Source organism: Psychrobacter sp. NG25 (assembly GCF_015234355.1).
Lineage (GTDB): Bacteria > Pseudomonadota > Gammaproteobacteria > Pseudomonadales > Moraxellaceae > Psychrobacter.
Genome location: NZ_JADGMV010000005.1, coordinates 230,686 through 288,356, shown reverse-complemented (window position 1 = coordinate 288,356; position 57,671 = coordinate 230,686). Strand labels below are relative to the sequence as shown.

The 57,671-nt window shown below is 41.4% G+C and carries 50 protein-coding genes (2 of these 50 only partly in view); 19 read left to right on the top strand and 31 right to left on the bottom strand.

The features are described 5' to 3' along the window. The 12 genes from IPZ60_RS09680 to pheA form a co-directional block, all read right to left on the bottom strand. Positions 1 to 231, bottom strand: the 5' portion of a protein-coding gene (locus IPZ60_RS09680) for a hypothetical protein (RefSeq protein WP_194197581.1). Its footprint begins 294 nt before the window's first position; only the first 231 of its 525 coding nucleotides appear in the window; the start codon lies at positions 229 to 231; its stop codon lies off the left edge, out of view. Continuing rightward, positions 231 to 725, bottom strand: coding sequence for a hypothetical protein (locus IPZ60_RS09675; protein ID WP_194197580.1), 495 nt, complete (start codon positions 723 to 725; stop codon positions 231 to 233). The genes IPZ60_RS09680 and IPZ60_RS09675 overlap by 1 nt, the downstream gene beginning before the upstream one ends. Before the next feature lie 39 nt (positions 726 to 764). Continuing rightward, on the bottom strand, positions 765 to 1,232 hold the full coding sequence (locus IPZ60_RS09670; RefSeq protein ID WP_194197579.1) for a hypothetical protein: 468 nt from the start codon (positions 1,230 to 1,232) through the stop codon (positions 765 to 767). Positions 1,233 to 1,736: 504 nt separating this feature from the next. Then, positions 1,737 to 1,895: a hypothetical protein gene (locus IPZ60_RS09665; protein ID WP_194197578.1), complete on the bottom strand. Its 159-nt coding sequence runs from the start codon at positions 1,893 to 1,895 to the stop codon at positions 1,737 to 1,739. Between the two features lie 2 nt (positions 1,896 to 1,897). Beyond that, the gene (locus IPZ60_RS09660; protein WP_194197577.1) at positions 1,898 to 2,542 is read right to left on the bottom strand and encodes a hypothetical protein; all 645 of its coding nucleotides are present in this window, start codon (positions 2,540 to 2,542) and stop codon (positions 1,898 to 1,900) included. Positions 2,543 to 2,586: 44 nt separating this feature from the next. Continuing rightward, entirely contained in the window at positions 2,587 to 3,867 is a 1,281-nt protein-coding gene (locus tag IPZ60_RS09655; protein ID WP_194197576.1) for a hypothetical protein, read from the bottom strand. A gap of 174 nt (positions 3,868 to 4,041) precedes the next feature. Then, entirely contained in the window at positions 4,042 to 4,578 is a 537-nt protein-coding gene (locus tag IPZ60_RS09650; protein ID WP_194197575.1) for a 2-amino-4-hydroxy-6-hydroxymethyldihydropteridine diphosphokinase, read from the bottom strand. Then, a complete protein-coding gene (folB, locus tag IPZ60_RS09645; RefSeq protein WP_194197574.1) occupies positions 4,568 to 5,005 on the bottom strand; it encodes a dihydroneopterin aldolase in 438 nt (145 codons plus the stop codon). The genes IPZ60_RS09650 and folB overlap by 11 nt, the downstream gene beginning before the upstream one ends. Before the next feature lie 51 nt (positions 5,006 to 5,056). Beyond that, on the bottom strand, positions 5,057 to 6,019 hold the full coding sequence (rarD, locus tag IPZ60_RS09640) for an EamA family transporter RarD (protein ID WP_194197573.1): 963 nt from the start codon (positions 6,017 to 6,019) through the stop codon (positions 5,057 to 5,059). A gap of 205 nt (positions 6,020 to 6,224) precedes the next feature. Further along, positions 6,225 to 8,510, bottom strand: coding sequence for a bifunctional prephenate dehydrogenase/3-phosphoshikimate 1-carboxyvinyltransferase (locus IPZ60_RS09635; protein WP_194197623.1), 2,286 nt, complete (start codon positions 8,508 to 8,510; stop codon positions 6,225 to 6,227). Positions 8,511 to 8,687: 177 nt separating this feature from the next. Next, positions 8,688 to 9,830 (bottom strand): histidinol-phosphate transaminase, encoded by a 1,143-nt coding sequence (hisC, locus tag IPZ60_RS09630; RefSeq protein ID WP_194197572.1) that lies wholly within the window; start codon positions 9,828 to 9,830, stop codon positions 8,688 to 8,690. A gap of 166 nt (positions 9,831 to 9,996) precedes the next feature. After that, positions 9,997 to 11,178 (bottom strand): prephenate dehydratase, encoded by a 1,182-nt coding sequence (gene pheA, locus IPZ60_RS09625; protein WP_194197571.1) that lies wholly within the window; start codon positions 11,176 to 11,178, stop codon positions 9,997 to 9,999. A gap of 551 nt (positions 11,179 to 11,729) precedes the next feature. Between pheA and IPZ60_RS09620 the strand changes: the two genes are divergently transcribed. After that, a complete protein-coding gene (locus IPZ60_RS09620) occupies positions 11,730 to 12,671 on the top strand; it encodes a transaldolase (protein WP_194197570.1) in 942 nt (313 codons plus the stop codon). A gap of 145 nt (positions 12,672 to 12,816) precedes the next feature. Then, the gene (locus IPZ60_RS09615; protein WP_194197569.1) at positions 12,817 to 13,314 is read left to right on the top strand and encodes a hypothetical protein; all 498 of its coding nucleotides are present in this window, start codon (positions 12,817 to 12,819) and stop codon (positions 13,312 to 13,314) included. A gap of 79 nt (positions 13,315 to 13,393) precedes the next feature. On the opposite strand, the gene IPZ60_RS09610 is transcribed toward IPZ60_RS09615, so the two are convergent. After that, positions 13,394 to 13,963: an adenine phosphoribosyltransferase gene (locus IPZ60_RS09610; RefSeq protein ID WP_194197568.1), complete on the bottom strand. Its 570-nt coding sequence runs from the start codon at positions 13,961 to 13,963 to the stop codon at positions 13,394 to 13,396. Positions 13,964 to 14,314: 351 nt separating this feature from the next. Between IPZ60_RS09610 and IPZ60_RS09605 the strand changes: the two genes are divergently transcribed. Together IPZ60_RS09605 and IPZ60_RS09600 are read left to right on the top strand one after the other, a co-directional pair. Further along, positions 14,315 to 14,479, top strand: a complete 165-nt coding sequence (locus IPZ60_RS09605; RefSeq protein ID WP_110922890.1) for a rubredoxin — start codon at positions 14,315 to 14,317, stop codon at positions 14,477 to 14,479. A gap of 27 nt (positions 14,480 to 14,506) precedes the next feature. After that, complete coding sequence (locus IPZ60_RS09600) at positions 14,507 to 15,556, top strand: alpha/beta fold hydrolase (RefSeq protein WP_194197567.1); 1,050 nt, start codon at positions 14,507 to 14,509, stop codon at positions 15,554 to 15,556. 142 nt (positions 15,557 to 15,698) lie between these two features. Here IPZ60_RS09600 and IPZ60_RS09595 read toward each other — a convergent pair whose 3' ends face one another. Then, on the bottom strand, positions 15,699 to 16,730 hold the full coding sequence (locus IPZ60_RS09595; protein WP_194197566.1) for a WG repeat-containing protein: 1,032 nt from the start codon (positions 16,728 to 16,730) through the stop codon (positions 15,699 to 15,701). 618 nt (positions 16,731 to 17,348) lie between these two features. Here IPZ60_RS09595 and IPZ60_RS09590 point away from each other — a divergent pair. Then, entirely contained in the window at positions 17,349 to 18,281 is a 933-nt protein-coding gene (locus IPZ60_RS09590; RefSeq protein WP_194197565.1) for a DMT family transporter, read from the top strand. 111 nt (positions 18,282 to 18,392) lie between these two features. Here IPZ60_RS09590 and IPZ60_RS09585 read toward each other — a convergent pair whose 3' ends face one another. After that, positions 18,393 to 19,742, bottom strand: a complete 1,350-nt coding sequence (locus IPZ60_RS09585; protein WP_227669325.1) for a solute carrier family 23 protein — start codon at positions 19,740 to 19,742, stop codon at positions 18,393 to 18,395. 738 nt (positions 19,743 to 20,480) lie between these two features. On the opposite strand from IPZ60_RS09585, the gene IPZ60_RS09580 reads away from it, so the two are divergent. After that, positions 20,481 to 21,914: an L-serine ammonia-lyase gene (locus tag IPZ60_RS09580; protein ID WP_194197563.1), complete on the top strand. Its 1,434-nt coding sequence runs from the start codon at positions 20,481 to 20,483 to the stop codon at positions 21,912 to 21,914. Positions 21,915 to 22,041: 127 nt separating this feature from the next. Here IPZ60_RS09580 and IPZ60_RS09575 read toward each other — a convergent pair whose 3' ends face one another. The 3 genes from IPZ60_RS09575 to xthA all read right to left on the bottom strand — a co-directional run bounded on the left by IPZ60_RS09575 (position 22,042) and on the right by xthA (position 25,142). Continuing rightward, positions 22,042 to 22,434 (bottom strand): DUF4377 domain-containing protein, encoded by a 393-nt coding sequence (locus IPZ60_RS09575; RefSeq protein WP_194197562.1) that lies wholly within the window; start codon positions 22,432 to 22,434, stop codon positions 22,042 to 22,044. 379 nt (positions 22,435 to 22,813) lie between these two features. Continuing rightward, on the bottom strand, positions 22,814 to 24,037 hold the full coding sequence (gene argJ, locus IPZ60_RS09570; RefSeq protein WP_194197561.1) for a bifunctional glutamate N-acetyltransferase/amino-acid acetyltransferase ArgJ: 1,224 nt from the start codon (positions 24,035 to 24,037) through the stop codon (positions 22,814 to 22,816). A 283-nt stretch (positions 24,038 to 24,320) separates the two neighbouring features. Further along, the gene (gene xthA, locus IPZ60_RS09565; protein WP_194197560.1) at positions 24,321 to 25,142 is read right to left on the bottom strand and encodes an exodeoxyribonuclease III; all 822 of its coding nucleotides are present in this window, start codon (positions 25,140 to 25,142) and stop codon (positions 24,321 to 24,323) included. Between the two features lie 560 nt (positions 25,143 to 25,702). On the opposite strand from xthA, the gene IPZ60_RS09560 reads away from it, so the two are divergent. From IPZ60_RS09560 to IPZ60_RS09540, 5 genes are all read left to right on the top strand, one after another. Then, the gene (locus IPZ60_RS09560) at positions 25,703 to 26,260 is read left to right on the top strand and encodes a thioesterase family protein (protein WP_194197559.1); all 558 of its coding nucleotides are present in this window, start codon (positions 25,703 to 25,705) and stop codon (positions 26,258 to 26,260) included. A gap of 60 nt (positions 26,261 to 26,320) precedes the next feature. Further along, positions 26,321 to 27,163 (top strand): ATP-binding cassette domain-containing protein, encoded by an 843-nt coding sequence (locus tag IPZ60_RS09555; protein WP_194197558.1) that lies wholly within the window; start codon positions 26,321 to 26,323, stop codon positions 27,161 to 27,163. 187 nt (positions 27,164 to 27,350) lie between these two features. Continuing rightward, entirely contained in the window at positions 27,351 to 28,142 is a 792-nt protein-coding gene (gene fetB, locus IPZ60_RS09550) for an iron export ABC transporter permease subunit FetB (protein WP_194197557.1), read from the top strand. Positions 28,143 to 28,586: 444 nt separating this feature from the next. Then, the gene (locus IPZ60_RS09545) at positions 28,587 to 30,284 is read left to right on the top strand and encodes an AMP-binding protein (RefSeq protein ID WP_194197556.1); all 1,698 of its coding nucleotides are present in this window, start codon (positions 28,587 to 28,589) and stop codon (positions 30,282 to 30,284) included. A 580-nt stretch (positions 30,285 to 30,864) separates the two neighbouring features. Further along, positions 30,865 to 32,565, top strand: coding sequence for an AMP-binding protein (locus IPZ60_RS09540; protein ID WP_194197555.1), 1,701 nt, complete (start codon positions 30,865 to 30,867; stop codon positions 32,563 to 32,565). 271 nt (positions 32,566 to 32,836) lie between these two features. Here IPZ60_RS09540 and IPZ60_RS09535 read toward each other — a convergent pair whose 3' ends face one another. The 5 genes from IPZ60_RS09535 to sohB all read right to left on the bottom strand — a co-directional run bounded on the left by IPZ60_RS09535 (position 32,837) and on the right by sohB (position 38,943). Further along, positions 32,837 to 33,709, bottom strand: a complete 873-nt coding sequence (locus IPZ60_RS09535; RefSeq protein ID WP_194197554.1) for an SDR family oxidoreductase — start codon at positions 33,707 to 33,709, stop codon at positions 32,837 to 32,839. Between the two features lie 353 nt (positions 33,710 to 34,062). Beyond that, positions 34,063 to 34,827 carry a histidine phosphatase family protein gene (locus IPZ60_RS09530; RefSeq protein ID WP_194197553.1) on the bottom strand — a complete coding sequence of 255 codons (765 nt, stop codon included), beginning with the start codon at positions 34,825 to 34,827 and terminating at the stop codon, positions 34,063 to 34,065. Positions 34,828 to 34,875: 48 nt separating this feature from the next. Further along, positions 34,876 to 36,120 (bottom strand): phosphotransferase family protein, encoded by a 1,245-nt coding sequence (locus IPZ60_RS09525; protein WP_194197552.1) that lies wholly within the window; start codon positions 36,118 to 36,120, stop codon positions 34,876 to 34,878. 229 nt (positions 36,121 to 36,349) lie between these two features. After that, the gene (locus IPZ60_RS09520) at positions 36,350 to 37,600 is read right to left on the bottom strand and encodes an acyl-CoA dehydrogenase family protein (protein WP_227669324.1); all 1,251 of its coding nucleotides are present in this window, start codon (positions 37,598 to 37,600) and stop codon (positions 36,350 to 36,352) included. 362 nt (positions 37,601 to 37,962) lie between these two features. Further along, positions 37,963 to 38,943: a protease SohB gene (gene sohB / locus IPZ60_RS09515; protein WP_194197550.1), complete on the bottom strand. Its 981-nt coding sequence runs from the start codon at positions 38,941 to 38,943 to the stop codon at positions 37,963 to 37,965. Between the two features lie 379 nt (positions 38,944 to 39,322). Here sohB and aspS point away from each other — a divergent pair, with 379 nt between their 5' ends. The 4 genes from aspS to IPZ60_RS09495 all read left to right on the top strand — a co-directional run bounded on the left by aspS (position 39,323) and on the right by IPZ60_RS09495 (position 44,060). Next, a complete protein-coding gene (gene aspS / locus IPZ60_RS09510) occupies positions 39,323 to 41,149 on the top strand; it encodes an aspartate--tRNA ligase (RefSeq protein WP_194197549.1) in 1,827 nt (608 codons plus the stop codon). Between the two features lie 68 nt (positions 41,150 to 41,217). Further along, complete coding sequence (locus IPZ60_RS09505; protein WP_194197548.1) at positions 41,218 to 42,183, top strand: lysophospholipid acyltransferase family protein; 966 nt, start codon at positions 41,218 to 41,220, stop codon at positions 42,181 to 42,183. A 213-nt stretch (positions 42,184 to 42,396) separates the two neighbouring features. Next, positions 42,397 to 43,113, top strand: a complete 717-nt coding sequence (locus IPZ60_RS09500) for a glycosyltransferase (protein ID WP_370463029.1) — start codon at positions 42,397 to 42,399, stop codon at positions 43,111 to 43,113. Between the two features lie 89 nt (positions 43,114 to 43,202). After that, positions 43,203 to 44,060 (top strand): hypothetical protein, encoded by an 858-nt coding sequence (locus IPZ60_RS09495; RefSeq protein ID WP_194197547.1) that lies wholly within the window; start codon positions 43,203 to 43,205, stop codon positions 44,058 to 44,060. Positions 44,061 to 44,114: 54 nt separating this feature from the next. On the opposite strand, the gene IPZ60_RS09490 is transcribed toward IPZ60_RS09495, so the two are convergent. Continuing rightward, positions 44,115 to 45,236, bottom strand: a complete 1,122-nt coding sequence (locus IPZ60_RS09490) for a glycosyltransferase (protein ID WP_194197546.1) — start codon at positions 45,234 to 45,236, stop codon at positions 44,115 to 44,117. Between the two features lie 309 nt (positions 45,237 to 45,545). Between IPZ60_RS09490 and IPZ60_RS09485 the strand changes: the two genes are divergently transcribed. The 4 genes from IPZ60_RS09485 to IPZ60_RS09470 all read left to right on the top strand — a co-directional run bounded on the left by IPZ60_RS09485 (position 45,546) and on the right by IPZ60_RS09470 (position 49,651). Then, a complete protein-coding gene (locus IPZ60_RS09485; protein ID WP_194197545.1) occupies positions 45,546 to 46,553 on the top strand; it encodes a Stealth CR1 domain-containing protein in 1,008 nt (335 codons plus the stop codon). Positions 46,554 to 46,640: 87 nt separating this feature from the next. After that, positions 46,641 to 47,807 carry a nucleotide sugar dehydrogenase gene (locus IPZ60_RS09480; RefSeq protein ID WP_194197544.1) on the top strand — a complete coding sequence of 389 codons (1,167 nt, stop codon included), beginning with the start codon at positions 46,641 to 46,643 and terminating at the stop codon, positions 47,805 to 47,807. Next, positions 47,807 to 48,820, top strand: coding sequence for an NAD-dependent epimerase (locus IPZ60_RS09475; RefSeq protein WP_194197543.1), 1,014 nt, complete (start codon positions 47,807 to 47,809; stop codon positions 48,818 to 48,820). The genes IPZ60_RS09480 and IPZ60_RS09475 overlap by 1 nt, the downstream gene beginning before the upstream one ends. 63 nt (positions 48,821 to 48,883) lie before the next feature. After that, positions 48,884 to 49,651 carry a hypothetical protein gene (locus IPZ60_RS09470; RefSeq protein ID WP_194197542.1) on the top strand — a complete coding sequence of 256 codons (768 nt, stop codon included), beginning with the start codon at positions 48,884 to 48,886 and terminating at the stop codon, positions 49,649 to 49,651. Here IPZ60_RS09470 and IPZ60_RS14320 read toward each other — a convergent pair. The 7 genes from IPZ60_RS14320 to glnE all read right to left on the bottom strand — a co-directional run. Then, entirely contained in the window at positions 49,648 to 50,712 is a 1,065-nt protein-coding gene (locus IPZ60_RS14320) for a glycosyltransferase (RefSeq protein WP_320108730.1), read from the bottom strand. The two genes, IPZ60_RS09470 and IPZ60_RS14320, sit on opposite strands and share 4 nt — an antisense overlap. 120 nt (positions 50,713 to 50,832) lie before the next feature. Further along, complete coding sequence (locus tag IPZ60_RS09460; protein ID WP_227669314.1) at positions 50,833 to 51,960, bottom strand: glycosyltransferase; 1,128 nt, start codon at positions 51,958 to 51,960, stop codon at positions 50,833 to 50,835. 526 nt (positions 51,961 to 52,486) lie between these two features. Continuing rightward, positions 52,487 to 53,293, bottom strand: a complete 807-nt coding sequence (locus IPZ60_RS09455; protein WP_194197541.1) for a glycosyltransferase family 25 protein — start codon at positions 53,291 to 53,293, stop codon at positions 52,487 to 52,489. Between the two features lie 32 nt (positions 53,294 to 53,325). Then, entirely contained in the window at positions 53,326 to 54,198 is an 873-nt protein-coding gene (locus IPZ60_RS09450; protein WP_194197540.1) for a glycosyltransferase, read from the bottom strand. 108 nt (positions 54,199 to 54,306) lie between these two features. After that, complete coding sequence (locus tag IPZ60_RS09445; RefSeq protein ID WP_194197539.1) at positions 54,307 to 55,143, bottom strand: glycosyl transferase; 837 nt, start codon at positions 55,141 to 55,143, stop codon at positions 54,307 to 54,309. 108 nt (positions 55,144 to 55,251) lie between these two features. After that, on the bottom strand, positions 55,252 to 56,181 hold the full coding sequence (locus IPZ60_RS09440; RefSeq protein WP_194197538.1) for a branched-chain amino acid transaminase: 930 nt from the start codon (positions 56,179 to 56,181) through the stop codon (positions 55,252 to 55,254). A 261-nt stretch (positions 56,182 to 56,442) separates the two neighbouring features. After that, on the bottom strand, positions 56,443 to 57,671 hold the 3' portion of the coding sequence (glnE, locus tag IPZ60_RS09435) for a bifunctional [glutamate--ammonia ligase]-adenylyl-L-tyrosine phosphorylase/[glutamate--ammonia-ligase] adenylyltransferase (protein ID WP_194197537.1). Its footprint extends 1,639 nt past the window's final position; the window shows 1,229 of its 2,868 coding nt (coding positions 1,640–2,868); its start codon lies beyond the right edge, outside the window; it ends in the stop codon at positions 56,443 to 56,445.

The window sequence follows — 57,671 nt, the reverse complement described above, 5'->3', positions numbered from 1 at the left end:
CCAGTCTGATATTTCGTCTCTTCTCTCATGGTCTTCTAAAAATAAAAATAATTTCCATGCTTTTGTCGCACTGGGCTCTACTAAATTCATACTCCTCACAGCATTGTTATATTTTCTTAATGCATAATGTGGTGCTAGCCACTTTTCAGCTTCTGGTGAAGCGTAGAGTTCGTCTAAATCTTGTTCTGTAATATCCCGATATATATATTGACTCATCTCGTTAATGTTCATTATAAATCTCTTCCTGTATCATTAGGCTCTGCCATTCTGTAAGTAACAATTTGATCAACCCAATAATCAGGTTCGGGTTTTCCTGTTAAGTAGACGCCCCCTTGGGTGGCAATATCAACCACCAACTCACAAATCTTTTGAATCGTATTTTCAAGCGATTTAGAATAAAAAAGAATAACGAACTCTTGCTCTCTATTGGGATACATAGGGTGTTTATCGTTTTCTAATGGCCATCTATCTTGCATAATTAATAAAGAACCATCTTTCTCTAAATACATAAACCACGCTGCTGTATCATAACGTTCGAAATTTTCTGAAAAACGAAACAACTTCCACTCTTCAGACGCTATAGGTTCTGCTACGCTTTCCTTTCCGACATCGTAGTAGGTCTTTGGACCCTGATAGTACGGAATTAGCCATTTTTCAGCATCTCTCGAAGCATACAATTGATCGATATCTTGTTTGGTGATTTCTCTATAGATATAATCACTCATCGTATTCTCTTTTAATCATTGGTTTAAAAGTGGCTAGAATTAACGAAAGTACAGCTGTTTGCTTTCAATAAATGTATAAGTTCTACTCATAGCGATACGTTTTATTTTTTCGGGCAATCCCTTAAGATTGTTTCCCGTTAGCATATCACCACCATAAATAAGCGCTTGCGTCATTACTTCTTTGATGTGAGGCAGACTTTCTCTCAGTGCAGAAGAACAATAGTATATGGACAGCTCATAACCCTCTGCTGTTTCAATGATAGTGCAGATGCGTCCCTCAAATAGATAAGCGTAACTTGGCGATTCTCCCTCTAGACCCGAAAAACCACCTAAACTAAAAATCATCTCGCCTGTTGCTTCAATGACAGCTACTCTCCAGCTAAAATCAATCATGTATCCAGCAGTTTGTCTGCCAGAAAACATGCCATATAGCGCTTCTTTAACGTCTGGTGAAGCGAAAAGTAAATCTAAGTCGTCGTCCGTAATTTCTCTAAATATAAAACTCATTCAACCTTACCCTTCTGAAAAATATAATATAGAGATGAAATATTCATAAAGAACTTAGCCCAAAACATCGATCCTACACCCTCGAAATTCAATCATTTAACTGTCAGTATTTTGACGCTATAGATTTCGATCATAATGCAGATACAATAATATCAGTCAGTGCTAACGATAGCACTTGTGAAACTGAAATCATTGAGTAGGAAGCTATTGAAAGTATATCTAAGATAAGAAAAAGAAAGGAGATAAGCTTAATAATTAATTTCGGTAAGTATTTGGAAGGATTTTTAGCTTAGGCGGGTAATATTGATGTCAGTGTTATGAATATTAAATTCTTGATACCAGAACTTTCAAGCAAGAAGAATCTGGCAGGCACAAGGCTAGTAGCACGGGTCTGAGGAAGGATTTTATGGTCATGTGATGTTTTCTCTGATAGTGAGAGTGATTTATTATTCTTGTTTACACCGCTTGCATAGAACAATCTGACGCTAATGAGTTAAATTGGCCCTATACCGTCCAACCCTCAGGAACAGGTGTCCAGTTGGAGTTGGTGAAGTCGTTAGTATCGAAATCATCTATAGTTTCAAAACTACTTCTCACATCCCAATACACGTTATCGGCTAAAAGTGCATAGGTTGCTTTTTGTTGATTAGTTAAATTGCTCATAACTATTTACCTTGTTCAGAAAAAAGCTTTAAATTAATTGTTTGGTCTTCTTTAGATTTTCCGTATTGCATGTCCAACTTTTTCTGCCATGTTATTCGTTGTTTATCTAATTTTTTAGTTTCTTCAACACTTTCTGAAAATAAAATATTTAGGTTTTTTAATTTATAAATTTCATCTTTATCAGCTCTTAAGAACTCTCCTGAAGTACTAATTTTTACTAAACAAGTACTTCCGTTAAAATATAGTGTTCCAATATCATTACAGATAAAAGACTGATTGTATGATCCTGTCGTATTTCTTTCGGTCGCTCCATAGACATACCATTCATTATTAAATTTATCTATAGTTAATATCTGCCTTTTAAAATAAACCGACTTTCGCCCCACCCCTTCAAAACCCGTATCCCAGCTAATCTCGACATCGCTTGGTAAATAATTCGAGCTTAGCGTAGCAGAGTCACCTAATGCACCACCTGTCAAAAAGTAATGCCGTGTGATATGTACCCATATCATCTCACCATCGTGAAGCTTGACCTCTTCATCGTATTCGATGGTCATCGTTTTGGGTTTAAATAATGAGCTACACGCACAGAGTGGTAGTAGTGTTAGGGCTAGTAGCAGGGGTTTGAGGAAGGATTTTATGGTCATGTGATGTTTTCTCTAATAGTGAGCCTTCTTAATTTTAAAGTTAGTTACTTGTTAGCATGGATATTGAATAGCGATCTTTCAGGAGTGAGTAGTTTTTCTTCGGTTATATACTCTTCAGTCTGAACTTTCCCAGTGCCTTTCTCTCCGTATCTATTGTTGCCCCAGAACCATGCATATCCGTTATTATCAATGAACCCATGAAAACTATTTCCTCTTACAAACTGATCAACATGAATATTATTCATTATTTCTATAGGGTTAGTATAATAATTCATCGAACTACCATTATTTGAACGAGTCGCATATGCTCCCCAAATAAATAGTTTTCCATTTACTGTATTTGCAGCACTATCACTAATAGCAACAACTTTATTCAGACCTTGTATTTTTGTTGGCACTGAAAAATCTTTACTTGTTGTACCCTGTGCAGTTTCACCGTTTACACTATTTCCCCAGCTATAAACTGAACCATTATCAAGTAATACTACTCTGCCATTACTATCTGCTAAACTCACTGCTTTACTTGGAAGTTCTACTTTATTAGGTGGGTAATATAGTTCACCTCTATCGTTCCTCTTGGGTTCAATACCTAGAATTCCCGTTTGAGTCGTTCTTAATCCAGTCGTAAATACTTCACCCTCTTCACTTAAAGCTAATATTGATCCAATAGTTAAATCAATAGATACAATACTTTGAAACCCATTAATTCTAGTCGGTTTATCTAAGTGCTTAGCAGTTCTACCATTGATTAAACCAAAATTATTACTACCTAATGCATACACATCACCATTGGCTAGAACGAATAGCGAATTGTCAGATCCAGCTACGATATCTACTACATCTTTAATCTCCTTGATCTCTCTTAGCTCTTCAATAAAAGTATCTTTATCGTTAGGATCTATCTGATGTTCGTTATTGCTACCCCAGCCCCATACTGTGCCATCTTTACGGAGTAATAACATATGACTCCCATCACCTGACACAGCCACCGCATCATTGACACCCTCGACTTGCCTAGGCGTTGGATCTTGTCCTGTCTTGGTATCGCGCAGTAAACCATCTGTACCCCATGTCCAAAGCGTCCCATCGTCTTTTACCCCTGCGCTCCATGAGCTGGTCATGGCTAAGCGCTTGGGTTCGATGTTAATCTCAAGCGGAGTTTCTAACGGCTCATCTGGCATATTTGCCACAGGATATTTGTCTGCGGTGAGGACTTGAAGATGCTCGGAAGGCGTTTTATCGCAGGCAGATAAAGTAGACATCATGAATATGATTGCTAGACTCGTGATTGGTTTAATATTCAGAAAATTGATGAGTTTTTGCATGAATGGTAGTATTTCAAAGATAATTAGTAACTAATACTAACAATTGTTTACATACGTGTATAGTTTTTTAGTTTGCGATTACTACACAGATGAAATTGATATTGTTTTAAAAAACGAGGATTTTCAAGCAAGAAGAATCTGGCAGGCACTAGGCAAGAGAGATAAGCCAGTAAACTAAAGACGATTTGAAACTAACTCTTCAATCCCTGCACGTTCATGCGCTTTAAATGGATAGCGATCTGCCATGATTAGCCATTCGGATTTTTGGTTAGGTAATGAATTTTTGCTTAGGCTATTTTTATTGATAAGGGTTTCTATCAACAGAATATCGATATCCATAGTGACTTTCTTAACTGACGTTTTTGCTACTGCCAAACGTTCTCTACCGCACTCACCTTCCATCTGCTTAAACACCGCTTGCAACTGTTGCAATGTCACAGGTTTTGCCAAACGTAAATAGAGACACTGATTGGTATAGTCAGGTTTTGATAGCTCGATAGTCGCCGTAAAGTCAGGGTTTTGAAATGGCGTTGATAACTGTATCTCGCCTAGGGCTGCTAAATCCTTACGAACACGTGGCAAGTGCTTATCGGCTTGGTAATTACTGCCCAATGCCAACATCACCGCCGTCACAGACTGCGCTTGCAGCTGTTCAGGCGTCTGCTTTTTTAGCGTTTCTACATTCAGCTCAACTGACACTTTATGCATCATCAGATTGGCTATTATCAGCTTCTTTGGCAGCTTCTTTAGTAGTTAGCTTATCTGTTGATACTGATGCATAGCGCGTGATTTGCACCCCAACGGCATCCGCTTGTGCAATAGCAGTTGGCTTAGCAACGCTCAGCGTAATTTTATGACAGGCGTATTTTGTGAGTAGTTTGTCAGCAATCTGACCTGCCAAATGCTCAAGCAGTTTCGCTTTAATCTCTTTACACCACTCGCTGACATCATCGCAGACTGCCTTATAGTTCAGTGCATCATCGACATTATCTGACACAGCAGCAGCACTAATATCCGTTTCAAGCGCGATATCAATCAGCAGCGGTTGCGTAATCGCCCGCTCCCAGTCGTAGACACCGATGACGGCCTCTACTTTTAGACCTTTTACAAATACTACATCAGATTCAGTATGAAACATGCTCTCATCCTTGCTTGCTAAATGTTAAATTAGAATTTTGAACTCAATTTTTTATTTGGTTTGCTGCAGTGCTTCTTCACGCAAGCGCGCTGCTTTTAAGGCCTTGCTTGGGCGATGGCGCCATAAGTCAATGCTGAATAGTAGCAGACCTAGCCAAATCAGGCCAAAGACCGCTAAACGATGTAAGTCAAATGGCTCTTTATAATAGAACACAGCCAAAAAGAAAATAAAGGTTGGGGTCAGATAATTCATAAAGCTTAAAATACTAAACGCGACCATCTTAGTCGATTTATTAAATAGCAGTAATGGTATCAGTGTAATCGGCCCCGCAATCATTAATAGCCATATGTTTGAGGTGAACCAAAAGCTCAGTTGGCTACTGACCACATCCGATTGCCAAAACCACCAAAGAAAAATAGGGACTAGCATCGTGGTTTCGACAAACATCGCATCGACAGGCGTTAGCGGTGTTTGACGCTGAATCGTACCATAGGTACTGAAACTAAAGGCTAGCACAAGCGATAGCCACGGTAGACTACCGATCATAACCACTTGAATGACCACAGATAATAGTGCAAATCCGATAGCGACCCACTGCAAGGGTCGCAGGCGCTCTTTGAACAAAATCATCGATAGCGCGACACCAACGAGCGGACCAATAAAGTAGCCCAAACTTGCCTCAAGGATACGGTCATGATTGACCGCCCATACGTATGTGAGCCAGTTAGTCGCAATGATAATACCTGATATAAAAGTTAATGCGATCCATTTTGGATTTTGCTTCAGGGTATCTATCCATTGCCAGCGCTTGGTCACGACCACTACGATAAGCAAACACGCAAACGTCCAAACAATGCGATGACCGATAATTTCTGTCGCATTATAGGCAGCCAGTTGTTTAAAATAAAGGGGGAAAGCGCCCCAAATACAGAAAGCGATAAGCGCGGTGATAATACCGCTTCTCGTCGTTTTGATAGGGACTACGGGTTTTTTGACAACATTCTGGGTGGTCATAATACAATACAACATGTTAGAGCAAAGCGCGATCTCACCTGCTTCTACAAACAATAGAAGTATCAAAGCAAGAACGCAGGGTTACTACAGATAAGGTAAAAAGTAAAAAAGCAATGCGTTGATACCAGTTTGGGCATCAACACATTGCTAACGATAAACGCTGTTTTAAAAAACTATTTTACGTAAATCTCAATCAATAATCATACTAGGCATTAGTGCTATCAACTTGGATAGACATACCAATATGATTGGCCAATTCTGCAAATCCTGGGAAGCTGGTATTAACGGTCTCGACCCCTTCGATAGTGATCTGCTCAGACGCACGCAAACTAGCAACAGCGAAACTCATGGCAATACGATGGTCATGGTGCGAGATAATGTGACCACCACCGAATACAGGTTGGCTGTTATTAACTTCGCCGTTCTCACTTTCTGTACCTTGACCTTCAATGATTAGCCCATCATCCGTCACGGTACAATCAATACCGAGAGTGTGCAACCCTTCAGCCATGACAGCAATACGATCTGACTCTTTAACGCGCAACTCTTTAGCACCAGTCAATACCGTACGGCCTTTTGCACAGCTAGCAGCGATAAACAATACTGGGAACTCATCAATCGCTAGTGGTACGAGATGCTCTGGTATTTCAATACCCTGCAAATTCGAACCACGAATCGTAATATCAGCGACTGGTTCGCCACCGACATGCGTTTCATTACTTAGGCTAATATCGGCTTGCATCAGCTTTAGGATATCGATGATGCCCGTGCGGGTTGGATTAATGCCCACTTGCGTTAAGGTCAACTCACTACCTTGGCTAATCGCAGCAGCGACCATAAAGAATGCTGCTGAAGAAATATCAGCAGGCACGGCGATATCGCCACCCGTTAGCTGACCACCGCCTGTGACACTGATACGATTACCTTCTACCATCACAGGATAACCAAAGGCTGACAGCATACGTTCGGTATGGTCGCGGCTGACCTCGGGTTGAATGACAGTCGTTGTGCCCTCGCTCCACAGTCCCGCCAGCAATAAGCAAGACTTGACCTGTGCAGACGCTACTGGCATATCATATTCAGCACCTTGCAGCGGCTTACCGACCGTCTCACGACCAGTAATACTAAGCGGTGCGGTACCACTATGCCCTGTGCTTTGAATCACAGCACCCATGGCGCGAAGCGGTGCTGCTACACGTTCCATCGGACGTTTGTTTAAACTGGTATCACCTGTTAATACGCTATCAAATGATTGTGCTGCCAAGATACCCGATAGCAGACGCATACTGGTACCTGAGTTGCCCATATATAACGGCGTTTTGCTTGGTTTAAGTCCGTTCATACCGACACCATGAATGGTCAATTTGCCGTTATCGGGTCCTTCAATCGTCACACCCATGTCACGAAATGCTTGCAAGGTCGCAAGTGCATCTTCCCCTTCCAAAAACCCAGTGACATGTGTGACACCTGTTGCAAGGCTGCCAAGCATGATGCTGCGATGAGAGATAGACTTGTCACCAGGAATGGTAATGGTGCCTGAAACGGCATTGCTAGGGGTAATATTATAAGATGCTGACATGGCAGAAGTATCCGTATAAGGGGTGCTGGCTAACATATGGCCAAAATGTCGCCGTGCGGCTTGCGCTCGGCCTAAAAGTCCCATCAGGGCGGTTGAATCTTTATCAATGATAAGCTGACGCATGGTCTGTAGATAGACGCCATACTCATCAAGGGCGCTAATAATCGCGCTTTCGTTGGCAAAAAATATATCGTGCCACATTTTAGGATCGCTGGCAGCAATGCGACTAAAATCACGGAACCCGCCCGCTGCATAGCGAAACATATCTAAATTATCATCATGACTGGCCAACTGCTCAACCAGATTGAAAGCGAGCAAATGCGGCAAATGACTGGTATGCGCTAAGATCGAGTCATGATGCTCAGCATCCATAGCCATCACGCTGGCACCCACTGCTTCCCATAACCGCCTTAGCTTATCTATAGCGACGAGACTGGTCGTCGGTAGCTCACAGATAATAACGCTATGGTTGGCAAATAAAGTGGCGCGTCTGGCATGATATCCTGAATTCTCAGCACCAGCAATCGGATGCGCTGGTACCAGTCCTGTCGGTAGCGAACCAAACACCGATTTGGCGGCATCAATGATATTGACCTTGGTACTACAAACATCAGTAATGATACAGTCAGTCGCCAGTTGTCCGCCATCCATCGCGGCTTTGATACCGACGAGCACAGCTTGCACAGCTTGTACTGGCACAGCGATAACTATCAAATCACTACCTGCGACCACATCACTTAATGCTGAACTGCCTGCATCTAATAAACCATGTTGAATGGCCTCCTCGATGCTTGGCATGTGCCTATCAACAGCGACCAAACGCTCACTGAGACCATTGTCTTTAATGGCTTGAGCAAGACTGGCACCAATGAGTCCAAGTCCAATGACACAAACTTGCTTGAATCGTGGAATCTGGGTATTGGTAAGCGATTTTTTGTTATTTTGTTGACTGTCTTTTTGGCTATTCACGGCTTTTCTCATTGAACAAATTAACGTCCGTTTAGATATATCAGTGTCGAAAAAACTCACGTTCTTGTTATACACTTAAGGGTAGTTTGACTTACTTTAAAAATACAAGAATAGTATCGTTTAATCGTCAGTTAAAATAGAGCGCAACGTATCAATCAAGCGTAGGTTGTCTTCTGCTAAACCAACGGTGATACGTAGCCAGTTATGTAGACCATAAGCAGCTAATGGACGGATGATAACACCCTGCTCTAGTAACGCTTCATGGATAGAAGCAGCAGTTATGTCTTCCATCTCAACCTCTATTTTTACCATAATAAAGTTAGCGTGTGACTTGATAAACCCTAACCCTAGCGCGTCAAACTGCTTTTCCAACCAACGCATTTGCTCATCATTCATCAAACGCGTTCTTTCAATAAAGTCCTGATCCGCAAGTGCTGCGGCTGCGGCTGCCAAACCGATACGACTGACATTAAATGGCTGACGAATACGGTTCAGTAGATCAGCAACGGCGACTGAGCTCAGTGCGTAACCCACGCGCAAGCCAGCCAATCCATACGCTTTGGAGAAAGTACGTACGATAACGACATTATCAAACTCGTCGAGCAGCGCCCGATTGTTACTTTCAGGGCTGTACTCTATATAGGCTTCGTCTAGCACCACCAAGACTGAGCTTGGCACACTGGCCACAAACGCATGTAACTCTTTATGCGCAAGCTGAGTACCCGTTGGGTTATTAGGATTGGCAATAAACACGAGCTTAGTATTAGGGTTGTCCTGAACCGCTTGGCTCATCGCTTTCAGATCATGACCAAAGCGCTGAGCAGGTACTTCAACATCCATAGCACCTTGCATCTTCGCTAACATCGAATACACCACAAAGGCATATTGACTATAAACGATGGCATCACCAGCACCAACAAAGCTACGCGCCAAGATATCAAGCAAATCATCAGAGCCATTACCCAAGGTAATCTGGTCGACATTTACATCATTAAAATCAGCCAATGCCTGCTTGAGATAGTAACCGTTGCCATCAGGATAGCGTGCTAACTGACCTAACTGCTCAGTAATCGCTAGCGTGACTTTTGGTGAGCACCCTACTGGATTCTCATTACTCGCAAGCTTCACCACATCTGAGATGCCATATTCACGCGTGAGTTCTTCTACTGGCTTTCCTATTTGATAAGGTGCCAATGATAAAATACTGGCATAAGCAGGTACAAGCGGTGACAAGCTTGACTCTATCAACTGAGATGATTGCATGATTTATCCTTAGATGTGAGAATGCACCTATTATTGGTTAAGCCTGTGAATCTTAGTGGTGGCGACCAGTTGTTATACGCTATGACTTAAAAGCAATAGCTTAAAGACAGTGACTCAAAGAAAGTAGCTTAAAGACAATAGCGTATAACGATAGCGCTTATGAGATTTATAGTACGGCTTTTGGATATGAGCCTAAGACGCGTAAATCTTTCACTAATGGGCGGATATCGTTGATCGCTGCGCTGACATTTGGATCGTCAATATGACCGTCCATATCAATAAAGAAAACGTATGCCCACTTATTAGGACGTTCAGGACGTGTTTCGATACTGGTCATAGACACGCCATGATAAGACAATGGCTTTAGTATCTCGATAAGCGCGCCAGCTTTATCATGGGCAGAGACCACGATAGAAGTTTTGTCTTGTCCTGATGGCGCAATCGCTTCATGACCAATGATGAGGAAACGTGTGGTATTGCTTGGATTGTCTTCGATGTTTGAGTAGAGCTTGTGTAGATCATACTCTGCCGCTGCTACATCACCAGCAATCGCAGCTGAGTGCCATTCGTTTTTCAGACGACGTGCCGCTTCACCATTGCTCGATACAGCAACACGCTCAACATTCGGAAAATTCACATCAAGCCAATGACGGCACTGTGCCAATGATTGCTGATGAGAATAGATACGACTTAACGCCTCTACTTTAGTGTGTTCAGCGACCAAAAAGTTCTGATGAATAGGCAATTCAACTTCACCAATAATCTTTAAGGTAGACGATAAGAAGCCATCTAAAGTATGGTTGACCACACCCTCTGAAGAGTTTTCAACAGGTACCACACCATACATCGCTGTGCCCGCTTCCACTTCACGGAACACATCGGTAATAGTCGTCATCGGCACCGTGTCAGCAGCCTTGCCAAAATGCTTGAGCGCGGCAGCATGCGTAAAGGTGCCAACAGGTCCCAAGAAAGCAATACGTTGCGGCGCTTCTAAATCCAAGCAAACTGACATGATTTCACGGAATAAACGTGCCATCTTTTCATCAGCGATTGGGCCAGCGTTACGCTCCATAACAGCTTTTAGCACTTGCGCTTCGCGCTCAGGACGATAAAAAATAGGATTGCTACTTTCGGTCGCCGAGCTATTAGCAATATGGTTTTTCTTAACTGCGGCCACTTGCTGAGCCAGCTTGGCACGATTATTAATCAACGTCTGAATTTCGCAGTCTACTGCATCGATGTTTTGACGGATATTATTCAAAAACTCTTTTTCAGTCGCGGTATCGCTAGTGCCTGCAATGCCCTGATTTAGATTATCTATGTTTTGCTCTGGTGACTGCTCACTCATTACCGCCCATCCTTTTTCTAATATTATTACTGAGTTTTATAACTGTTAGGTATTACTAAACTGTTAGGTACTACTAATATAGGTACTACTAATAAATACTAATATATTGGTTCTAAATGCTTGGCATATCGTCAAACTTCATAAACGTTTAGGTAGTCGCTGTTAAGATATCGCTATTGAGATAAAGTATTCTAGCAATAATGCTTAGATAAATGACATTTCATCGAATAATCTATCGAAACAACTTAACTTTCTAAACCTGTCTAGCACTGTTGCGACAGGCTGACGATACATCAGCTAGCAAATGTAGCGGCCAAACCACTGACCCGCTCTACTATAACAAAAACTATGGTCAGTGCCCATGTGTAAATACGTGTAAACCCGCTAATATTAGCAAAGTTATAAGATATGACAGAAATGCACGGTCAAACTATGGGGCAATATTGGCTCAAAACTGTGTTACAGTTTAAAACTAACAACAAATAGCACTATAAATAAGAAAACAACCAATTAATGAATAGCATTATAAATTGAAAAATAAAGGATATTAGATGAACGCATTACAACAGCTTCGTACCATGACCACCATTGTCGCTGATACCGGAGACCTGACCGCCATTGCGCGTCTAAAACCTATCGATGCAACCACTAATCCAAGCTTAATCACCAAGGCACTGATACATCCTGACAACCAAGGCATGCTATCAGAGACCATGAGCCGCCATAATGGCGATATAGATGCCGTGATTGACGCACTTACCATTCAAATCGGCTGTGACATTCTAGAACTCATCGAAGGCCGAGTATCTACCGAAGTCGATGCGCGCTTGTCTTATGACACTCAAGCGACGATTGATAAAGCCTTAGCGTTTATGGATGCTTACCAAAAGGCAGGTGTCAACTCAGACCGTGTGTTGATTAAAATGGCCGCAACTTGGCAAGGTATTGAAGCCGCACGCTATCTTGAGACCCAAAATATCCATTGTAATCTGACACTATTGTTTGGACAGCATCAAGCGATTGCATGTGCCGATGCTGGCGTAACACTGATATCACCGTTCGTGGGTCGTATCCTAGACTGGCAAAAACGCCAACAAAACCGCCAAAACGTGCCAGCCTCTGATGATATGGGCGTACAGTCAGTGAAGCGTATTTACCAATACTACAAACAGCATGACTATTATACCCAAGTCATGGGCGCAAGTTTCCGCTCAACAGAGCAGATACTGGCGCTAGCAGGTTGTGACCTATTAACCATTGCACCTAATCTCATTGATGAACTCGCAGCGATGGACACTGAAGTAATACAACAGTTGTCACCGAGCATGTCACTGGATATGGCAGATATGACCCGCGTGAGCTTGACGCATGAAGAATTCAGTGCGGCCTATCAAAAGGACACGGTCACACAAGACTTATTACCAAAAGGTATCGATGGTTTTATCAATGCACGTGATGAGCTTGCTCAGATGCTAGCGACTATACGCAGTTAAGACACGAAGTTAAGATGCACAGCCACAGCCACTGCTATCGATAATACTCTGCGAACTGTAACAACAGGCAATAAAAGAAAGTTGCCTGCTAATAGCAAGTTGGCTATTATGGCCCACTTCCAACAACCAGAAGCAAGGCTTGATTATGAAGCGGCTATCAATGTTATTAGTAAGCGGTGCTCTCGCAGTCAGTGCGCATGCAGTGGACTGGTCAAAAGTATCAGAGAGTCCAACTGGATCAATTTTTAGCTTAGACTTGGAATCTATCGAAAGCTCCGACATCAATATCATAGACGAAAAAGACGTCGAAAATATCACTGTGTCTATTCGTCGAACCTATCCTACACAAACGAATGAGACGAAAGTAGATAACGCAAAAAAAGATAACGTAAAGAAAGACAAAGCGAAAAAAGACAATATTCATCATAGTGACCAGCAGCTACTAATCTCTTGCAAAGATGCCAGTTATTATAGACGTGCCTATGTAAACTACGGAGCCAAGGATAAAGTATTGGCCTCTTGGCAATCAGAAAAACCAATACTAACCACCAAAGACTTTAGAACCACCACGCCCAATACAGTCGGACGCACATTGGTAGAACAAGCTTGTAAAAGTTATGAGCAAGCCCAAGAGAACGCTTAAAATAAAAAAGCGCGCTGAATAATATCAGCGCGCTTTTTTTTAATGCCTGAGGTTTATTTAGGCATGTAAATAACGCTTGCTAGGCTTTCAGCACTGTATAAACAGGTACTGGAAAGTCACCATGTAAATCAACCAAGTCTAGCAATACTAAAGCACCCACGACTGTATGTTCTGCTGAGCGACACAGCTCATAGGCTGTGGTTAGCGTACCACCTGTCGCCAAGATATCATCAACCAGTAATACACGCTCAGGCGGCAAATTATTTTGCATTTCAAGCGTATCTTTACCATACTCTAGAGCATAGGCTTTATTTGCAACAGGTGGTGGCAGCTTACCGGGTTTACGCAGCAAAATCATACCTTTTCCCAATCGGCCTGCCAGTAAACTTGCAAAAACAAACCCACGTGCTTCTACAGCCCCAAAACAATCTACCTCATCCATCAACCCTTCTGGCAGTGCGGCAAGTAGCGCATCAATGACTTCGTTGATATGACTGCGCAGTAACGGTGTAATGTCATAAAAATCAATGCCAACTTTTGGGAAATTTGGTACTGTGCGAATAACTTGCCAAAATGGATGATCGGTATTGAGCATATTAGATGGCTCGTTTTCGGTGTTTGTAGATGTAGCAGCGGTACTGGTGCTCATGGACAACCCTTAACTTATATGGTTTAGATAACAACTGAATAGTAACTGGATGATACTGTATCAACGATAAATGATGACTAATACGGTGGGTTTAGCGGCAAGTATTATAGCATAACTGATACCAGCATCTAGGCTAGGCTCTGAGGCTCGTCGCTTCTCAATTAGGGGCAGAACCAACATCCCTCTTGATAAAAGCAAAGCAATCTCAATATACAAGTGTAAACTTAACTACGAAAATCACGGTTATATGCTAAACTACGTGCGCTTTCGCAGTCTGATATATTGACTGTAATCCCAAATATAAGTGTCAATAGCGCACTGTAACACTAGTAATGATCGATAGGACTATTTATGAAACGTTATGAATGTATTGTCTGTGGCTGGATATATGATGAAGAGCTTGGCTGCCCAGAAGAAGGCATCGCACCAGGTACCAAATGGGACGACATCCCTGATGACTGGACGTGCCCAGAGTGCGGTGTGGGCAAGCTTGATTTTGAGATGATTGAGCTGTAGTAGACGACTCGCTAATTAGGACACTTCATGACTATATCAAATGATATCAATAATGCCAAAGTAAGTGCCAAACCATCTGCAAGCCTTGATAACAGCGTAGGGAGCTACCCCACTGCTGAATGGCAAAAGTTTGGCGCGCATCAATGGTGTGACTCTGACTTGAGCAAACATCTGTATCAATCGATGATCAACATCGGTGATGGTATTGAACTGTGTGTCGAGGCTGGTGGCAATCCCAATAATCCACCACTGCTGATGATTATGGGGCTTGGCTCACAGATGATATTTTGGCCAGATAACTTCATCAAGCGCCTTATTGATGCAGGATTCTTTGTGATTCGTTTTGATAATCGTGATATTGGCTTGTCTTCTAAAGTTCAAATTGACGGTCTACCACGTATCAGTCAGCTAAAAATGATGATGCGCTTGCAAACGGGGCTGTCCAATAAGAGCACGCAAGTTGCTTATAACTTGACAGATATGGCAGAAGATACCGTGCGCTTGATTAAGGCACTGCAGTTGGGTAAAACACACATCCTAGGCGCCTCTATGGGCGGTATGATTGCCCAAATCGTGGCAGCACGTTATCCAAGCCTAGTACAACGCATGGCGTTGATGTTTACGACGACCAATCGTGCCTTTTTGAAACCGCCGAAGCCTAAGCAGCTATATACACTCATCAACCGTCCTGAAAGCCATTCTGAGCGTGACATTGTACGTCATAGCGTCTGGTTTATGAAAACTGTCGGAACGCCCGGACATGTCAATGTACGTATGGTGCGTGAGATTGCCAAGCTGCGCTATCAACGTAACTTTCATCCGCTCGGTACGGTGCAACAGCTCAATGCTATCTTGGCATCAGGTTCTATCAGCCGATTTAGCAAACAAGTCAAAGCACCGACTATCGTGCTACATGGTAGTGCAGATGGCCTACTACCTGCCTCACAAGGTCGTGTGGTTGCCAAGACAATTCCTAATGCCAAGTTCCACTTGATCGAAGGGATGGCACATGACATTCCTGAGTATTATCAGCCATATATGGTTGATTTGATTGGCTCACACTTATTAGAGAAATAGTTCTTTAAAACGCTAGTAGCTTAACTGCTTCACATAAAAAAAGAGTGTAAAACCTATCATCAACTCATAGGCTTACACTCTTTTTTATTGCTAGGATACGACCTAAATATTTTATATGGGTCTTTAAACATAAGATCAATCCCTACTCACAACTGATACTATTCCCTTCTTTATCAATGCACATCTTATTACCATTTTTTAGATTACCAATCCACGCCTTACCATCTATAAATACAAACGCAGGCTTACCTTTGTAGCTATCATTCTCAGACACACCGCTGTCAGAAAAACGAAACGGAATCACAAGCTCACCACCAAGACTGAGAAAGCCCCAGTCTTTACCAATTCGTACGCCAGCTAAGCCTTCGGAAAACGACTGCACCTCATCAAACGAATACGTAATCATAATCACATTATTATCGTCAACAAAACCCCACTTGCCGTCTTGCTGGCTCGGCTGCAATGTCGTAAAACGATTGATAGCTACGGGCTTGGATTGGGCAATACCGGATTCGGCAGAATTGGATTTTGATGAAGAGGCAGCAGACTCATCATTGTCTTTACCATTTGGATCGCTGGTCGTGTTACCGTTTTTGTCCAACCAACTGATTGCGCGACTTTTATTCACGCGAGCTACGCCACCTCGATAATCATCGATATCACTAATCGCTGCCGAAAATGGCACAATGGTTTTATTGGCTGTGTTGATTACCCCGTAATTGCCATTTTTTTTCACAATGATACGGTCTTCTGACACCTCTCTTACCCAGCCTGCTGACTCACCCAATAGGTCATAAACGACTGGTACAACCTCACGACCTTGCATATTAATGTAACCAACTTTATTGCTGCGTTGTACGGGGATTAGGCCGCCAGCGATTTTATCTGCCTTAATCTCTTGATAGCGTGATAAATCAACGACAGCTTTGCCTTTACTATTAATCAAAGCCACTGGCGCACCAAAATCTTTTATTGCCAAAAAATAACCACTGCTTGACGTACAAGAGACGTTTTTATAATAGCTCTTGGGCAATTTACAACTTGCAGCATACGCGGGCATACCCATCACAATGGCCAATAAAACCCCAAGGCACAGGTAAAGTGCATATTTTGAAGATGACCAAAAATAAACTAAATCAGGTAGTGGTAAAAAAGACAAAGAACGTTGACGCATAAATAACCCTAAGCTAAAAGTATGGTGGCGTTTTAAACCTTTACGACTGGCTGATAATACACTCAATGTTAACAGCACGCTTAATATAGTGCCATTACCCGGTGAATATAGTAGGCACATGCTGGGGCATATCATCGATTAGATTGTGAGGCTTAAATGAGAAAAATTGTAGATAAACAAGGAAGTAATTGCCGTTAATATGAACATATTGACAAAATTTCTAACGATGTTTAGCGAAATTTAGCCATTTTAAGGCCACTAAATGTATTAATGTGCTAATTGATGACACGCCCTAGTGGTCATTATAAACCTTCACATTGATAAATAGCGAATAGCTACTTAGGGTTGTTCATATGACCATACTATCGTGCAGCCATCAAAATGAACTGCAATCTTATCTTCCTTATAGGTTTTTAGTTTTTTCTTTAAAAATGTTTACTAATTATCTAGCAAGGCATTCATTTTTTAGGCCAAAACGTTTACAGTGGAGCCTATATAAAATCAAGCATTACTCGACTCAGCTTGTCGCACTATAACCATCATTTTATTGTCTATAAATGATTGGCCTTTACCAAAGTAACATCACCTTAGTAACAAATATTAAAGTAAGGATCATTTATGGCAGAGACCTCTTCGCGTTCTGCATCTATTGGCTTGGTCATCGGCTGTGTCATTTTTGGCTTGGGTAGTTTGATTGTGGCTCATGTGGATGTGGGCGGTTGGGCAATGGCCTTTTGGCGGCTGGCCATCTCCGGTGTCATATTTACCGTACTGGCCAAGCTAACAGGGCAACATCTGCCACGTTCAAGACGTGCCATCATCTATGGTTTATTGTCTGGGGCATTTTTGGGGCTAGATTTGGCTCTGTGGCATGAGAGTATTTATGCTGTTGGACCTGGTATCTCAACCCTGCTTAATAGCTTACAGATTTTCTTTTTAGCCGCTATCGGGTTTTTGTATTTTGCAGAGCGTCAGTCTATTTTGCAACTGATCAGCTTGTGCCTAGCCATGTTGGGTGTGGCTATGATTGGTAGCCCTGAATTTGCACATAACACAGATGCTGTTTGGGGGTTTGTTACCGGTATTCTATCAGGAGCCATGTTAGCCGCCTCTATGACGTTTATTCGCAAAACGCACGATACAGAACCCACACCCATATTTGTATTGATGCAACTGGTGAGTATTGGTGGCGTATTGGCCATGATTGTACCGATGTTCATATTTGATATGGGACACATATTACCCAATACATGGTCTGAGATTGGATGGATACTGATTTATGGAGCGGTCATGCAATGCTTGGCATGGGGACTCATTGCTTACTCTATCCCTAAGATGTCACTGGCACTAACAGGGCTACTTCTGTTGAGTGAACCAGTGGCCGCATTGATAATTGACTATAGTTGGCTAGACAAACCTATCAACACCTTGCAATGGAGTGGTGCTTTACTGACTATGTTTGCCATTTATTTAGGCTCGCTAAAGCCTAAACCACGCGCCCTACGCCGTTATCGGTTTTTTGCGCGCTTTTATAAACGTAGATATAAATAGCGCTAACATTATAGGTCAATAAAAAGCACCCATGCTATCGATAGCATGGGTGCTTTTTTAATGTTATCAGTTTGGCTGAGATGTTCTATAAATATTCTGGAACTCAACTCATTATTTGGCTAACGATTTATTAGCAGCTTTCATCTCAGCGCTTTGGTTAAACAATGCATTTAATACGATAGCTGCCAACGTAGCAGTACCGATACCGCCCAAATCAAAACCGCCTAAGTGCAAGCTGAAGTTACCAGTACCCATAATAACAGTCACTGCCGCAATGATCAGGTTGCTGTTTTTACTAAAATCAATATGGTTGTCTAACCAGATTTTCACACCTGCAAGTGCAATCAAGCCAAACACGACTATAGATGCGCCGCCCAATAGTGCCGCTGGTATCGTCTGAATGATGGCACCAAATTTTGGTGATAGCCCAAGTATGATGGCAACCACACCTGCCACAACAAATATCGTCGTGCTATATACTTTAGTCACCGCCATAACACCAATGTTTTCGGCATAAGTGGTCACACCTGTACCACCAAATCCTGCTGAAAAAGTAGTCGCTAAACCATCTGCAAAAAATGCGCGGCCCATATAAGGCGTCACACGAGCTTTGGTCATGCCTTCGACAGCCTTAAAATGCCCTAAGTTTTCAGCGACCAAAATAAAGGCCACAGGCGCAATCAGAATAATGGCATTTTTATCAAAACTAGGCGTATGAATGGTTGGTAGACCGAACCATGAAGCGGCTGCGACACTACTAAAGTCAATCGGCGACCCAAAGCCTAGGACATTCGTCATCACAAAATAGGCGAGATACGATAGTATCAGACCAACCAGCAGTAGCAAGCGACGCAGCATGCCGCCTGTAAACACAGCTACACCACTGATCAATAGTACCGTCAATGTAGCCATCCAAGCATCAAACTGATTGCTAGACACTCCCTGAATAGTCACTGGTGCTAAATTAAGACCAATAATCATTACGATAGCACCGGTAACGATAGGTGGCATCAGACGCTCAATCCAGCCAGTGCCTGTTTTCATCACCAGCAGCCCAATCAACGAATAGATGATACCGCACGCCATAATGCCGCCCAAAGCGACACTTAAATTATCATTGAATCCTGCACCTGCATAGGCGGTAACAGCAATGACTGGACCGATGAAAGCGAAGCTTGAGCCCAAGTAACTTGGCATGCGCCCGCCCGTAATTATAAAAAACATCACGGTACAAATACCTGACATCAAAATAGCCAGATTAGGATCAAAACCCATTAACAATGGTGCCAGTACCGTCGCCCCAAACATTGCAAACGTATGCTGTACACCTAGCAATACACTTTTTGATGGCGGTAGGTATTCATTGATACCAACTGGATCACGATCCAAATCACCCTGATAAGAACGCCATGTTGGAAACCAACGGCCATTTTCAAAATCTGGGTTTTTTGGATAACTCATGGCTGCTGAATCAATACCTGCAGCTTCTAGTGCATTGTGAGCCGATTGCTCTTGGGCGCTACTTTCTGAATGTGAGGAAGGGTCTTTTTGAGATGGCATGCGCTTATCCTATGTGAGCTGAGCTAAAATAATAGGCGACAATAAATGATGGAATCAAAACTGAGTTAAATCATGAATTCAATAGATAAAGAGATGTAGGTAAAGATGAATATAGTCGATTCAATTTAAAAGTAGTACAAGGCAACCGAGTGCAGATGTATATCAAATACTTCAAGCGAGGTTAACGCTGTAATGCTTTTATAGTGGAATGACTATAGCAAGCTCCACATCCTTTCATTTATAATATGTCGCCCTAATTCATTCATTTATGTTGCAATATGGCAAACCAAAAGTATTATTTGGTATGATGACCATGTTTTGCTAGATGTATCAAGTCGGATATGTTCTACTAAAAACGATTTCGGCCGTTATGTACTCAACGTACTTCATAGCGACAACCAACTTACAGGATGTTACACGGCAGTTGACTCCGAGCATGATAACGGAGTTTCAAAATAAATAAAAGTTATTATTCAATCACCAGTTGTACCTCTCTATGCTAATACTTTCATAGGTGTTGCCCTGCACACGTTTGCTTTCGGTGCATAAGGGTGGTGGCTGTCTATCATATTCTCAATAAAAGTGCCTAAAGCAATCAATACAACAGGCTAAAGCACTCAATACTTTTGGTAACTTATTATGATCAGTGTTTTTGATTTATTTAAAATCGGCATAGGACCATCAAGCTCACATACCGTCGGGCCGATGCTTGCTGCAAATCTTTTTTTGACTTCACTAAGTAAGCATCAAGAACTGACCACGATTAAAACGATTGAAATTGAACTTTATGGGTCTTTGGCTGCGACAGGCAAAGGACATGCCACCGATACTGCCATCTTGCTAGGTCTGCTTGGACACGCTCCTAGCACCATTGATACACGCATGACCAGTAATTATTTATCACCTATATTTTCTGACAAGACATTGAATGTATCGGGTACTCATGCCATTAACTTTGATACGGAGCGCGATATTTATTGGTATGACGATACGGTGCTTCCTTATCATCCCAATGCCTTGATGCTTCGAGCCATATCGACAGACGGTACTCACTATCAGCAGACTTATTACTCAGTCGGCGGCGGTTTTGTGATTAATGAAGAAGATGCCACCAATCCAGATGAAGATCATGCCAGCCCAACGATTGATGTGGTTCCTTACCCATTCAATAGTGCCGGAGAGCTTTTAGAGCAGTGCCGTCAGCATGGTCTAAGCATCAGCGATCTGGTACTGGCCAATGAGTGTCACTATCGCAATCAAACAGAAGTATTTGCCTATCTCGATTCTATTTGGGCTTCTATGCAGGACTGTGTGACACGCGGGTGTCAAAATAGCGGCATATTACCTGGTGGCCTAGATGTGAAGCGTCGTGCTCAAGCGCTGCATCTGCAACTGTGTGCTGAAAAAAACCAGCCAGTGACGAAAAACGATAAGCTTGCGGCGATGGATTGGATTGATCTGTATGCCCTAGCCGTCAATGAAGAAAATGCCAACGGCGGTAATGTCGTGACTGCTCCTACTAATGGTGCTGCAGGTATTATTCCTGCTGTCATGCATTATTACCGTGACTTCCTATCAACTTACAGCATAGAAGGCGCTCGCAAGTTTTTATTGAATGCCACTGCTATCGGTAGCTTAATTAAACAAAACGCTTCGATATCTGGTGCTGAGGTCGGCTGTCAAGGTGAAGTTGGATCAGCCTGCGCAATGGCCGCATCGGCATTGGCTGAAATCCTAGGTGGCGATCCTGCTAAATGTCTCAATGCTGCCGAAATTGGTATTGAGCATAATCTAGGTCTCACCTGCGATCCTGTTGGCGGACTAGTGCAAGTGCCTTGCATCGAGCGCAATGCGATGGGTGCGGTAAAAGCTGTGAACGCAGCACGCCTTGCCTGCCGCGGTAATGGACAACACTTTGTTTCTTTAGATAAAGTAATCGAAACGATGAAAGTAACGGGTGCCGATATGCTTGATAAGTATAAAGAAACCTCACGTGGCGGACTTGCTGTCTATGCAGACAATCGTATTCCTACGGCAACTCGCGGCTTTACTGTTAATTACAGCCAGTGTTAAAGCTACTCAATAATTGATTAAAAATTGATTAAAAAAAATAATAAAAAAGGCCTCTAATTTGCTAGAGGCCTTTTTTATTGTCTTTTTTATAGCGAGGTCGTAAGACACTCAGTAATCCAAGTAATTTTTACTCAGCAGTTTTTGAGATAACTTCATTCAAAATCCAAACTGGCTGTACGACATTAGAACCTTCTTCAGTCACTGCTTCTTGGCGTATATCAAGCATATAGCGATAGTTTGGCTCATAGGTAAATCCTTGGATGTTACCGTTTAGAGTAGTATAGTTTTTCTGATAAGTTTGACGATATTGTAAGCACTGAGACTCAACTGTAGAGCCATCAGTTGCGGTGAGGTCACATACAGCTTTACGCGGGGCAACTTCTACTTCAAAACTTGGAATATTGACCACTTTTACGTTCATAGGCTGCCCTTCAACAACCATCGTACGTTCATTGTCCATAGTAGAACAACCAGAAAGAGCAAAAGTCGTCATCAATGCTGCAAGTGCAAATTTTTTCATTATAAAATCCTCAGTGAGTTGTTATTAATTATAAGTGGCTTGCTTAAATTTATTTTTTTTAACATCTAATCTTTGTAATAGTTGGTCTTTGTAAAAGCTAATCCTTTTGGTAGTAAGTATGGCACTGCAAATGTGTTATCAAGCAATACATCATCAAAATTTACAAATCCTGCCGTGTGTCATTTACTAAGATTAGTATAAGTCGTGAGCTCTCTGTCTCTCTACAACTGCTTTGTAAAGTAACGTCAGCTTTTGCAACTGATGTTAATGGTACGTATTAACTAGTGGGGCTAATTGATACTGAGCAGGCGTCAGACAGCAAAAAGCCAGAATGATAGTCATTCTGGCTCAATCAACAATGTATTTACTTCAATAAATTCTAACTACGATAATCAGCATTTATCTTAACGTAATCATAAGATAAGTCGCAGGTATACACCGTATCACTGGCATCGCCACGTGCAAGATTGATATGAATAGTAATCTCAGGACGACTCATGACTGCCTTGCCCGCCTCTTCCGTATAGCTGGGCGCAACGCCACCACTCTGGCAAATCATTACATCATCCAGATACACGTCGACTTGCTCTGTATCTAAATCTTCGATACCCGCATAACCAACTGCAGCCAATATACGACCCCAATTAGCATCGCTAGCGAAGAATGCAGTCTTTACGAGTGGTGAATGCGCAACTGCGTATGCTACATCGCAGCATTCTTGCGTTGTCTGGCCACCAGTGACTTTCACTGTCATAAACTTAGTTGCACCCTCTCCATCACGCACGATTAATTGCGCCAAACGCACAAATACTTCTGTCAACGCCGTAAATATTGACTGATAATGCGGATGTTCTGGGCTATCGATTACCTCTGAGCTAGCAGCGCCAGTGGCTATCAATACACAGCAGTCATTGGTAGAGGTATCACCGTCGACAGTGATGCGGTTAAAAGACTGCTCATTGATGGCACTTAGCATCTCTTGTAATAAGTCAGCAGCGATATTGGCATCAGTTGCCACGTAACCCAACATGGTCGCCATGTTCGGGCGTATCATGCCTGAGCCTTTTGACATGCCTGTTATGTGATAACTGGTACCCGCTACATCAACTTTTTGACTGGCAAGCTTAGGAATCGTATCAGTGGTACGAATACCATTGGCTGCTGCAAGCCAGTTATCAGCCCCAAGATTGGCAAGTGCATTGTCTAAGCCTGCTATCACTGCGTCGCTATTTAATGGCTCGCCAATGACACCTGTAGAAAATGGCAATACAGCATTGCTATCTACGCCAGCTTTATGAGCCAGTGCAGCACAGATATCGACAGCACGACGCTTGCCATCAGCGCCCGTCCCTGCATTGGCATTACCTGTATTGGTCACCAAATAGCGAGGGCTGGCTTTGGCGAAGTGTTCGCGCAATACACGCACAGGTGCAGCACAAAAGGTATTTTTGGTAGTAACAACTGCAGTAGTTGCAGCATCCGCTATCTCTATCACGACTAGATCGTCACGATCCTTGTAGCGTACACCCGCTGCAGTCGCACTTAGCTTGATACCTTCGATAGGATAAATCGTATTGGGTACTTCAATATTTCCGACAGCCATCATTACATCCTTATTGTTCAAGTCTTATTATGATTTATAAACTATGTTTTGATCAATACTATAGTCTGTTCAATATAATTTGGATACGAGTAAGCTGAGTGAAAGTACTAAAAACCATAGACTAATCGAAGCTAACACCGTATCCAATTTATAGAGGATTAATTATATATAGCCATTCCACGATAAAAGCATGACAGCGTTAACCTCGCTTGAAGTATCACCTATACATCTACACTTGGTTGCCTTGTACTACTTTTAAATTGAATCGACTATAAACGTATTGCTATTTTTTTAAGTCAAATGCCGACCAAATTGGTGCATGGTCAGACGGTTTTTCCATAGCGCGCAGATCATAGCTGATACCTGCATCAACACATGCATCAACGAGGTCTGCGGTACACAAAATATGATCGATACGCAGTCCGCGCTTAGGCTCGTCATTAAAACCGCGACTGCGGTAATCAAACCAGCTATAGAGCTCAGTGCTTTCTGGATAATGCATACGATAGGTATCCGTCAGCTCACGCGACATCAGTGCACTATACCACTCACGCTCTTCTGGTAAAAATGAAGTCTTTCTATTTTTGAGCCAGCGCTTAGCATTGACTTCACCAATACCAATATCGATATCTTCTGGAGCGATATTCATATCTCCCATAACCACAAGAGAGCGACCTTCTGCTTTTAATGTATCAATATACGCCATTAAATCTGCATAATAAGCACGCTTCATCGGAAACTTGGTTGGATGGTCTTGGCTCTCTCCTTGCGGAAAATAGCCATTGAGCACATCAACTTCACGTCCTTCAAACTCATAGCGGGCATGAATAAAACGCTTTTGCGCTTCTTCCTCTTCACCCGGAAAGCCTTTTTGCACAAAAATAGGCGCCACTTTAGACAAGAGTGCAACACCATAATGCGCCTTTTGACCAAAATATTCTACGTGATAGCCCAAGCTTTCTATGTTCTCTAAGGGAAACTGCTCATCATGTACTTTAGTTTCTTGCAGACCCATCACATCAGGATCGATGACGTCTCGCACAGCCTCAAGCTGATGTTGGCGAGCACGAATACCATTAATATTAAAACTGACAAAACGGGTCATAAATTATCCTATACTGATTGATGAAATACGGTGCTAATACAAATAGTTGAGAGGCAAAAGATAAAAACCACTATAGTCGATTCAATTTAAAAGTAGTACAAGGCAACCGAGTGTCGATGTATATCAAATACTTCAGGCGAGGTTAACGCAGTAATATTTTTATAGTGGAATGACTATATGATAACAGACGGAGCGCAACCTAACTATTGCGTGTCCTGATATCTTGAGCTAGAGTAGCTCTTCTTATTAATTGTTATTTCTATAATAGTTTTGAATGACACTTTATTATCGTCAAAACCCTATTAAAAAACTGCATTGTTATTTATTCAAAAGGTAATACTAAGGCGTGTCTTCATTTTAAAGATAGTGATAAAAATGAAGTAAATTGCCGTCAAACAAGAAAAATAGCGCAGATAGTATCGGGATATTAACCAGCTATTTGACGATGTTTAGCCAATTTAGATGACTAACGAGTGAATTGAAGACACGCCCTAACCTTTTATTAAGCAAAAACTTTAAGCCATTTTTATTTATACTGATAAAAAATACTGAGCATGATTATGATAACCACTAACAGCAAAAACTCAACTGCCGCATTGACGCCATTATTTGCTAAAGATTATAACGTCTATATTAACCATACTGATGCCGGTGGTATAGTCTACCACGCCAATCATTTGGTGTTTTTTGAAAACTGCCGCCGTGATTGGTTTGGCCAACTTGGTTTGAATGGTTATTTTCTACAGACGGACAATGGTGATATACAGCATTTTGTCGTGAGTCAGGCAGACTTGCAATACAAACGAGCCATTCTCTTAGATGAAGTGATCAGTGTGCGTGTCGATAAAGTCGAATTGAAACCTGCCAGTATGATTTTTTATCAAAGTATTCATCGCCATATGGTAGGTAGCACCGCTACAAACAGCAGCAACAGTTTACTAAGTAGCGCTAAAATCGTTATCGCCTGTGTACAAAATCAAGTTCAAGCAGAGCCTATATCTAATGATAAATCAGATGCTACCGCTGCGAGCAATGCACCCATGCGCCCTATCCGTGTACCACACAAGTTACGTAGTGCTATCGAGCAAGCTATTAGCGAGCAAATCGGTAGTCAATAATCCTAATAGATGAGCTTGCACCATAACAAGGGTGCGGTTGATAGGGGTGAGTTTTAAGTTATGCTTACATTCGAAAATATTTGGGTACACAGCAGACGTACAGCGACTTCGTATTCTCCTGACAATGTGTCTGATAATGTATCTAGCAATGTCACTAGCGTTCAGACAAACCCTTTTACACCATCTAATATTTATCAAAAATGGTCTGACAAACTAAGAAAAACAGTAAGGCCAGATCCTGTCTTACCTGCTGATAAGCGAGTATTGATAAATGGCGTGACTGGTACATTGCTATCAGGACAAGTAACGGTGTTGACAGGGTCTTCTGGTAGTTGCAAATCTGTGTTGTTACGAGTATTAGCGGGATTATTGCCAATGAACAACGGTGACGTCTATCTAAATAATAATGATGCATCAAATGTCAGTGCGCCTCAGAGTATCCACGATACATTGCCCACACAATGGCGCACACAAGTTGCCCTACTCGCACAGCACCCGCAACTGCTAGAAGGCCGTGTCATTGATAACCTAAAAACACCCTATCGCCTACAAGCCCATCAGCATCGCAGTTTTGATATAGATTGGCATATCGCACAGCTCGAACGCTTGCAACGGAACGCTGACTTTTTACAGCAAGATACCAATCACTTATCAGGTGGTGAGCGCCAACTGGTAAATACCTTACGTCTTTTACAGTTAAATCCGCAGGTCTTATTACTAGATGAGCCTACAGCTGCTTTAGACATTGACACTTCTGCACAGCTGGTACACCTACTCATGAGATGGCTACAACTAGATACGCAGCGCACATTATTATGGGTCACGCATGATACGCAAGATATCATGCCACTCGCCAATCATCATTGGCATATGCAAGCAGGCGTACTGACCGAAGTGTTTTAATACCAGAACATAGTCAACACCTCATCTCATACATTCACTGACTGGTTCTACCTAATATTTATATTATAATATAGTCGGCTCAATATAATTTGGATACAAGGAAGCCGAGTGCAAGTGCTACATGTAGTGAACTAAGCGAGACTGACACCGTATCCAGTTTATAGAGGATTAACTATAATGAGCACTTATGAGTGGTACGGATGATATGCAGATGATTCTTAGTTACGGGGATGTCGCCCTAGCGAGTAGTCTAATTCTCATCGTACTCCTTATATCATGGCGACTGCGCTTACATCTCACTAAGATACTATTAACTGCCGCTGTTCGTACGGTGGTTCAGCTTAGCTTCATTGGTTTGATATTGGCATGGATCTTTGCACGTGAACAATGGTATGAAGTACTCCTCATTTTAACCATCATGACCTTAATTGCAGGCAGCGCTGCCAAAAACCGAGTTAGACGCAGCTATAAAGGTTTGCTCAACGATACGTTTATCGCAGTCAGCACTTCAGCAGTATTCGTCACTGCAATCGCAATCATTATTATTTTGAGGGTGCAGCCTTGGTACACCCCGCAATTCATCATTCCTATACTAGGATTGATACTGGGCAACTCGCTCACTGCCATTTCTTTGACCAGCAACCAATTGATTGAATCTTTTCATGAGCAACGCGATCGCATCGAGATGATGCTCAGCTTGTCTGCGCGACCATTTGAAGCCGTACACGAGCCCATACGTGCTGCGATCATCAACGGCATGACGCCAACGCTAAACTCAATGTTAGTCGTCGGTATTGTCAGTTTACCGGGGATGATGACGGGTCAAATCCTTGCTGGCGCCGACCCTACTCAAGCAGTTCGCTATCAGATTGTGACCATGTTTTTGATATGTGTGAGTAGCACGCTCGGCTGTACAATCAATGCATTGCTTATCTATAGACGTTTTTTTAATAAAAAACATCAATTTATCCTACCTTAAATACTGCGGTATTAATGTCTAATTACAACAATCACCTTATGTTTGAAACATACTTCTATATATTTGATATTAGCTATATATTTTCAATTTATGTACTGACCAGTGCTGCAAACCAATATTTCCTTAAGCCACATTCGTGCTAATGTATTGAATAAATATTCTATTTATTTTTGGATACTTCAACCATATAAAATAGACTTTTTTATTATTAAGGCATCTGTTTTTTCAACGCTCTTAATGATAAATTATACTCTCGAATTATTGTGTTTTTAAATGATAGTTAAATCGTATTATACAACAGCAATACAAACCCATCAGTCAGTCAATCGATAAGAATTTATCACTCTCAACAGCAAACGATCACGTCAGCGCTGATGAGCATCATTGACACGGATACGACTGCCACATCACAATTTTAAATAGTAAAACTCAAGGACGCTGACTATGACGCCGAATAAACCATGGCTTGCTCATTATCCCAATATTGTGCCTAAGACGATCAATCCCGATAGATACAACAGCATCATAGATCTATATGAAGAATGCTTTGATCGCTTTCGTTTGCACCCTATGAGCATCTGTATGGGCGTGACTCATACTTATGGCGATGTTGATAAAGCTTCAATGGCGGTTGCGGCATGGTTACAAGCACAAGGCATTCCTAAAGGTAGCGTCGTCGCGCTAATGATGCCAAATGTTCCACAGTACCTGCCTACGATGATTGGTATTTTGCGTGCAGGATGTGTATGTACGCCTATTAATCCACTTTATACCGGTCGAGAGTTACGCCATCAATTGAATGATTCAGGTGCGCAGGTTATTTTTGTGGTTGATAACTTTGCCCAAGCACTTGAGCAAGTCATCGAAGAGACCAACATCAAGCGCATTGTCCTCTCAAAAATGGGCGATATGATGGGGCTAAAAGGTATTCTGGTCAATACGGTTATCCGTCAGGTGAAACGCCTCGTTCCTAAATACAATCTTAATGATCCTAAGTACCATGTTACTAAGTTTCCTGAAGTGCTCAAAAAAGGTAAAGTTCTTCCGTTCCATAAACCAGCCATGCAATTAAGTCAAAAAGCATTCTTGCAGTACACAGGTGGAACGACTGGACTGTCTAAAGGTGCTATTTTGTCGCAGCGTAATATCGTTGCTGCAGCCTTGCAGTCAGAAGCATGGACTCGGCCGATTACCTCAGAGATTAATGAGGTTTATATCAATATGGTTATGGCCCTACCGCTATATCATATATTTGCATTTATGCTCAGTATGTTAGGCATGCGTTCCGGCTACACCTTTATATTGGTACCAAACCCACGTGACATACCAGGATTTGTCAAAACACTATCAAGGCAACCATTCCATATATTGCCAGCAGTTAATACTTTGTATAAAGGTTTACTAGATAATCCAAACTTTAAAAACTTAAATTTTAGTTCACTGCGGCTTTCTCAAGCGGGTGGTATGGCAGCGACTGAGCAAACAGCTGCACGCTGGCTTGAAGTCACTGGCTGCCCGATGGTTGAAGGTTGGGGTATGACTGAAGGAGTAGCTGCAGGTACAGCTAATATTGTGACGGATCACACATTTAATGGCACTATTGGTTTGCCGCTCCCAAGTGTTGATATAGTTGTGGTTGATGATGAAGGTAATTGTGTTGGTATGAATAAAGCGGGTGAGATGTGCATCAAAGGCCCCAATGTCACTTCTGGATATCTCAATAGAGACAGTAGTGATGACTTTACCAGTGATGGTTACTTCCGTACTGGTGATATTGTCAGCATGGATGAAAGAGGCTATATCACCCTACTTGATCGCAAGAAAGACATGATTTTAGTCTCAGGTTTTAACGTATTCCCGAATGAGATTGAATCTGTCATGTTGGATTGTAATGCTATCGTTGATTGCGCAGTCATTGGTATTCCAGATGAACATCAGGGCGAAGCCGTCAAGATTTACGTCGTACCTGCTAATGATAAGGTAACCAAAAGTGACATCAAAGAATTCGCTTTAGACAATATGACTGGCTACAAATGTCCACGTTATATCGAGTTCATTGATGAGCTACCAAAGAGCAATGTCGGCAAAGTATTGCGTCAAAAACTACGTGAAAAGCATCAAGCAGACAATCCACAACGGTAAATAAAACATCTATAATGAAGTAGCGTTCTATCTCAACATAGAGTGCTTTTTTTATGGGAAACCAATCATTTTCATTAACGAAATTGCAGAATTGTAACAATTTCATTAATGAAATTATGTTGCCAACTGTATTACAAGAAAGATACTTGGTATAATAATTTAACATGTTTCTAGGAAAATAGCCGTTTATCAGCTTTTTTAACCGTTTGTCTCACAACTAGTTACAACATATATTGTTAGTTTTATCAAATTTAAGTATAAACTATCAAGTTCTTGTATTGTCATAACGAAATCAATTGTAGTTATGTTAATGTATTACCAAAATAAGTTACTTCACTTTTTTTAGCAGCAAAAAATAACCCGCCGTTTAATCTACTCCGATTCTTACCCTTTGCGGTTAAATCACTTTGTAGTTAAAAACTTTATACATGTAAAGGCCACCGTATTCTAGCAGTCTGTGAATCACTATGATGTCACTCGACAATTTATTGCTCTTTTAGCGATGATATATATTGTTGACAAGGATGTGACTACTTTTTTATAGAACCTTAACTTATCTCAGCACTTAAGGACGTTAAGTATGACAGTAGATAAACCTTGGCTTGCTCAATATCCAAAAAACGTACCAAAAACTATTAATCCCGATCAATATGCAAGTCTCATAGAACTATATGAGGAATGTTTTGAGCGTTTTCGTATGCATCCTATGACTATTTGTATGGGCGTGACTCATACTTATGGCGATGTTGATAAAGCTTCAATGGCGGTTGCGGCATGGTTACAAGCACAAGGCATTCCTAAAGGTAGCGTTGTGGCATTAATGATGCCAAACGTTCCACAGTACTTGCCTACGATGATTGGTATTTTACGCGCAGGATATGTATGTACGCCTATTAACCCACTCTATACCGGTCGAGAGTTGCGCCATCAATTGAATGATTCAGGTGCGCAGGTTATTTTTGTGGTTGATAACTTTGCCCAAGCACTTGAGCAAGTCATCGAAGAGACCAACATCAAGCGCATTGTCCTCTCAAAAATGGGCGATATGATGGGGTTAAAAGGTATTCTGGTCAATACGGTTATCCGTCAGGTCAAACGCCTCGTTCCTAAATACAATCTTAATGATCCTAAGTATCATGTTACTAAGTTTCCTGAAGTGCTCAAAAAGGGTAAGCATCTACCTGTTCAATCACCAAAAGCCACCATGCAGCAAAAAGCCATTCTGCAGTATACGGGTGGAACAACAGGGCTATCCAAAGGTGCTGTCTTAACTCAGCGTAACATCGTTGCTGCTGCCATGCAGTCAGAAGCATGGTACCGTCCTGTTACCTCAGATATTAATGAGGTTTATATCAATATGGTTATGGCCCTACCGCTATATCATATTTTTGCATTTATGCTGAGTCTTCTCGGTATGCGCTCGGGCTATACCTTTATATTGATACCCAATCCGCGTGATATGCCAGGGTTTATCAAAACATTATCAAAACAACCGTTCCATATTTTCCCAGCGGTTAATACTTTGTTTAAGGGTTTGCTCGATCAGCCAAACTTTAAGGATTTGAATTTTAGCTCATTACGTATCACTCAAGCAGGTGGTATGGCAGCAACCGAGCAGACAGCAGCACGCTGGCTTGAAGTGACTGGCTGCCCTATGGTTGAAGGCTGGGGTATGACTGAAGGAGTAGCTGCAGGTACTGCCAACGTCATCACTGACCGTAAATTCAACGGTACTATTGGCATACCAGTTCCTAGTGTTGATGTCATCGTGGTCGATGAGAACGGCAAACGTATGGGTCTAAATGAAGCAGGTGAAATGTGCATCAAAGGCCCTAACGTCACTTCAGGCTATTTTAACAAAGACAGTAGCAATGACTTTACCAGTGATGGTTATTTCCGCACTGGCGATATTATTAGCATGGATGAAAAAGGCTATATCACCCTACTCGATCGTAAGAAAGACATGGTGCTAGTCTCAGGTTTCAACGTCTTCCCGAACGAAATTGAATCTGTCATGCTAGATTGTAAGGCTATTGTTGATTGCGCAGTCATTGGTATTCCTGATGCACATCAAGGCGAAGCGGTTAAAATTTATGTCGTGCCTGCAGACAACAATGTCACCAAAAGTGATATTAAAGAATTTGCATTGGAAAACTTAACTGGTTATAAGTGCCCACGTCATATTGAATTTGTAAGTGAACTGCCAAAGAGTGCTGTTGGTAAAGTCCTGCGTCAAAAACTACGTGAAAAACATATATCAGACAACCCTCAAACCCTTTAATTTTTAAGCGCTGTACACTTAAAAATAGAAAGAATAAAAAAAGCCCTTTACGTATTAGGTAAAGGGCTTTTTTTATTCTGTGTAATACGTTTACTTTAGGGCGTGTCATCAATTAGATTGTGAGGCTTAAAATGAGAAAGATTACAGATAAACAAGGAATAAATTGCCGTTAATATGAACATATTGGCAAAATTACTGACGATGTTTAGCAAAATTTAGCCATTTTAAGGCCACTAAATGTATTAATGTGCTAATTGATGACATGCCCTAGCTATTTGTTTACCTTATTAATTACCTGTAGTGGCATATGCTTCATTGCCTGTCCCACGATCGACCATGGCAGACTTGGTACACAAGCTTCGTCAACACCAGCTTCAATCGCCGCAACGATTGCCTTGGTACCTGTATCGGAGTCTACTTCGAATGGCAATGGCTTCGCATTTTCATTGATTTCAGTGCGAATATAACCTGGGTAAATAGTAGAAACCTTGATAGGTAATTTAGTTAATAGCATATCAGCACGAATGCCTTCTGCTAAGTGCGCCAAGCCAGCTTTACTAGCACCATAGGCTGTCAAATGCTTGGGCATTCCACGAATGGCTGACATGCTTGATATAACCACTAGATGGCCACTACTCTGCGCCCGAAAAATATTCATGGCAGCTTCACATTGCGCCAATGCTGAGATAAAGTTAATCTCAACCGTGCGGCGGTTCGTCTCAAAACGACCTTTACCAATCCGGCGGCTTTCGCCAATACCTGCATTCACAACCACTTTATCGATATGACCAAAATCAGTCGCGAATGCATCAAACACCTCAAAGATCGCATCGTAGTCACTGACATCTAAAGCTCGGTATTCAACACGGATATTCGGATACTCCGCTACTAGTTCTGACTGTAAACTCTCTAAGCGATCGATACGACGAGCACATATCGCAAGGTTGTAACCAAGCTTAGCAAACAGTTTGGCCATCCCTTCACCCAAACCTGAACTCGCACCCGTGATAAGCACGGTTTTATCATGTCCAACCTGCTGCTTATTTAATTTTCGTAAATAACGTGATGGCTGAACGGCACCGATTATCTCATCTTTACGTTGTTTAGCGCTTTTAGTGACTAAATTTATCAATCTATTTTGCATGGACAGTCCTTTTCATATCGACATGAGATCAAAACAATAATCTATCATATCGCAAATTTATAGGTTGATTTTGTCAGTGATCAAAATAAATTCATAGTATTCAATAATTATGATGGCTGCCTGTCCTTATTTTGAAAATGGTGCTGAAAATGAAATAAATTGCAGCCAAACAAGTAGTACAGATAATATCGAAATATTTGCAAGCTACTTGACGCAGTTTGGCAAAGATTTAGCCCATTTAAAGTTTAATGTTCATATTGAGGACACGCCCTAGTCCTAATTCTATAAAGAGCCGCTACCTATTTTAAGCAACCGCCTCACTCCACCTTTATCTCTATTTATTCGTTGCTAACCTACCGCCACGTCACAAAAGAATTGCCATCAGAAAATAAATGACTATATTCATTGAGTGACATTAAGCGAGTACTTTGATCTTTGAATGTGACCGAGGTTACCCCAGTATTGACCAAGCTTTTATTCAGTTGATAGGCAGTCTGACTGCCTTGCTTTAGCAGCTGTGCAGTGATAGCTGCAATGACACCGCCTGAAGTGAATACCAACACAGTACTGTCACGACTTAATCCTAAGTTTGCTACTTGTGCGCGCACCTGTTCAAGCGCTTGCTGTGCACGGTTATTAAACTGTGGCCAACTCTCAATATAGTCCTGATCGTTATCGCCACCATGCCAGCGCTGCATTGCCTGATCAAATAGCTCAGCTAAACGCGTGGCTGGTACCTCTGATTTAGCCACCTCAGCCGTAATCGCACCTTTATTGATAAAGTCAGGATCAGATTTAATAAATACGTCTTTGTGATTAAACTCATCAAATTGCGGCAGAATATAACTATCTGGCTCATTTATATTCATGATAGGCAACACAGGCATACCATTGCTCTCATTAGAAGAAATAGACAGTTGATAGCGTGCCAAAAAGTGCCGTGCAGAGTCTTGTTGCCTTACCAAACTGCCAGTAAATATCGCATCGATACGGCGCTGTGTGGCTGCATAATGCTGACCTAACATTTGCGCCTGAATACCACCTAGCTCTGAGAGTTGATCATAGTTCTCTTGCCCAAAAGACGCTTGACCATGACGTGCTAAAAGTATGGTTGTCATAAATTATTACCTTTTATCATATTTGCTAAAGTACGGTTTTCTGAATGCTTAAGCTCCAGGAGAATGAGGTGCTTTTGCAAAATAACCTTTCGGTAAAATACTTTTGACAACTTGCTGAACAGTGCTTGGTAACTGCTCAATAGCAGCAGCATCTACGCCTATGTCTTCTAAATGTGGCTGAACGTGTGCACTGAATAGTGCTTCACCTTCGTATTGCGCAATTAGTTTCAAACATTTAGCATGCATCACGTGTATGGCAAGCCACGCATTTTTGAAGGCGGCATTGGTCGTTTGCTTGTGGTAATAACGATAATAAATCTGCTGAATAATACCTGACAAGCGGAACAAGCCGAATACTTCATAGAAAGTCCAGTTGTCTATTTCCAATCCAGATTTCTCTAGATAATAAGCAACCACTTCATCACGTGTCATCATGCCTTCTAAATGGGTGGGCTGACGACGGAACTGCTGCATCACGACATTGTCATCTTCTTCAATCCAATAAGCCAATGCACTACCCAAATCCATCAATGGATCACCAAGCGTTGCCATCTCCCAGTCAAGAACGCCGATGACTTTGGTGGGGTCAGCCACATCAAGTATCACATTGTCGAAACGCCAATCATTATGAATAATACAGGTTTTGCTATCAGCAGGTGTGTGCTTGGCAAGCCATTCTCTGACTAGCGCAAAGCTAGGTACATTGGGGGTTTTCGCTTTGACATAACGCTTATCCCAACCACTCACCTGACGCGCACAATAGCCATCGCCTCGACCCAAATTCACCAAATCAGGGTGCTCGGTATAATCTATTTGATGTAGCTCAACCAAGGCATCTAGGACATTTGTACAAAGTAGACGAGTCTGCTCCGGATCTAGGTCGATACCCTCTGGCAATTCTGCACGAGGGATAATGCCCTCCATACGCTCCATCACATAGAAATCAGCGCCGATGACAGCTTCATCTGTACATAGCGCGATCATCTCAGGTACGTAGGGATAAGCATCTTTTAATGCCTTTTGAACGGTATATTCACGCACCATGTCATGCGCAGATTTTGCTTTGGTACCTTTTGGTGGACGACGTAAGATTAGATCTTGGTTTTTGTCTTCACCTTCATACTGTAAGCGATAGGTCCAGTTTGATGCGCCACCTGAGAATTGAGTGACGGTAGGCTCGCCTACTACATCGACACCTTGGCTTCGAAGCCACTCACTAACTGCTTGGGCATCGAGCTCTTCACCTTCGCGTACGGCACCGCCTTGGTCTAGTACTTTATTATCAGTTGCCATGAGACATTCCTTATCATGTGGTCTTTTATTTTTATAACAAATATACGAGCTAGTCCTCAAATCAATTGATAATCATCTAACTGGGTTAAGAACGAGGACTCACTCTAGTGATGAAAAATTCACTACTAAGTTGTTAATAGTGAATTTTCAATTAGCATTGAGATTGGCTTATTTTTAATAAAAGTTGCGTAAGTAAATTATGATTAACTCACACGACTATTTATTAACATTAAGCTTTGTCAGTTTTAGTCGAACGACTAAAGCCCTGACGTTTTAGTTCTAGTTTGGCAATCATGGTTTTATGTACTTCATCAGGACCATCAGCTAAACGTAGCACACGTGCTTGCGAGTAGAAGTTCGGTAGCAACGTGTCTTGACAGACGCCCATACCACCATGAATCTGAATCGCCATATCGACGACTTCTTGTAATACAGTTGGCGCCACGACTTTGATAGCAGAGATTTCAGTCAATGCTGCTTTGGTGCCGTGCGCATCCATCTTCTGTGCAGCATATAAGGTCATCAAACGAGCTTGATCAATTTTAATACGAGCTTCGGCGATACGCTCAAAGTTACCGCCTAATTCTAGTAATGGCTTACCAAAAGCAGTACGTGACATGCCACGCTTAACAGCCAGTTCTAGAGATTTTTCAGCAGCGCCAATACAACGCATGCAGTGATGAATACGACCTGGCCCTAGACGCCCTTGTGCAATCTCAAAGCCCTTACCTGGTCCACCAATAAAGTGACTGACTGGCACGCGTACATTTTCAAAGCTAATCTCGCCATGCCCATGTGGTGCATCATAATCGCCGAACACTTTAAGCATACGTTTGATGTTCACACCCGCTGTTTTGACTGGTACAAGCACCATCGAATGTTGATGATGACGGTCTGCGCTCTCATCAGCGGTATATGCCATGACAATTAGAATATCAACCGCAGGATCGCCAAGACCAGACGACCACCATTTGCTACCGTTTATGACAATCTCATCGCCATCGACTACAGCGGTTGCTTGCATATTGGTTGCATCGCTTGATGCCACATCAGGCTCAGTCATGCAGAATACAGAGCGCGTCTTACCTTCTAGGATTGGTGTCAGCCACTTGTCTTGCTGCTCTTGGGTACCGTAGCGCCACAATAGCTCCATATTACCGCTGTCAGGCGCATTACAGTTGAATACATGGGGCGCAAGCAAACTGCGACCCGTTAACTCTGCGATAGGCGCGTAATCAGTTACCGAAAGCCCTGCACCTAACGTTTCATCAGGCAAGAATAAATTCCACAAGCCAGCCTCACGCGCCTGTTTACGTAGACTTTCATAGGCTTCAGGCCACTCCCAGTTTTCCCAATTACCATCAGGGTTTTTCTTATGACAATCTTCCCAAAATTGCGCTTCGATTGGCTCAATGTGCGTTTCAATGAACGCTTTGACTTTGGCATGCATGCCTTGACCATGTTCTGTTGCGGTAAACATTAAATTATCGTTAGACATAAATGACTTCCTTTTCTTTATTGATTGTCTAAATCAAGTGTTGATAAAAAGCTCCATGAGAACCTTATAGTCGATACAATTTGAAAGTAGTACAAGGCAACCGAGTGAAGATATATATGTGATACTTCAAGCGAGGTTAATGCAGTAATACTTTTATAGTGGAATGACTATAGTGCACGTACGTATACTGTTTTCTGTATGCTACATTTATAACACAGCAATTATCAATAAACAGCAAAAAGGCGCGACCAGCTAGGCCACGCCTTTTACAAAATACAAACAATGTACAAATATTTGTTTATCCTAAAAAAATCATCTATCGAATATCATGATGATATTTAAAGCTATTTTAGGATATTCAAACGGCTGTTAAGATCGAAACGTGCGAGCACATCAGGCATTTTATCGACTGCTATACTTAACGTTGCCTCAGCTGCTTGCGCCAATCCTAGCTTTTCAGCGAGTGTTGGTTTTTGACGTGAATGTAGTGCGTACACTTCATTGTCTTCCATGCGCTCTAAAATATAGCTGTCTGATGTTTGCAAGCTATCAATCAAATTAAGTTTTAGCGCATCTTCGCCATACCAGTGCTCTCCAGTGGCCACTTTTGCCACATCGAGTGTTGGACGGTAGTTATTGACGAAGTGTTTGAATAGCTCATGCGTCTGCTCTAATTCTTCTTGATATTTGGCACGATCTTCAGCATCGTTTTCACCAAACACAGTAACTGTGCGCTTGTAATCACCCGCAGTAAACATCTCATAATCTACATCATGATTTTTTAGCCACTTATGGAAGTTTGGCAATTGTGCGACTACACCGATTGAGCCAATAATAGCAAATGGTGCTGCCACTACCTTATCTGCGACACAAGCCATCATATAGCCGCCGCTCGCTGCGACCTTATCAACACAGACAGTTAGCTTTAGACCTGCATCTTTTAAGCGAACCAATTGAGCTGCGGCCAAACCATAACCATGCACCACACCACCACCCGACTCAAGGCGCACGACGACTTCATCGCCTTTTTTTGCCGTGCTGATAAGCGTGCTGATTTCTTCGCGTAGATGCTTAACCGCTGTTGCTTTGATATCACCATCAAAATCAAGGACAAAAACTTGTGCTTTATCATCAGCATGTTTTTTCTTATTTTTGGTTTTTACCTTTAGCGCCTGCTTGGCTTTCTTAGCCATCGTTTTTTTGAACTGCTTAAGCGCCGCTTTACCTTGCGTGGCTTCCATTAAGTCTTCACGGCGTTGCTCTTGGTTTTTGTTTAGATGAATGACGCGCAATTCAACAGGGTTTTTAGCAGGATGAAAAAGCATGAACAGTATTCCTTACATGATTAAGATAACTTTAATAAGATCAATAGCAATAGGATCAATAGAATTTTATAAGTGAGCTTGATATAGGCACAGTCACTCATGTTTTCAAGCAAAATGACAATTTTTAACCCAATGCAAATGTTTGGGCACGAATACATCCGATACCGAGGTATTCCTATACTTCGATTGGACTCAGCTGGTTGTATAACAAGGGCAGATTAGGCATAATACGCGTTTACATTAAATTTTCTGCAGTCGACGTGATGACCATTTGTCTTAATCGCGTTATTTGTGCGTTTTTTTAGCGAATAGCTTGAATCGCGCAGTAATGGCTGCATTATTGTATTTCGAATTGGGCTGACAACTGGATAACTATATTATGACGCATAGCGAATACCGAGACGAATATTGCGGAGCTGTAACTGAAAGCTTAATTGATCAAACCATTAGTGTCGTAGGCTGGGTACATCGTCGTCGCGATCACGGTGGCGTGATTTTTTTAGATATGCGTGACCGCGCTGGTATCTTGCAGGTAGTCGTCGATCCTGATACGCCAGAAGCTTTTGCTACTGCTGATGCGGTACGTCCTGAATATGTGCTAAAAATCACTGGTCGTGTACGTCGCCGTTATGAAGGCACTGAAAACGCTACTATGACCAGTGGTCAAATCGAGCTACTAGGCAAAGAGATTGAAGTACTGGCCAAATCTGAAACGCCACCATTCCCATTGAATGATGAAAAGACTACCGTATCAGAAGACTTGCGTCTTAAATATCGCTATCTTGATATGCGCCGTCCACAAATGCAAGAGCGCATGGTATTTCGTGCCAAAGCGACGTCAACGATTCGTCGTTATTTAGATGATCATGGTTTCTTAGATGTTGAGACGCCTATTCTGACTCGTGCGACGCCAGAAGGTGCGCGTGATTATCTAGTACCATCACGTACGCGTCCAGGTAACTTCTTTGCATTGCCACAGTCACCACAGCTGTTTAAACAGCTATTGATGGTCTCAGGTTTTGACCGTTATTATCAAATCGCTAAATGCTTCCGTGATGAAGATTTACGTGCTGATCGTCAGCCTGAATTTACTCAGGTGGATATCGAAACTTCTTTCTTAAACGAAGAAGAAATCATGAACATCAACGAAGGCCTTATCAAGCATTTGTTTAAGACCATGATGGACGTTGAGTTCGAGCAGTTTCCTCGTATGACTTATGCAGAGGCTATGCGTGATTATGCATCAGACAAGCCTGACTTACGTATTCCACTAAAACTGGTCGACGTTGCAGATTTGATGAAAGATGTCGACTTCAAAGTGTTCGCAGGTCCTGCTAACGATCCTAAAGGTCGTGTGGCTGCCCTACGTATCCCTGGTGGCGCTTCATTAAGCCGTAAGCAAATCGACGCTTACACCAAGTTCGTTGGTATTTATGGTGCACGTGGTTTGGCTTACATCAAAGTCAATGACGCTAGCAGCATCAACAACGGTGTGGACAAAGAGTCTGGCCTACAGTCTCCAATCATCAAAAACATGACTGATGATGTGCTTGTCAGCCTGATCGAGCGTACTGCTGCAGAAGATGGCGATATCATCTTCTTTGGTGCGGACAAAGCCAGTGTTGTGAACGATGCAATCGGTGCATTACGTCAAAAAATCGGTCTAGACCTTGAAATGACTACCTGCCAGTGGGCGCCACTTTGGGTCACTGACTTTCCAATGTTTGAACAGACTGACGATGGCCGCTGGACATCAATGCATCATCCATTTACTAAGCCTAAAGGCTCGGTCGATGAGCTGAAAAACAACCCAGAAGCTGCCCTATCTATCGCTTATGACATGGTATTGAACGGTACAGAAGTTGGCGGTGGTAGCTTACGTATCAATACTTACGATATGCAGCAAGCCGTACTTGACGCTTTAGGTATCGGCGAGCAAGAGGCTGAAGACAAGTTTGGCTTCTTACTTGATGCATTGAAGTTCGGTGCACCGCCCCATGGTGGCTTAGCATTTGGTTTGGATCGTTTGATTATGCTCATGGTAGGTGCTGACTCTATCCGTGACGTGATTGCCTTCCCAAAAACCAAAACTGCTGAGTGCCCATTAACGCAAGCACCTGCTGGCGTTGATAGCAAACAACTGCGTGAACTTGGTATCCGTGTGCGTGAAAAAGCACAGGCTGACACCAATCAACCTGCACAGTAAATAGTTAAGATAATGTTTAGTTCTTTGATATATAACTGGTTACGTGATTTATCACCGTGTGAATGGTCATGAATCCGTATCATATTTTCAAAATCGTGCCATTGTCTGTATTGCAGATGCTGGCACGTTTTGTTGCGTGGGTTATTATAAAGATACCCAGCTTAAGTATTATGCGTACTGTCAGTACCAATATGGCGCTGATTGCCCCTGATTTATCTACTACGCAAAAACAAGCCTTAACCAAAGAAATTATTTATCATCAGTGTTTAACTAGCATTGAATCTATTAAGAGTTGGGCGATGCCTCCTGAGTGGAGTATCGCTCAAATTTGTGATGTCCACAATAAAGACATCTTATTAGAAGGACTGGCTAGTCCTAACGGCATGCTAGCAATCGTCCCACATCTCGGTACATGGGAGATGATGAATGCTTGGCTCAACCAATTTGGTTCGCCGACCATCATGTATAAGCCTGTTAAAGGTAATATTACCAATGACTTTGTCTTGCACGGTCGTTCACGGCTCAATGCCACTTTGGTCCCTACTGATGGTAGCGGCGTCAAAGCTGTCTTTAAAACCCTTAAGCAAGGTGGTTTTAGTATTGTGCTTCCTGATCATGTACCAGACCCATCGGGCGGTGTGGTTGTACCTTTTTTTGGGGTAGAAACACTGACCAGTACGCTGGCCTCAAAACTCGCTAGCAAAACCAAATGTGCGCTAGTCGGTATATCGTGTATTCGCCGTGAAGACGGCCGTGGGTTTGATATCTATTGTTATAAGCTCGATGACCCAGCACTTTATGACCGTAATGCCGAAACTGCTGCTCATGCGCTGAATCAAGCCATGCAACAGATGATTGAGAGCAAATGTAGTCATTACATGTGGGGCTATCGACGCTTTAAACGTATTCCCACATTGGGAAATCCTTATAATGCCAGTGAAGAAAACTTGGCAAAATTTATTCATCATAATAAGCAATCTATCCATCACGATCGTAACGCTAGTGATACGGTAAAATCCAATAGCCATGAGTAATAACCGTACAATCAGTTAAGCGTTTAGAGAGGTTGTGAATCGTAGTCGTGCTAATATTGGCTAAATTTTTTATTTTTATACCCTTTATTTTATTAACTATTTTTTTATTGACATCAATATGAGTGCATTATGGCAACTGACGTAACGAATACCTCATCGACAGACCAAACGAAAGCAAAGCTCAACATTGCTGATCAGCGTTATGTTATCTGTATGAAATGGGGTGATAAATACGGTCCTGAATATGTCAACCGCCTCTATAATATGGTCAGCCGCCACCTTACCTTAGACTTTCAAATGGTCTGCCTCACCGATGATAGTACGGGCATTGATCCTGCTATTACTTGCCACCCTATCCCAGAGATGGATCTACCAGCGGGTCCTGAGCGTGGTTGGAAAAAGCTCACAACGTTTAAACCAGAGCTGTATAAACTCAAAGGCGTTGCGCTGTTTTTAGACATCGATATTGTGATTGTCGATAATATCGATGCTTTTTTCACTTATGAAGCTGCGCATAGAGACAGTGTAGTGATTATTCGTGATTGGAAAAAGCCATGGCGGATGATTGGTAATAGTTCCGTGTATCGCTTTAACATTGGTATGGGCACTTATCCTGATTTGCTTGCAAATTTTGAACGTAACTTCGACACCATTCGTCAGCAAGTACGCCACGAGCAAGCTTATCTATCCAACTATTTGCGTGAGCATCATCATTTAGAGTATTGGGATAAAACTTGGTGTGTCAGCTTCAAATATCAATGCATTGCCCCTATTCCATTCAATTTCGTGCGTACACCTACTCTGCCTGATAACGCAAAAATTGTTATCTTCCATGGGGAGATCAATCCGCCAGATGCCATCAACGGTAGTGGCGGCAAATGGTATCGTCATGTGAAGCCAAGCCCTTGGCTTAAAGATTATTGGAAATAAACGTTTAGCGATATTTAAATGCTTTACAGATAATTTGAAGGTGATGCGGTACGATATAAGACAGGCGAAGTCAACTACTGGAAAATAGTATGGCGCTATATTTGAGATTACCTGCTACTGCTGGGTTCAATATTGATAATGAGCTCATCGTTATCAATGCCTTTAATGCCAATGAACCAGAGCAAAGCCTGCATGGAAAAGAGGTTAGCATTATTGCCTCAGGTCCATCTATACAGCAGATGCCGTTATCTGAGCTATTAGATGCACCTGTTATTTTCGTCAACGGCAGCATCAGCCTTACTGGGCAGCATCACTTTTCCGATATCGTTGGTTATGTCATTAGTGACGCACGCTTTATCAATCATCAGCCTGAGATTTTACGGCAGTACTATACTGGCCAACCTCTATATGCGACGCTAGCCGTCTTTGAAGCGATGGCAACGGCACATCCTGATATCATGCGAACTTACCATCATGCCATGCGTGTGCTGTATCCAGTAGACAGACCATGGGGCGTAAAATCAAATAAGCTGTCTTTTAGTAAGCTTATTTTTAAGAAAAAACGACTAAATAAAAGAATGCCTTTATCATACTTTATAAATAATCCAAACTTTATTATTGACGGTAATTATAAAGCGGCTGATATTGGCGTATCTCTTAATATTACTCATGGATTTGTAGAAGCAGGTACGGTCGCTTATGTAGCTGCCCAGTTGGCTTTTTCACGTCAGGTTACTAGCATCCATCTCTACGGTATTGACTTACTCAACAGCAAACAACCACGGTTTTATGAACATAAAAACAATAGTGCGCCAAGTATGCTTAGTAACGTTATGAATGAGCGCATTGTGCCTTCATTTAACTTATTAGGCAGAACTTATCAATCGTATGGCGTTCCTGTCATTAATCATTCTCCTGTCTCCAAATCATTATTTAACACTTTCTGATTAATGACGTTTAATTGAGCGCTTCTACTCAAAGACTCCTAATACTCATTGACTCTAATTTTTATCCAAACTTAGCACAGATCCAAATGCTAAGTACTGATATGCAATATTTTTAGGCAAGAGTTGGTGGTTAAGCGGTACTATATAACGTGTAAGATTGTCTATTGCATAATCAATAAGCATGGCCAATCCATCAATATCACCGACAGCTATCAAGCTTTTGGTAGGTAACAGCTCTCTTGGACCAAAGGGACAATCGGTACTAATTACTGGTACTCCCAAAGCTTGCGCTTCTATGATGACATAGCCAAAACCCTCAAACTTAGAGGTTAGTACCATCAATGCTGCTGAGGCAATCAGCGGATAAGGGTTGATCTGAAAACCTAGAAATTTAACGCAATCGCTAATATCAAGTTGAAAAGCTAACTGTTTAATTTCTGCTTCAAGCCTACCTTTACCCACCAGCACCAATGGCAACTTCCGCTTTGATTTGGCATAAGCCTGTAGCAAGTCTCGATGACCTTTCATACTGTCAAATGAGGCTACATGGATAATATACCCTTTATCTATTAAGCCAAACTGTTCGATACGTGGTCTCTGTGCCGCGTTGCTACTGATGCTAGCAGCATCACAGGGGTTGTAGATTGTCGTGGTTTTGGTAATCTGGCCAATCAGGGATATTAAATCTTGCCGTGCCCCTTCACTCACACAACTACAAGCATGCGTGCCATAGACCATTTTTAGATGATTAATAGTCTGTACTGGAGCCTCTAATAACTGATGCTGAAACTGCTTAGATAGCGCCGTATGTACTACATTCACAATATTTGGTAACTGGCTATATGCCATAATCCAGTTTATTTTATAGATGTTAGCGAGTATTAAATCTGGCGTCCCTATTCGGCTAAACACATAATGATCGATACGCCTAGCGACTGTCTCATAAGCCTTGGATTGCGTGGATGTTGGCTCAATATTTTGCTCAGAGAATACCTCAGCATATGGCACTATATGATAGTGAACACGAGAATCTAATAGCATGTCCTGCGTCTCTTCCAAGCATAGTATATGAACACGATAGCCCATCACTGCATAAGCGCTTGCCAATGTGGTAACCATACGCTCAGCACCCCGACCTTCAAGCGCCTTTAAAATAAATAGAATAATAGGTGGCATTAATGTCTCAGCTTAATTACATAGAGATATAGATATAACAGATCTGTCAAATAAGTGTATCAGTAGTCATAATTATTGCAGCGTTCTGAGTTTATATGCTAGTCTCACCTACCTTTAAGCCACTGTTTTGACTTATTGAAGTATAAGCGTGATTTGGTTATCCGCCCATAGTAAAATCGTGATCAATCTTTATTGTATAAGTCAGTTAAACCTTGCCAATAGTAATGGCCGTAAATCTTATAGCTAAACTGATGTGGCTATGAACAATATTAGCGTATAAAAACGTGTTCACAAAAAATAGGATCAGTCATGAAGCAGCCTGACGAGAAAACTTTAGACGTTGTCATTGCTTGGGTAGATGGCGCAGACCCCATTCTCAAACAAAAAAGAGAACGTTATAAATCAGGGAAAACAGTGGCTTCAGATGCTATAACGGCCACTCGTTTCGCTAGTGACGATGAGATATACTATAATGTCGCTTCTATCATCAAATATGTGCCTTTTTGTCGCCACATATATATTGTCACGGACCAACAACAACCAGCATTCATCGATGAATTTGCTAAGCAAAATATATGTTCTGTGGACAAAATACGTATTGTCGATCATAAAGAGATATTCTCGGGTTATGAGGAGTTTTTACCGACATTTAATACCCGATCGATTGAGTCGATGATATGGAATATTAAAGAACTGTCTGATTATTTTATCTATATGAATGATGATTTCTTTTTTAATCAGCCAGTGACGATAGATGACTTTTTGGATGGTGACAATCTTATCATTCATGGCCAATGGCGCAAAAGTGCAGCTGTAAATGCTAAGCTAAATTTTCGAAAATCTCGCTTTAAATTATTTGGAACGCCGATACAGCCAAGACATACTGTAGCGCAAATGTTGAGTGCTAAAATAATTGGTATGGATCAGTTTTTTGAGATTCATCATTATCCTCATATTGTCGACAGAAATATTTTAAAGACCCATTTGTTAAGTCATCCTCAGTTGTTGACAGAACAAATAAAATACAAGTTCAGAGATGTTGCCCAAGTGAACCCTATAACCTTGATGAATCATCTGAAAATTCAAAAAGATGAAGCGAAGTTAAAACCCAACACCTCTATCAACTATCTGAAGAATGACAGTAGCGTAGAGAACTTTATCATTGACTTAGAAGACAAAACTATTAAATATGGCTGTATTCAAAGTTTGGATCTTCTTGCACCAGATTTACAAAAAAGAGTCAGCCAAGCCATGAAGTATAAACTCGGGGCTTATCTACCCACCTCTGTGGCTACAAGCACCAGCGAGCAAACCTAAACTAATCTAGCCCAAGCTTGAACTATTACCATCAGTGCCCAATCTTGGTATAAAACAATAAAAGCTTAAAAATTATTTGGATATATTATGAAAATAGCAGTAGTAGGTACAGGTTATGTCGGCCTATCAAATGCAATGCTGCTAGCACAGCATAATGACGTTATTGCAGTGGATATTGTCCCTGAAAAAATTGACCTATTAAATGCAAAGCAGTCCCCTATTGAAGATACGGACATTGAAGATTTTTTATCCAATAAAAATCTAAATTTTTCTGCAACACTTGACGCGAAAACAGCTTACCAGGATGCTGACTTTATCATTATAGCCACGCCAACCGACTATGATGTTAAAACCAATTACTTTAATACGTCAACTGTAGAAGCCGTGATTGAGCAAGTGCTGTTGGTAAATCAGCAAGCAACTATTATCATAAAATCTACTGTGCCAGTAGGATATACGGCAGATATTAGAGAACGTTATGCGACTGACCGTATTATTTTTTCGCCTGAGTTTTTACGAGAAGGCCAAGCACTACACGATAATCTATATCCTTCTAGAATCATTGTAGGTGAGCAGTCGGAGCAAGCAACGGTATTCGCAAATTTACTACTTGAAGGCGCAATTAAAAAAGAAGTGCCTCTCCTTTTTGTAGCATCAACTGAAGCAGAAGCTATTAAGTTGTTCTCAAACACTTATCTTGCTATGCGCGTAGCCTATTTCAATGAACTCGACACGTATGCACAGACATTTGGACTAGATACCAAGCAAATCATTGAAGGTATTGGTTTAGACCCGCGTATAGGCAATCATTATAACAATCCATCATTTGGCTATGGTGGTTACTGCCTACCTAAGGATACTAAGCAACTATTGGCCAATTATGATGAAGTACCAAGCAACCTCATCAAAGCGATTGTTGACTCCAATAGAACCCGTAAAGATTTTATTGCCGATAAAATTATCGAAAAAAATCCTAGGATCGTGGGCATACATAGATTGGTTATGAAAAATGGCTCGGACAACTTTAGAGCGTCTGCCATTCAAGGTATCATGAAACGTATTAAAGCAAAGGGCATCGAGGTTGTCGTATACGAGCCTGTATTGGAAGAAAAAGAGTTTTTTAATTCACGAGTAATTAATGACTTAGAAGCTTTTAAATCAATGAGTGATGTGATTGTTGCCAACCGCTTATCTGCTGATATAAAAGATGTAGCAGATAAAGTGTTCACTAGAGACTTATTTGGGAGCGATTAATGAGAGTTTTAATCACTGGAGCAGCAGGATTTATTGGCTTTCACTTAATAAACACACTGTTGACGGCAAATATTGGTAATGACAATTGTTCGATTGTAGGCATTGATAACCTCAACGACTATTATGACATAGGCCTAAAAGAAGAACGTTTGGGCATACTCAGTGAACACATAGCGGCTACAGCATTTACGTTTATTCAATTAGACTTGGCTGACCGCGAGGCCATGTCAACTCTCTTTTCAGATTATCAGTTCGACGTGGTTATTAACTTAGGTGCCCAAGCGGGTGTACGCTACTCTATTGAAAACCCGAATGCCTATGTTGATTCTAATGTAGTCGGATTTGTAAATGTGCTCGAAGGCTGTCGCCATAACAAAGTAAAGCATCTGATTTATGCCAGCTCTAGCTCTGTCTATGGTATGAACACCAAACAGCCTTTCACCACCACTGATTGTGTTGACTTCCCTATCAGCCTGTATGCGGCCACTAAGAAATCTAATGAACTGATGGCACACAGCTACAGCCACTTATATAACATTCCGACCACAGGGTTACGATTTTTTACCGTTTATGGGCCTTATGGCAGACCAGACATGGCATATTTTTCTTTTACCAAAAAAATACTGGCGGGTGAAACAATCGATGTATTCAACAATGGTGAGATGCAACGTGACTTCACCTATATTGATGATATTATTAAAGGCATTATGCAGATAATGGATAAAGTGCCAGCGCCACAGAAATCAACGGTTACCACAGCTACCGCGCCTTATAAGATTTATAATATCGGCAATAATCAGCCTATTACTTTACGCCGATTTATCACAGCTATTGAAAGTGCCTGCGGTAAAAAAGCGGAAGAAAACCTATTGCCTATGCAAGCAGGCGATGTGCCAATCACTTATGCCAATATAGATGCTTTGGTAGAGGATATTGGTTTTAAACCCAATACCAGTATTGAAGACGGCATCGAAAAGTTTGTCACTTGGTATAAGCAATACTACTCATACTAATATAAATGGTAATGCCAAAACTTAACGGCTACTTTTGTTTTTTGCTCGAAGGATTTTAATAACATGACCACATCATCGAACTGGCAAAAAAAACTGCTACTAGTATTTCGCAGTGAAAAAAGATTGAATGCGGGTAAGATTTTGAAAAATTATGATGGCAAAAGCTTTAACGAGATGAAAGAAACCACCATTACTGAAGCGCTGTGCGATATTGAAGCGCTAACAGATGAACGTAAAAGTACAGACTTAGAGATCCATTTAAATAACCTAAAGCATCAATCGTTGGGTGATTCTGAGCTCTGTTTTTATCACAATACGCTTGTTATATTGATGCGTCGCAAATACAGGACAGATAAAACGTTTGCTGAATTTGAGAGACTTTGGGAGGTAGAAAGCGATTATCTGTTAGAGCATCTCTCATTACGCTGGATTGTTTCAGCTTGCGATACTTTCATCGACTATTCAGATGACACTAATAGAGCTGCAATTCTGATGAATGTCATTACTCTAATGAATACCTTGAGGGTGCATGAGACCAAAAGTTTTTTACAGTTGAGTGCTAATACTGAGGTTATGCCACTACTGGATGAAAAAACTGAAAAACTTTATGCTGGGGATTTGCCACTATATGACGGGCTTACCTATTTTCGTATAGGTACGGACGATAGCTTAAGAAATATGCGTAAACGCTATAGTAAATTCCTTAAAGTCGACAAATTAGCGACGACTATACTATTAGCTGTATTCGAAAAACTACAAAATAATCAAAGTGCTTTTGCCACGCTAAGGCAATTACACAGAGATGATTGGTCTAAATGGTGGTTAGATTAGGCCTTTTCACCTACATTCTCACAATCAGAGGCGAACTCAATATATTTTTTGGCTATCGTGATAGGTAGCAACGCCTCATTAAATTCAGAATGAAATTGCTCTGGATTTTTCATTGCTAAGCTTAATTTAGCAGCAATAGCATCTATATCTCTCATTGGCATTAAGTTATTTTGAGGCAATAACTCACTTGGACCTGAAGGACAGTCGGTACTGATGACTGGTGTACCCAACACCTGAGACTCTGCAATGACCAAAGCAAACCCTTCCCAATCGGAAGTTAATACTTTAAACCGCGCATGTTTTATATAAGGGAAAGGGTTTTCATGGAAACCTAAAAAAACCACCTTCTTTTCTAAATTGAGTTCGACCACCAATTGCTCTATATCATTCTTAAGCTTGCCTTTACCTAAAAGCAATAAAGGCAGCGACTGATCTGTTTTGGCATAAGCTCTTAGCAGCACGTCATGACGTTTTGCCTCTTTAAAACTACCCACATGAATAATATAGTTCTGATACTCAGGAACGAACGCATCACCTAGTTTTCGAATACAATCTCTATCTATCGGGTTATGAATAGCTGCCATTGGTGTGATATCACCAAAATTTTCTAAAAAATCTTTTTTAACGCCGTTACTAACACATACGCAGCTATTCTTTGAGTAAATGTCAGAAAACGCTAGTTTTTTCTGCTCATCATCTAAATTTTTGAACTTGTATGATAATGATAGCGTAGTGTGAATCACATAGATAATATTGAGCATTTTGCTGTGGCTAAGAATATTATCCGCACGATCAAGGTTTGATAGGATAATATCCGGCTGACCAATTTTCTTTGAGACATATCTATCAACCACACCTGAAAAAAATTTGTCACGACGCTCTAGTTTTGGTATGAATTTATATTTCTTAAAGTTAATTAAATGATAATTTAGGTTCGGATTAAGATCATACTCTACCCGAGGCTTGAATCTTAAAACATGTACTTCATATCCCAACTCATAAAAGCCCTGCCCTAATGTAAGTACAACACGCTCAGCACCACCACCTTGTAGGCAGTTGATGACTAAAAGTATTTTTTCTTATTTTCTCTAGGTAAATTATTGCTTATGCTCATGGCATTGTTAGTCATTTTAAACTTTCTTAAAAGTGAGTATTTTGAGTATAAAGAGGATTTGACAGTATCACTTTATGACATCTGGTCTTTGAGAGAATTCTAGATATTTCTCAGCTATTTTGACTGGAAGCAGTGATTCATCAAACGGGGCATGAAACTGTTGTGGGTTGCTCATAGCCTGACGCATTTTTTCGGCAATGGCTTCAATATCTCCCATCGGCATCAAGTTGCTTTCAGGTAGCAGCTCACTCGGGCCTGACGGACAGTTGGTGCTTATAACTGGCGTACCTAGCACTAAAGCTTCAGCAATAACTAAAGCAAAGCCTTCCCAATCTGAAGTCAGTACCTTAAATTGTGCATGTTTGATATAAGGAAAAGGATTTTCGTGAAAGCCTAAAAACACCACCTTATTTTCTAGTTTTAACGCTGTGACTAAATTCTCTATCTCATTTTTATGCTTGCCTTGGCCTAAGAGCAACAACGGCATAGATTGATCAGTCTTTGCGTAGGCTTTTATCAATACATCGTGACGCTTCGCATCTTTGAAGCTTCCTACATGAATAATATAGTTCTGATATTCAGGAACAAAAGCGTTGGCCTGTTTTTGAATATTGTCTCTATCAATCGGATTGTGGATGGCTGCCGTTGGTGTGATATTGCCAAAGCTTTTGATGAAATCCTTTTCAGCACCCTCACTCACACAGACACAAGGATGTTTAGAATAAATCTCGACCATTTTTCTTTTTAATTGCTCAGCATCTTGATTTTTATTGAACTTGTAAAGCAGCGATACGGTGTTATGAATGATATAGGTGATGTTTGGTAGCTTACTATTACTCAAAATACTGTCCGCACGATCAAGATTAGAAAGTATCATGTCAGGCTGACCGATATTTTGTGAAACATACTTATCGACAGAACGCGCAAAAATCTTATCACGCCTTTCGGATCCTGGTATGAGCTTGTAAGGTTTAAATTTGAGCACATGATAATGAAGGTCTGGACTCAACTCATACTCTACCAATGGTTTGAATCTTAGAATATGTACTTCATAGCCCAATTCATAAAACCCTTGACCTAACGTCAATACCACACGCTCCGCACCGCCGCCTTGAAGACAGTTAATTACCAGCAATACCTTTTTTTTAAGTTTGGTCTTGTTCATTTTTTGCGCTGAAATGACATTGTTAGTCATAAAGAATCCTATAAACTTAATTCAAAATAGCTTAACTCTGTTAGGTTTATTTTACTATAATATTTGTAATACGACATTGTGTTATTGAATGCCGCCAATTATAAGCCCTAGCTAGAAACAGAAATTTGTAGAGGACGATCAATAATCATTTGATGGCTTGACTTAATTTAGGCTTAGAAACGATGATACCTTTTGTAATATGCGTAGACGATATAAACAGTTTTGCCAACTCCGCACTTTTTCCGGTCGAATTCTATTGAATATATTCAATCGACTTCAGTATATGAGCACTGCATTTACATTAGCAAAATCACTGCATGGTGAGAACAGTATTTAGTGGGAAGACCCTAACAACCTATGAGTTCGGCAGTTTCACGCTGACAAAATTATATTGTAACAAATAAAATACTTGTATACTGCTCTTGCACATTAAATATTGGTAGGATGATCTAAGGTATGATGACTATCATGTTTTGTCATTTGTTTAGACTATACGTTTAAGCGTTAATTCTCAGATAGCCTATTATTATCTAAAAGTTAGTTTTAGTGCTTTAACCCCTTTTAATTTAAGGTTGATTTTATCAACAGTATTGCTAAGTTGTTTAGTTAATCGCTTTCCTTCTTTAAATACCTTACTGACAATTGTTTTCTCAGTTTTAGGCGTTCCAAACCTGATTTTTCTTTCAGACTCAAGATAACTTGTGAGAGGTGTAGTGAGGTTATGACGTTGACTTTGAATACAAATTGCAGGCACAATCTGATATATATTGGCTGCGTAGCTATGTAGAAAATCACCAAAAACAATATGATCGACAGGAATTAGTTGGTCATAATTTCTCACTATATCTAGTAAAGTGTGCGCCGTTTCGAGTGTTATAACATAACCAGCACAGCCTGTATGCTTTGTCGCTAGTTTTACAAGATTTCTGTCACCAATTTGTAAGCTTTTAGCGCTTCCGCTAATGTTAATGGTTTTATTATAAACTTCAAGTTTTAATATATGAGCGTCATCAGGCTTCCATTCTGAAATATTATTCAAATAAAATTCTGAATCTTCACCAAGATAAACATCATCTTCAAAAATGCAAACGTAAGGATAGTTGTTATCCACTGCTAACTGCCAAATGCTCGCGTGACTCAAAAAACAAGCAATTTCGTTTTTTCCTAATAGCGTATTCGCAATTGATATATTTAATTCTCTCGCGATAGCATCAATTTGAGTGGCGTCGATTGCATCAAAAAATTCATAAGGAATATTTTTATTTTCAAACTGCTCTGCGATGTGCTGCCTTCTATCTTGGGCATCTTCTAAACTAATAATGAGCTTTTTCATTAAACCCTCGAAAGTTCTTAGTCAGCAAGAGATTAATTTTTTAATAATCTTGCGAAAAATGATTTTTTTTTATGCTTCTCAGCACGCGTGACTTTATTACCAGTATAACCTTGTTGAGATTTTTTTGGAAAACTACCGAAAGGTTCAATTCGATAACTGTCTAAATGATATCCAGCGGCAAGCGCTTCATTATAATACTCATCAAAAAGGTCGACCAAATCTTGTCTTGGATGCGGCATTATTTCACCATCGAACCAATGCTTGATGCCTTCCTTGCTCACTCTGGGTAACGAATATTTGTGACTGAATTGCGTTCCCATATCTGAGTAATGCAAGACTTTGATGTCCTCTATCGCTAAGTCTTCACCATCAATGCAGTTATAGCTGTCTTGATAAGACTCAATCAGCTGAGTATTTTTCTTGAATACCGCCATCATTTCTTTGTGGCTTTTAGGGTCTTTTTTGAGTTTCTCGATAGGTAAAATGACAGACTTTGCAGCTTCACAATCCCAAACGCAAGTACATAACCGAGTCATATCAGCATTCGTTTTAGCCGCTACTATGGACTGTCCTTCAATAGGATGCTGCCATAATTTTGCTAAATCATCTAAAACAACGACGTCAGCATCCATATAGATCGCACGTCCAGAATAATTGCAATACTCTGGAATCGCCCATCTAAAACCTGAAAAAGGCGTTGACCACTTGGTGGTATCCCAGCCTTTACCAGTTTCAGGGTTAGAATACCAATAACTATCAGGGTCACGTGAGAGCTGCATCCACACTATTTCTACTGGCACACTGGTATGTTTATGGATACTATAATCTAGAACCATCATCTGCTCTAGATCACAGTTATTTGGGTCACAGCCTACAAAGACTCTGATGGTATCGTTTGTTTTCATAGTTCTATCCGTTCACTAAAAAATACTCTAGCCTTAGTTATTTACAAGGCTATAAAACATCAGTGTTAATTACGTCTAATGTGATAATACTCAGATATAGAGCTAAGCCTACTCCTTCCAGTATTTCTCAATCCAAGTTACTGGCAAGATAAAGTGGCGTAAATGTCGTAAAGGGCGTTTCAAGTTTTTGGGCTCAGTAATTCTTTTCAAATGATCTTTAGCATTATTAGCCGCATTTTTATTATACATGCCATCAATTGCATGCGTAGGGTATAAATCACCAGGGAAAATAACCAGACGAGCACCTTTAGGAATCTTTGGTTCTTTAAAGTAGTTAAACGGGAAAGGTTGACGACACTTACGTCTAAAGTGCGCCACCCATGCCTTTGGAAACAGCTTCACGCCACCTGGTGCGTTACGAGTGACAAAACGCTGCTCAAAACGATACTCATCAGCGATACCTTGTGGATCCGCCTTAAATTTTTCTTGTAGTGAAACAAGCGAACCTATCTGGAATCTGAAACAAGAAGTCTGTCCCAAACGCTCCAACGGGTTGCTCGGGTTATAAGATAAAATAACATCCTCCGGCTTGCCATACTCAAAGAAAGGATCGAGGCTATCGACGATAATCACATCCAAGTCTACAAACAGTACTGTACCGGTTAAATCGCCAAGCTTTTCACCCCATAAACGAGATTTTGGCCACTTACCTAGTGTATTGGTTGGCATAGTGACATCTAACGGCGGCAATGCTTGGCATTCGATTTCTGGACGCACATCGGTGGTATCGTCTGTAAAGCACACAAAACGAAATGGCGGCGTAATATTACGAGACACCATGCCATATAGTTTATTGGCATAATCAGCTCCGTACTTTGTACCCCATTTAATACAAATAATTTGTTTGATATTTTTATTATCTGCTGTATCAGAATCTATTGGCATTGACTGCTCACTTTAACGGTATGAATAAATATGATGGCTATATTAGCATAAAAAAAAGACTGAACAATTACGTTCAGTCTTTTTTAGTTTTTCAAAGTAACTGCATTGTTAATCAATAAAGCTTAACCAATCCATATATTGCTCATTGCGACCGTGTACTACATCAAAGTATAAAGTTTGTAGCTTTTCAGTCAAGGGTCCGCGGCCACCGTTACCGACCGTGCGATCATCATATTCACGAATAGGTGTCACTTCAGCAGCAGTACCTGTCATAAATATCTCATCCGCTAAGTAAAACTCATCACGAGTAATACGGCGCTCAACGACTTTAATACCTAGATCATCAGCGAACTGAATGATAGTACGGCGAGTGATACCATCTAGCGCACCACCAGCTAAGTCAGGAGTATGCAATACACCATCTTTCACTAAGAACAAGTTCTCGCCAGCACCTTGGCAAACGTAGCCCTGTGGATCCATCAAAATAGCTTCGTCATAGCCGTTACGAGTCACTTCTTGATTGGCCATGATAGACACTGGATAGTTACTTGAAGCTTTCGCCTTACACATCGTCACATTGGTCATATGATGTGTAAATGAAGACGTTTTCACGCGGATACCGTTTTTGATACCTTCGTCACCAAGATACGCACCCCAATGCCAAGCCGCAACCATCGCATTGATACTGTTATCACGCGAAGACAGACCTAGCTTTTCTGCACCAACCCAAATTAATGGACGGATATAGGCTTCTGCCAAGTTGTTTTGTTTGACCACATCTTTATGCGCTTGCTCTAGAGTCGCTGCATCGAACGGTACATCCATTTGAAATATTTTTGCAGATCCTAATAAACGCTCGGTATGCTCTTTTAGACGAAAAATAGCAGTACGATTATCCGCAGTTTGGTAAGCACGCACACCTTCAAATACAGCCATGCCATAATGCAAGCTGTGAGTCAGTACGTGAACTTTAGCATCTGGCTGCTCAATCATTGTGCCATTCATCCAAAGCTTACCGTCTTGTGTTGCCATGTTCATTTTGTAGTCCTTATGCTAGCGCTAACGTCTAACTTTTTTAAGTAGATTATATTTCATAGTATTTATCAACATCATATGATAACACCACTGCATCAAATTTTATTGCTAAAATTCAGCCTTATTGTCACTAATAAATGATGAAGAATTGCCAGTAGTATTACGATGTGTGACCGATTATATCACTGGCAGTCTTAGCAAATGAACTCTTTTGGTTTGGACATAGTAGGCTATTATTTATAGTTGAAAAACTGAATATCCATCCTACTCTTCATCTGCTGTATCGACGCCCATCAAATGTTTCCATTGGTCTTGTACTAAAGCCCGTGTTTCTTTCCATAACGACTCGTCAACCAACAATGATTGCTCTGACAATGCCAATTGATGGGTAGCTGCACGAATTCTTAGATAAGCATCTGTCAAATCTTGACAGACTTGCGCCTCCCAAATGCCAAGTAAGGCAACTTCCTCAAAGATACGGACGTTGTCACTCCATTTGGTCAAGCTTGGATGCTCATGCGAGTAAGCCAATACCGCAAATTGTGCTAGGAACTCAATATCGATTATCCCGCCTGCATCTTGTTTGAGATGGAACTTACCAGATTTCTGTTGCCATTGGTTGGTACCTAGATGCTTTTGCATCTTGATACGCATACTGGTGACTTCCGTACGTACCTGCTCTAGCGTACGCGGCAATGCCAGTACATTTCGGCGAATATCACAAAAGCGTGCTGTTACTCGTCTATCGCCACAAATCGCGCGAGCACGCACCAATGCTTGATGCTCCCATGACCATGCCTTATCTAGTTGGTACGTCTCAAAAGCATCACATGACACCACCATCATACCGGCGTTACCTGATGGGCGCAGACGCATATCAATCTCGTAAGCACGGCCATCTCGAGTTTGCGTATTGAGATAGTTCATTAATTTTTGTACCAGGCGCGCGGCAAACTTCATTCCACTGACAGACTTTTCGCCCGTGGTCATACCCTGCTCTTTTATCTTGTGTAAAAACACCAAATCCAAGTCTGAGGAATATGACAGCTCTAATCCACCAAGCTTACCGTAACCAATAATAGCAAAACCGCAATCCGCTTCGGTTACAGGATCGCCATCTTGGCCAATAGGATAGCCATAACGCCTGACTATCTCTGCAAAAGCTCGCTCTAATACAGCTTCTAGTACTACTGCAGCGATATAGGTCAAAGAGTCAGATACCTTCATAATCGGACGCGCAGCTAATATATCGCTAGCCGCTACCGCCAATATTTGGTTCTTTTTGAACAGCCGTACGACGCTGAGCAGTTTCTCTTCGTCATTAGGCTCTACGCGTAGTAATTGTTGACGTAGAATATCGCGTAGCTCACGTTTATCAGGCAAATGATGATAGCGCTGCTGTAAAAAAGTATCTAGCAGTACAGGATAGTGTGCCAGCTCTTTTGCAATCCAAGGACTGGCTGATAGCATCGGAATCAGCTCAATCGTTGCAT

Excerpts from the sequence above, each read along its gene's own strand:
- IPZ60_RS09675 (WP_194197580.1), bottom strand. The coding sequence starts at position 725 with ATGAGTGATTATATCTATAGAGAAATCACCAAACAAGATATCGATCAA.
- IPZ60_RS09670 (WP_194197579.1), bottom strand. The coding sequence starts at position 1,232 with ATGAGTTTTATATTTAGAGAAATTACGGACGACGACTTAGATTTACTT.
- IPZ60_RS09665 (WP_194197578.1), bottom strand. The coding sequence starts at position 1,895 with ATGAGCAATTTAACTAATCAACAAAAAGCAACCTATGCACTTTTAGCC.
- IPZ60_RS09660 (WP_194197577.1), bottom strand. The coding sequence starts at position 2,542 with ATGACCATAAAATCCTTCCTCAAACCCCTGCTACTAGCCCTAACACTA.
- IPZ60_RS09655 (WP_194197576.1), bottom strand. The coding sequence starts at position 3,867 with ATGCAAAAACTCATCAATTTTCTGAATATTAAACCAATCACGAGTCTA.
- IPZ60_RS09650 (WP_194197575.1), bottom strand. The coding sequence starts at position 4,578 with ATGATGCATAAAGTGTCAGTTGAGCTGAATGTAGAAACGCTAAAAAAG.
- folB (WP_194197574.1), bottom strand. The coding sequence starts at position 5,005 with ATGTTTCATACTGAATCTGATGTAGTATTTGTAAAAGGTCTAAAAGTA.
- rarD (WP_194197573.1), bottom strand. The coding sequence starts at position 6,019 with ATGACCACCCAGAATGTTGTCAAAAAACCCGTAGTCCCTATCAAAACG.
- hisC (WP_194197572.1), bottom strand. The coding sequence starts at position 9,830 with ATGCAATCATCTCAGTTGATAGAGTCAAGCTTGTCACCGCTTGTACCT.
- pheA (WP_194197571.1), bottom strand. The coding sequence starts at position 11,178 with ATGAGTGAGCAGTCACCAGAGCAAAACATAGATAATCTAAATCAGGGC.
- IPZ60_RS09620 (WP_194197570.1), top strand. The coding sequence starts at position 11,730 with ATGAACGCATTACAACAGCTTCGTACCATGACCACCATTGTCGCTGAT.
- IPZ60_RS09615 (WP_194197569.1), top strand. The coding sequence starts at position 12,817 with ATGAAGCGGCTATCAATGTTATTAGTAAGCGGTGCTCTCGCAGTCAGT.
- IPZ60_RS09610 (WP_194197568.1), bottom strand. The coding sequence starts at position 13,963 with ATGAGCACCAGTACCGCTGCTACATCTACAAACACCGAAAACGAGCCA.
- IPZ60_RS09605 (WP_110922890.1), top strand. The coding sequence starts at position 14,315 with ATGAAACGTTATGAATGTATTGTCTGTGGCTGGATATATGATGAAGAG.
- IPZ60_RS09600 (WP_194197567.1), top strand. The coding sequence starts at position 14,507 with ATGACTATATCAAATGATATCAATAATGCCAAAGTAAGTGCCAAACCA.
- IPZ60_RS09595 (WP_194197566.1), bottom strand. The coding sequence starts at position 16,730 with ATGCGTCAACGTTCTTTGTCTTTTTTACCACTACCTGATTTAGTTTAT.
- IPZ60_RS09590 (WP_194197565.1), top strand. The coding sequence starts at position 17,349 with ATGGCAGAGACCTCTTCGCGTTCTGCATCTATTGGCTTGGTCATCGGC.
- IPZ60_RS09585 (WP_227669325.1), bottom strand. The coding sequence starts at position 19,742 with ATGAGTTATCCAAAAAACCCAGATTTTGAAAATGGCCGTTGGTTTCCA.
- IPZ60_RS09580 (WP_194197563.1), top strand. The coding sequence starts at position 20,481 with ATGATCAGTGTTTTTGATTTATTTAAAATCGGCATAGGACCATCAAGC.
- IPZ60_RS09575 (WP_194197562.1), bottom strand. The coding sequence starts at position 22,434 with ATGAAAAAATTTGCACTTGCAGCATTGATGACGACTTTTGCTCTTTCT.
- argJ (WP_194197561.1), bottom strand. The coding sequence starts at position 24,037 with ATGGCTGTCGGAAATATTGAAGTACCCAATACGATTTATCCTATCGAA.
- xthA (WP_194197560.1), bottom strand. The coding sequence starts at position 25,142 with ATGACCCGTTTTGTCAGTTTTAATATTAATGGTATTCGTGCTCGCCAA.
- IPZ60_RS09560 (WP_194197559.1), top strand. The coding sequence starts at position 25,703 with ATGATAACCACTAACAGCAAAAACTCAACTGCCGCATTGACGCCATTA.
- IPZ60_RS09555 (WP_194197558.1), top strand. The coding sequence starts at position 26,321 with ATGCTTACATTCGAAAATATTTGGGTACACAGCAGACGTACAGCGACT.
- fetB (WP_194197557.1), top strand. The coding sequence starts at position 27,351 with ATGAGTGGTACGGATGATATGCAGATGATTCTTAGTTACGGGGATGTC.
- IPZ60_RS09545 (WP_194197556.1), top strand. The coding sequence starts at position 28,587 with ATGACGCCGAATAAACCATGGCTTGCTCATTATCCCAATATTGTGCCT.
- IPZ60_RS09540 (WP_194197555.1), top strand. The coding sequence starts at position 30,865 with ATGACAGTAGATAAACCTTGGCTTGCTCAATATCCAAAAAACGTACCA.
- IPZ60_RS09535 (WP_194197554.1), bottom strand. The coding sequence starts at position 33,709 with ATGCAAAATAGATTGATAAATTTAGTCACTAAAAGCGCTAAACAACGT.
- IPZ60_RS09530 (WP_194197553.1), bottom strand. The coding sequence starts at position 34,827 with ATGACAACCATACTTTTAGCACGTCATGGTCAAGCGTCTTTTGGGCAA.
- IPZ60_RS09525 (WP_194197552.1), bottom strand. The coding sequence starts at position 36,120 with ATGGCAACTGATAATAAAGTACTAGACCAAGGCGGTGCCGTACGCGAA.
- IPZ60_RS09520 (WP_227669324.1), bottom strand. The coding sequence starts at position 37,600 with ATGTTTACCGCAACAGAACATGGTCAAGGCATGCATGCCAAAGTCAAA.
- sohB (WP_194197550.1), bottom strand. The coding sequence starts at position 38,943 with ATGCTTTTTCATCCTGCTAAAAACCCTGTTGAATTGCGCGTCATTCAT.
- aspS (WP_194197549.1), top strand. The coding sequence starts at position 39,323 with ATGACGCATAGCGAATACCGAGACGAATATTGCGGAGCTGTAACTGAA.
- IPZ60_RS09505 (WP_194197548.1), top strand. The coding sequence starts at position 41,218 with ATGAATCCGTATCATATTTTCAAAATCGTGCCATTGTCTGTATTGCAG.
- IPZ60_RS09500 (WP_370463029.1), top strand. The coding sequence starts at position 42,397 with ATGAAATGGGGTGATAAATACGGTCCTGAATATGTCAACCGCCTCTAT.
- IPZ60_RS09495 (WP_194197547.1), top strand. The coding sequence starts at position 43,203 with ATGGCGCTATATTTGAGATTACCTGCTACTGCTGGGTTCAATATTGAT.
- IPZ60_RS09490 (WP_194197546.1), bottom strand. The coding sequence starts at position 45,236 with ATGCCACCTATTATTCTATTTATTTTAAAGGCGCTTGAAGGTCGGGGT.
- IPZ60_RS09485 (WP_194197545.1), top strand. The coding sequence starts at position 45,546 with ATGAAGCAGCCTGACGAGAAAACTTTAGACGTTGTCATTGCTTGGGTA.
- IPZ60_RS09480 (WP_194197544.1), top strand. The coding sequence starts at position 46,641 with ATGAAAATAGCAGTAGTAGGTACAGGTTATGTCGGCCTATCAAATGCA.
- IPZ60_RS09475 (WP_194197543.1), top strand. The coding sequence starts at position 47,807 with ATGAGAGTTTTAATCACTGGAGCAGCAGGATTTATTGGCTTTCACTTA.
- IPZ60_RS09470 (WP_194197542.1), top strand. The coding sequence starts at position 48,884 with ATGACCACATCATCGAACTGGCAAAAAAAACTGCTACTAGTATTTCGC.
- IPZ60_RS09460 (WP_227669314.1), bottom strand. The coding sequence starts at position 51,960 with ATGACTAACAATGTCATTTCAGCGCAAAAAATGAACAAGACCAAACTT.
- IPZ60_RS09455 (WP_194197541.1), bottom strand. The coding sequence starts at position 53,293 with ATGAAAAAGCTCATTATTAGTTTAGAAGATGCCCAAGATAGAAGGCAG.
- IPZ60_RS09450 (WP_194197540.1), bottom strand. The coding sequence starts at position 54,198 with ATGAAAACAAACGATACCATCAGAGTCTTTGTAGGCTGTGACCCAAAT.
- IPZ60_RS09445 (WP_194197539.1), bottom strand. The coding sequence starts at position 55,143 with ATGCCAATAGATTCTGATACAGCAGATAATAAAAATATCAAACAAATT.
- IPZ60_RS09440 (WP_194197538.1), bottom strand. The coding sequence starts at position 56,181 with ATGAACATGGCAACACAAGACGGTAAGCTTTGGATGAATGGCACAATG.